Annotated in this window: 50 protein-coding genes and 1 pseudogene (2 of these 51 running past the window's edge); 24 read left to right on the plus strand and 27 right to left on the minus strand. The window is 66.0% G+C overall.

All coding sequences use genetic code 11. The annotated features are described in order from the left end of the window. A protein-coding gene (locus AXYL_RS23480; protein ID WP_013395362.1) for a nuclease-related domain-containing protein crosses the window boundary here: on the plus strand, positions 1-1,573 show its 3' portion. It extends 596 nt beyond the left edge of the window; the window shows 1,573 of its 2,169 coding nt (coding positions 597-2,169); its start codon lies beyond the left edge, outside the window; the stop codon is at positions 1,571-1,573. 752 nt (positions 1,574-2,325) lie between these two features. Here AXYL_RS23480 and AXYL_RS23485 read toward each other — a convergent pair. Next, positions 2,326-3,438, minus strand: a complete 1,113-nt coding sequence (locus tag AXYL_RS23485) for a hypothetical protein (RefSeq protein WP_148260629.1) — start codon at positions 3,436-3,438, stop codon at positions 2,326-2,328. Between the two features lie 651 nt (positions 3,439-4,089). On the opposite strand from AXYL_RS23485, the gene AXYL_RS34930 reads away from it, so the two are divergent. From AXYL_RS34930 to AXYL_RS23515, 7 genes are all read left to right on the plus strand, one after another. Next, a complete protein-coding gene (locus AXYL_RS34930) occupies positions 4,090-4,293 on the plus strand; it encodes a hypothetical protein (RefSeq protein ID WP_148260630.1) in 204 nt (67 codons plus the stop codon). Positions 4,294-4,338: 45 nt separating this feature from the next. Then, positions 4,339-4,869 carry a sigma-70 family RNA polymerase sigma factor gene (locus AXYL_RS23490; RefSeq protein ID WP_013395366.1) on the plus strand — a complete coding sequence of 177 codons (531 nt, stop codon included), beginning with the start codon at positions 4,339-4,341 and terminating at the stop codon, positions 4,867-4,869. After that, positions 4,856-5,857, plus strand: coding sequence for a FecR family protein (locus AXYL_RS23495; protein WP_049797854.1), 1,002 nt, complete (start codon positions 4,856-4,858; stop codon positions 5,855-5,857). The genes AXYL_RS23490 and AXYL_RS23495 overlap by 14 nt, the downstream gene beginning before the upstream one ends. A gap of 79 nt (positions 5,858-5,936) precedes the next feature. Beyond that, positions 5,937-8,330, plus strand: coding sequence for a TonB-dependent siderophore receptor (locus AXYL_RS23500; protein WP_013395368.1), 2,394 nt, complete (start codon positions 5,937-5,939; stop codon positions 8,328-8,330). A 246-nt stretch (positions 8,331-8,576) separates the two neighbouring features. Beyond that, a complete protein-coding gene (locus AXYL_RS23505) occupies positions 8,577-9,014 on the plus strand; it encodes a sigma-70 family RNA polymerase sigma factor (protein WP_237709931.1) in 438 nt (145 codons plus the stop codon). A gap of 3 nt (positions 9,015-9,017) precedes the next feature. Further along, complete coding sequence (locus tag AXYL_RS23510) at positions 9,018-10,031, plus strand: FecR family protein (protein ID WP_013395370.1); 1,014 nt, start codon at positions 9,018-9,020, stop codon at positions 10,029-10,031. Positions 10,032-10,139: 108 nt separating this feature from the next. Beyond that, a complete protein-coding gene (locus tag AXYL_RS23515; RefSeq protein WP_013395371.1) occupies positions 10,140-12,569 on the plus strand; it encodes a TonB-dependent siderophore receptor in 2,430 nt (809 codons plus the stop codon). A gap of 1,024 nt (positions 12,570-13,593) precedes the next feature. On the opposite strand, the gene AXYL_RS23520 is transcribed toward AXYL_RS23515, so the two are convergent. Next, on the minus strand, positions 13,594-14,196 hold the full coding sequence (locus AXYL_RS23520; protein WP_013395372.1) for a DJ-1/PfpI family protein: 603 nt from the start codon (positions 14,194-14,196) through the stop codon (positions 13,594-13,596). Between the two features lie 110 nt (positions 14,197-14,306). Between AXYL_RS23520 and AXYL_RS34460 the strand changes: the two genes are divergently transcribed. The 6 genes and pseudogenes from AXYL_RS34460 (at position 14,307) to AXYL_RS35095 (ending at position 16,874) form a co-directional block, all read left to right on the plus strand. Further along, positions 14,307-14,858, plus strand: a complete 552-nt coding sequence (locus tag AXYL_RS34460; RefSeq protein WP_013395373.1) for a TetR/AcrR family transcriptional regulator — start codon at positions 14,307-14,309, stop codon at positions 14,856-14,858. Between the two features lie 341 nt (positions 14,859-15,199). Further along, on the plus strand, positions 15,200-15,661 hold the full coding sequence (locus tag AXYL_RS23530; protein ID WP_013395374.1) for a carboxymuconolactone decarboxylase family protein: 462 nt from the start codon (positions 15,200-15,202) through the stop codon (positions 15,659-15,661). A 48-nt stretch (positions 15,662-15,709) separates the two neighbouring features. Then, positions 15,710-15,946 (plus strand): hypothetical protein, encoded by a 237-nt coding sequence (locus tag AXYL_RS35475; protein ID WP_085947813.1) that lies wholly within the window; start codon positions 15,710-15,712, stop codon positions 15,944-15,946. 86 nt (positions 15,947-16,032) lie between these two features. Next, positions 16,033-16,323 carry a hypothetical protein gene (locus tag AXYL_RS23535; RefSeq protein WP_013395375.1) on the plus strand — a complete coding sequence of 97 codons (291 nt, stop codon included), beginning with the start codon at positions 16,033-16,035 and terminating at the stop codon, positions 16,321-16,323. Positions 16,324-16,541: 218 nt separating this feature from the next. After that, positions 16,542-16,670, plus strand: a pseudogene (locus AXYL_RS34465) (integrase core domain-containing protein); the annotation flags it as partial. A 30-nt stretch (positions 16,671-16,700) separates the two neighbouring features. Further along, positions 16,701-16,874 carry a hypothetical protein gene (locus AXYL_RS35095; protein ID WP_158307669.1) on the plus strand — a complete coding sequence of 58 codons (174 nt, stop codon included), beginning with the start codon at positions 16,701-16,703 and terminating at the stop codon, positions 16,872-16,874. 113 nt (positions 16,875-16,987) lie between these two features. Here the strand turns inward: AXYL_RS35095 and AXYL_RS23540 are convergent, their stop codons facing one another. The 11 genes from AXYL_RS23540 to AXYL_RS23590 form a co-directional block, all read right to left on the minus strand. Next, positions 16,988-19,783, minus strand: a complete 2,796-nt coding sequence (locus AXYL_RS23540) for an autotransporter outer membrane beta-barrel domain-containing protein (RefSeq protein WP_013395377.1) — start codon at positions 19,781-19,783, stop codon at positions 16,988-16,990. A gap of 284 nt (positions 19,784-20,067) precedes the next feature. Continuing rightward, positions 20,068-21,075 carry an asparaginase gene (locus tag AXYL_RS23545; protein WP_193353257.1) on the minus strand — a complete coding sequence of 336 codons (1,008 nt, stop codon included), beginning with the start codon at positions 21,073-21,075 and terminating at the stop codon, positions 20,068-20,070. A gap of 176 nt (positions 21,076-21,251) precedes the next feature. Further along, entirely contained in the window at positions 21,252-22,763 is a 1,512-nt protein-coding gene (locus AXYL_RS23550; protein WP_013395379.1) for a PepSY-associated TM helix domain-containing protein, read from the minus strand. After that, positions 22,760-23,032 carry an iron transporter gene (locus AXYL_RS23555; protein WP_148260631.1) on the minus strand — a complete coding sequence of 91 codons (273 nt, stop codon included), beginning with the start codon at positions 23,030-23,032 and terminating at the stop codon, positions 22,760-22,762. Before AXYL_RS23555 ends, AXYL_RS23550 begins: the two co-directional genes overlap by 4 nt. After that, positions 23,029-25,521, minus strand: coding sequence for a TonB-dependent siderophore receptor (locus AXYL_RS23560; protein ID WP_013395381.1), 2,493 nt, complete (start codon positions 25,519-25,521; stop codon positions 23,029-23,031). Before AXYL_RS23560 ends, AXYL_RS23555 begins: the two co-directional genes overlap by 4 nt. 86 nt (positions 25,522-25,607) lie before the next feature. Next, positions 25,608-26,564, minus strand: coding sequence for a FecR domain-containing protein (locus AXYL_RS23565; protein ID WP_013395382.1), 957 nt, complete (start codon positions 26,562-26,564; stop codon positions 25,608-25,610). Further along, positions 26,561-27,073, minus strand: coding sequence for a sigma-70 family RNA polymerase sigma factor (locus AXYL_RS23570; protein WP_013395383.1), 513 nt, complete (start codon positions 27,071-27,073; stop codon positions 26,561-26,563). Before AXYL_RS23570 ends, AXYL_RS23565 begins: the two co-directional genes overlap by 4 nt. A 171-nt stretch (positions 27,074-27,244) precedes the next feature. Next, positions 27,245-28,375 (minus strand): CaiB/BaiF CoA transferase family protein, encoded by a 1,131-nt coding sequence (locus AXYL_RS23575; RefSeq protein WP_013395384.1) that lies wholly within the window; start codon positions 28,373-28,375, stop codon positions 27,245-27,247. A 42-nt stretch (positions 28,376-28,417) separates the two neighbouring features. Then, positions 28,418-29,614: a thiolase family protein gene (locus AXYL_RS23580; protein ID WP_013395385.1), complete on the minus strand. Its 1,197-nt coding sequence runs from the start codon at positions 29,612-29,614 to the stop codon at positions 28,418-28,420. Positions 29,615-29,669: 55 nt separating this feature from the next. Beyond that, positions 29,670-30,740: an acyl-CoA dehydrogenase family protein gene (locus AXYL_RS23585; protein ID WP_013395386.1), complete on the minus strand. Its 1,071-nt coding sequence runs from the start codon at positions 30,738-30,740 to the stop codon at positions 29,670-29,672. Between the two features lie 28 nt (positions 30,741-30,768). Then, entirely contained in the window at positions 30,769-31,929 is a 1,161-nt protein-coding gene (locus AXYL_RS23590; protein WP_013395387.1) for an acyl-CoA dehydrogenase family protein, read from the minus strand. Positions 31,930-32,128: 199 nt separating this feature from the next. Here AXYL_RS23590 and AXYL_RS23595 point away from each other — a divergent pair, with 199 nt between their 5' ends. After that, positions 32,129-33,046 (plus strand): LysR family transcriptional regulator, encoded by a 918-nt coding sequence (locus AXYL_RS23595; RefSeq protein ID WP_013395388.1) that lies wholly within the window; start codon positions 32,129-32,131, stop codon positions 33,044-33,046. Positions 33,047-33,062: 16 nt separating this feature from the next. On the opposite strand, the gene AXYL_RS23600 is transcribed toward AXYL_RS23595, so the two are convergent. From AXYL_RS23600 to AXYL_RS34120, 6 genes are all read right to left on the minus strand, one after another. Then, positions 33,063-34,034 carry a Bug family tripartite tricarboxylate transporter substrate binding protein gene (locus AXYL_RS23600; protein WP_013395389.1) on the minus strand — a complete coding sequence of 324 codons (972 nt, stop codon included), beginning with the start codon at positions 34,032-34,034 and terminating at the stop codon, positions 33,063-33,065. A gap of 63 nt (positions 34,035-34,097) precedes the next feature. Then, complete coding sequence (locus AXYL_RS23605; RefSeq protein ID WP_237709932.1) at positions 34,098-35,057, minus strand: tripartite tricarboxylate transporter substrate binding protein; 960 nt, start codon at positions 35,055-35,057, stop codon at positions 34,098-34,100. A gap of 96 nt (positions 35,058-35,153) precedes the next feature. Then, a complete protein-coding gene (locus tag AXYL_RS23610) occupies positions 35,154-35,939 on the minus strand; it encodes a crotonase/enoyl-CoA hydratase family protein (RefSeq protein ID WP_013395391.1) in 786 nt (261 codons plus the stop codon). Further along, on the minus strand, positions 35,932-37,167 hold the full coding sequence (locus AXYL_RS23615) for a CaiB/BaiF CoA transferase family protein (RefSeq protein ID WP_013395392.1): 1,236 nt from the start codon (positions 37,165-37,167) through the stop codon (positions 35,932-35,934). The genes AXYL_RS23610 and AXYL_RS23615 overlap by 8 nt, the downstream gene beginning before the upstream one ends. 209 nt (positions 37,168-37,376) lie before the next feature. After that, positions 37,377-38,354, minus strand: coding sequence for a Bug family tripartite tricarboxylate transporter substrate binding protein (locus AXYL_RS23620; RefSeq protein WP_013395393.1), 978 nt, complete (start codon positions 38,352-38,354; stop codon positions 37,377-37,379). A 76-nt stretch (positions 38,355-38,430) separates the two neighbouring features. Then, positions 38,431-39,435, minus strand: a complete 1,005-nt coding sequence (locus AXYL_RS34120; RefSeq protein ID WP_013395394.1) for a LysR family transcriptional regulator — start codon at positions 39,433-39,435, stop codon at positions 38,431-38,433. Between the two features lie 344 nt (positions 39,436-39,779). Between AXYL_RS34120 and AXYL_RS23630 the strand changes: the two genes are divergently transcribed. The 9 genes from AXYL_RS23630 (at position 39,780) to AXYL_RS23670 (ending at position 50,046) form a co-directional block, all read left to right on the plus strand. Further along, complete coding sequence (locus tag AXYL_RS23630) at positions 39,780-40,697, plus strand: SDR family NAD(P)-dependent oxidoreductase (RefSeq protein ID WP_013395395.1); 918 nt, start codon at positions 39,780-39,782, stop codon at positions 40,695-40,697. 8 nt (positions 40,698-40,705) lie between these two features. Beyond that, positions 40,706-41,581: a MaoC family dehydratase gene (locus tag AXYL_RS23635; protein WP_013395396.1), complete on the plus strand. Its 876-nt coding sequence runs from the start codon at positions 40,706-40,708 to the stop codon at positions 41,579-41,581. After that, on the plus strand, positions 41,578-43,050 hold the full coding sequence (locus AXYL_RS23640; RefSeq protein WP_013395397.1) for a 3-oxoacyl-[acyl-carrier-protein] synthase III C-terminal domain-containing protein: 1,473 nt from the start codon (positions 41,578-41,580) through the stop codon (positions 43,048-43,050). The genes AXYL_RS23635 and AXYL_RS23640 overlap by 4 nt, the downstream gene beginning before the upstream one ends. Then, positions 43,031-44,236 carry an acetyl-CoA acetyltransferase gene (locus AXYL_RS23645; RefSeq protein WP_013395398.1) on the plus strand — a complete coding sequence of 402 codons (1,206 nt, stop codon included), beginning with the start codon at positions 43,031-43,033 and terminating at the stop codon, positions 44,234-44,236. The genes AXYL_RS23640 and AXYL_RS23645 overlap by 20 nt, the downstream gene beginning before the upstream one ends. 33 nt (positions 44,237-44,269) lie before the next feature. Then, positions 44,270-45,427, plus strand: a complete 1,158-nt coding sequence (locus AXYL_RS23650) for an acyl-CoA dehydrogenase family protein (protein ID WP_013395399.1) — start codon at positions 44,270-44,272, stop codon at positions 45,425-45,427. Then, a complete protein-coding gene (locus AXYL_RS23655; protein WP_013395400.1) occupies positions 45,424-46,641 on the plus strand; it encodes a CaiB/BaiF CoA transferase family protein in 1,218 nt (405 codons plus the stop codon). Before AXYL_RS23650 ends, AXYL_RS23655 begins: the two co-directional genes overlap by 4 nt. Before the next feature lie 29 nt (positions 46,642-46,670). After that, positions 46,671-47,651 (plus strand): Bug family tripartite tricarboxylate transporter substrate binding protein, encoded by a 981-nt coding sequence (locus tag AXYL_RS23660; protein ID WP_013395401.1) that lies wholly within the window; start codon positions 46,671-46,673, stop codon positions 47,649-47,651. 118 nt (positions 47,652-47,769) lie between these two features. Further along, on the plus strand, positions 47,770-49,215 hold the full coding sequence (locus AXYL_RS23665; protein WP_013395402.1) for an NfeD family protein: 1,446 nt from the start codon (positions 47,770-47,772) through the stop codon (positions 49,213-49,215). Positions 49,216-49,263: 48 nt separating this feature from the next. Beyond that, positions 49,264-50,046, plus strand: a complete 783-nt coding sequence (locus AXYL_RS23670; protein WP_013395403.1) for a slipin family protein — start codon at positions 49,264-49,266, stop codon at positions 50,044-50,046. 7 nt (positions 50,047-50,053) lie between these two features. Here the strand turns inward: AXYL_RS23670 and AXYL_RS23675 are convergent, their stop codons facing one another. From AXYL_RS23675 to AXYL_RS23710, 8 genes are all read right to left on the minus strand, one after another. Then, positions 50,054-51,715, minus strand: coding sequence for a long-chain fatty acid--CoA ligase (locus AXYL_RS23675; protein ID WP_013395404.1), 1,662 nt, complete (start codon positions 51,713-51,715; stop codon positions 50,054-50,056). Positions 51,716-51,755: 40 nt separating this feature from the next. Continuing rightward, positions 51,756-52,910: an acyl-CoA dehydrogenase family protein gene (locus AXYL_RS23680; protein WP_013395405.1), complete on the minus strand. Its 1,155-nt coding sequence runs from the start codon at positions 52,908-52,910 to the stop codon at positions 51,756-51,758. A gap of 17 nt (positions 52,911-52,927) precedes the next feature. After that, positions 52,928-53,752: an SDR family NAD(P)-dependent oxidoreductase gene (locus AXYL_RS23685; protein ID WP_013395406.1), complete on the minus strand. Its 825-nt coding sequence runs from the start codon at positions 53,750-53,752 to the stop codon at positions 52,928-52,930. A 20-nt stretch (positions 53,753-53,772) separates the two neighbouring features. Then, on the minus strand, positions 53,773-54,192 hold the full coding sequence (locus tag AXYL_RS23690; RefSeq protein WP_013395407.1) for a MaoC family dehydratase: 420 nt from the start codon (positions 54,190-54,192) through the stop codon (positions 53,773-53,775). A gap of 10 nt (positions 54,193-54,202) precedes the next feature. Beyond that, a complete protein-coding gene (locus AXYL_RS23695; RefSeq protein ID WP_013395408.1) occupies positions 54,203-54,646 on the minus strand; it encodes a MaoC family dehydratase N-terminal domain-containing protein in 444 nt (147 codons plus the stop codon). 10 nt (positions 54,647-54,656) lie between these two features. Further along, complete coding sequence (locus AXYL_RS23700; protein ID WP_013395409.1) at positions 54,657-55,841, minus strand: lipid-transfer protein; 1,185 nt, start codon at positions 55,839-55,841, stop codon at positions 54,657-54,659. After that, a complete protein-coding gene (locus AXYL_RS23705; protein ID WP_013395410.1) occupies positions 55,838-57,370 on the minus strand; it encodes a class I adenylate-forming enzyme family protein in 1,533 nt (510 codons plus the stop codon). The genes AXYL_RS23700 and AXYL_RS23705 overlap by 4 nt, the downstream gene beginning before the upstream one ends. A 141-nt stretch (positions 57,371-57,511) precedes the next feature. Continuing rightward, positions 57,512-57,671: the final stretch of an AraC family transcriptional regulator gene (locus tag AXYL_RS23710; RefSeq protein ID WP_049797954.1), read on the minus strand. The gene runs 860 nt beyond the window's last position; 160 of the gene's 1,020 nt are visible here — the last part of the coding sequence; its start codon lies beyond the right edge, outside the window; its stop codon occupies positions 57,512-57,514.

Genomic DNA, 57,671 nt, shown 5'->3' on the forward strand with positions numbered 1-57,671 from the left:
TCCAGATCAATGGACGATGTTGCCGTTCTTCTCGGTTTCGGTAGCCGAGGTCAGCGCTGAAGCGAGGGTGCAGCCTGAAAAGGTCGAACGGATTCTAGGTTCGTTCGCCTTGCCGACCGGCGAGCGCAATGCCGGCTTCAACGCCCTTAATGACTTCAACGTCGTGACAGCTACGCCGTTGCTGCTCACGCCAAATGACGAGTTCGTCTCGTTGCAGATTTACTCGTTGGCTGAGGCCCTATATGACGCGCCGTTTTACTGGATGGCGCAGGACAAGGCCTATTTGCCGACGCTCGCGAGGAATCGCGGTGCCTTCACCGAGGACTTTGTCGCCGAACGCCTTCGCCTGGTGTTCGGCGTAGAAAGCGTATTTCCCAACGTAAACCTTTACCGAGGCAAGGACAAGATTGGTGAGATTGATGTGCTTGTGGTCTGGGGCAATCGGGCAGTGGTCGTTCAGTCCAAGGCCAAGCGGCTGACCCTCGACGCTCGCAAGGGCAACGACCAGGTGATTCGGGCGGACTTCAAGAAGAGTGTCCAGGACGCATATGATCAGGCCGTCCTTTGCGCCAAGCATCTCGACGATGGCGACCATCGCCTACAGGCCCTCGACGGGCGAGAGGTGCCACTGCCGAGCATTTTTAAGGAAATCTATCTCGCCTGCGTGGTCAGCGACCACTATCCGGCCTTGAGTTTCCAGGCTCGTCAGTTTCTCAAAACCGTGGCGGTCCCTCGCGTTCAAGCGCCACTTGTTTGCGACGTCTTCACAGTCGACGCGATGTCGGAGATGCTGCGGTCGCCATTGCATTTTCTCTCCTACCTCAACCGGCGGGTCAACTACGGTGAAAAGCTGCTCGCGTCGCATGAGCTCACCATCCTCGCATACCACCTGAAATACAACCTGTGGCTGGACCCAGAGGTGGGGATGATGCATCTGCACGACGACTTCTCTGCAGGACTCGATATTGCCATGGGTGTGCGACGTGCCGGGTTGGAAGGTGCGGCAACGCCTGATGGAATTCTTACCCGCTTCGATGCGACGACATGCGGGCGCATCGTCAAGGACTTAGAGGCTCGGCCGGAGGCGGCCATCATCGATCTAGGATTTCTCCTGCTTAGCCTCAGCGAGAACACGGTCAAGACAATCAGTCGGGCGATAGACCGTATCTGCGCCTTGGCGAGGACCGACCATCGTCATCACGATTTGACATTGGCGTTTGGCACGGCGGAGGGCGGCCTGACCATCCACTGCAATGAAGATCCAACCCCCGTTGCCCTTTACCGACTGCAATCGTACTGTGAGCGCCGGAAGTATAAGGAGGCGGCTCCACGTTGGTTCGGGCTGTGCATGGATCCGAAGTCGACCAAGGTTCGGTTTGGTATGTCCCTCTCGCATCCTTGGGTCAAGAGTGACGAAATGGACGAGGCAACAAAAGACATGCAGTCGCCCCAGCCGGCTCAGTCAACACTGGAATCTCTGGTGAGCGGCAAGGCCGTTCGCAAGAAGGTTGGGCGCAATGACCCATGCCCGTGCGGTAGTGGCGTGAAGCACAAGAAGTGCTGTCTCGCTTAGGCCACCTGGCAAGGTTGGCTGTGTCGGGTGTCAAGGAGTGGTCGAACTCGGACTCCCCGTCTGGCTTGACCGCAGGCCGGATGTTCATGCCGCAAAGCGCCAACGCATGGCTGCTTTCGCTCAGAAGAAGTTACTTACGGGGATAGTTTCAAGGACCGCTTCTGGCCGAGAACGGACATAGTCGAGGCCAAGCAAGTCGCCGGCCGACATGCCGCATGGATCGGACGGCGCCGTCAAAAAGGCGAACTTTGACATAAAAATCAGCAGTTCAAGAGTGTCGCTTATCAAAAAGGCGAACTTCCAGCTCTCAACAAATCGCCGCGCCTCCTACGATCCGAAAGGCGAACTTTATTCCTGCTGCTCAAACCCTGAGAAGCAGGAATAAAGTTCGCCTTTTTGGTTGAAGTTCGCCTTTTGGCAATGGCGGGCAACACCGGCTATCTTGCGGACATCTTCTTTTCTTCTGTGCAGATGAATGGCCTGCAGGTTGAAGAAAGGCGAACTTCGCGATAAGCGCGATTAAATTAGCGCAACAGTCTTAGCCCGCACATTCGGCGCATGCCCGTACGGGCATTGGGGGGGACCCGAACGTCTCGAGGCACTCCGCTATGAATTGGGAGTTATAAGAGAAGAGAACCGTGCCTTGCATGGAAGGCTCGGAGGCCCCTGTGGTCAGCGACCGCTTTCGAATGCAGTCATGCGTTGGCGCTTTGCGGCATGAACATCCGGCCTGCGGTCAAGCCAGACGCCATTTATTCAGGCAACGCGCTCATAAGCTGTTCCTCAAGATGGGAGACAGCATGGTCGATTTTCGGTAACAACTCATCGACTTTTCCGTAGCCCATTCGCCTTCTATGCGTTAGTACGTCCATGGCCATACGGTCCACACTGCGCCAATACTGTGCGGTCTGAAGCTCTGTCTCGCGAGAGAACGCTAGAGCTTTCGTTCTTAAGCCTTCACTCGGAACCGAATGGATGTCCCTTGAAATCCGGTAGAGTTTGACGTCGTTGGTTCCCACCCAATTATCTATCGCAAACTCGGCATTCCCTATCTTAAGCGTAGCCCCGAGATCCTCGGAAAGATTAGCTCCGCTAAGCCAATGCAAGTCCATGGCTCCGTTGAAAGCGAACTGTTTGCACTTGCTCACGCTGCCCTGCGACTTCGTGAAGTTCTCTTTTATGTCCTTTCTCCTCATGCGCACGCGTTCGGGAAGCCGATTTATTTCGTTGTCGGACAGATGCCAGAATGCGTACTTCGCAATTTCAAGCTCAAACGAGCTAACAATGTCGAGCATTCCGATGATGCCGTGGAGATAGGCCGCAAACTTATCCAGGGGATCTAAGGATGGGAAGTTTCGATTTATGTTCTGCATATGCAGGAGAGCGACATATGCCATTCCGTACGTGCATCTAGCTCCCTCACCGAGCTCGCGGAACTCAACCGTTCTTTCGGTAGACGTCTCGTCGTATGCCCTATGAGTTGCCTCTATGTCGTCCTTGTGCCCCGGCCAGAACGCAGCACAAAATCGCTCGTACGCAAATTTGGCACCGCTAACCCGAGGGTCCGGCATTTCATTAAGGCCAATTGCTGTTAGCGCAACTGGCGCGCTTTGCAGGATCTGAACGAGAGGTAGAAGCCCAACCTTTTCGGTATCCGCCAGGTTAGGGTCAGTGGGCAACGCCTCCATCCTCTGAAGCGAGCAATTGTCGAGGTTAATTTGAGCCACACGGCCCATCCTCAACAGACTGGCTGCGTACTCCGGGGTGAGAACACGATGGACCTCTTCCGCGTGGCGGCAAGGCTTTATAAAGCGAATATCTCTATTTTCTGTCAATGAGGCGCCCCTTGAGACGATGTAATTCATGGGAAAAACGCAATGTGTGTCCCGATCGGGCCTTCCGAGCTGAAGGCAGCTACCGAAGCGACGACTAGAGCGCGGGGCACGACTGGTTAGAATATGACAGGCAACCTTGTCTTGGTTGTATTGAAAAGCCATCGTGGGGGCTAGCACGCGCGGCCGCGTCATGGTTTGCCGGCGGACAGGTCGATTACGACGACGTCGATCAGCGCGCGGCGCGCTTCAGGGATACGCTGCATTAGCATGGTCCGCATAGCATCTGCTGTCGTCGGCGCGGTAAGTCCATCGGGGTGCGCCTTCAGCCGCCGTCGCGTTGCCGACGGCACATCACCGAACCACAATATGCAGTAAACGCCGCGTTACTCAGAGCGCCAGACGATCAGATACTGCATGTCGAGTTGGCCGGTCGCGGCATCCCAAACCTCGGCATGCCACTGGCCTTTGACCTCAACCGGCAACTGCATCGTCCCACGCGCAAACGCCAAATCCGCGCGCTTGGTCCGCGGCACGTCTGCCTCGGTGATCCTCCTGAATCAGCTAAGGAGGCTTCATTGTCTACAGCGTATACGCGAAACAAACATCGGAGAGACCAGCATTTTCTTGGTGAATTGGTCCGTTTGGCCATGCTATGTATCTAAGAACACCCACAGCCTAGTCATGAAGACGGTTGCCCCCGAGTCGCGTTCCGCAATCTTGATGCGCCTTTTTGACTACTGCCATCGTCGTACGCTGAAGCTCAGCATGACAGCTCGGACTGCCGTTCCTGCATGCTTGAATGCTTCAAATGGCAGCACTTCCCAGGAGCCGCTGGCGGCCAAGACCATTGGCCGCAAATATGGCATCGCCGGCAAAGGCGCGTAAAATTCCGAAATCTGGTAACGATTCTCAATTCAGTTCTTTACCTCCATGTCCGGACCGAACACCCTGTCAGCCTTCCAGAGTCTGTACGCCCAGCATCACGGCTGGCTGCGAACCTGGCTGCTGCGTCGGCTGAAATGCCGCTTCCGCGCCGAGGACATCGCGCACGACGCGTTCCTGCGCCTGCTGCGCCGCGGCGGCCTGGACACGGTGGAGCAGCCCCGCGCCCTGCTGGCGACCACCGCCAACAGGCTGGTGATCGACGAACATCGTCGCCGGGAAGTCGAGCAGGCCTATCTGTCGCTGCAGGCTGAATGCTGCGCCACGCATGCGTCGCCTTCGGCCGAACAGGTCGCCATGGCGGTCGAGGCGCTGACCGCCGTCACCGGCGCCATCGAACGCCTGCCCGCCAAGGCCGGCCAGGCCTTCCTCATGAGCCTGTATGACGGCATGTCCCACCGCGACATCGGACTGGCGCTGCGCGTGTCGGAGCGCTCGGTGAAGCTGTATCTCGCGCAGGCCCTGCTCGCCTGCCATGACGTGCTGGCCGAAGCCGCGCCCGCGCATGGCGATGCCTGAGGCCCACGACGGCCCCGCAGGCGGCCCGCCGGCGCTGCCGCGCGCCGCGCTCGAGGAGGCGGCCCATTGGCACAGCGTCATGGACGGCCGGCCCACCCCCGACGAAACCCGGGAATTCGAACGATGGCGCGCCGCCAGCCCGGACCACGAGCGGGCCTGGCAGCGCATGCGGGAATTGTGGAGTCTGTTGTCGGCGCCCGCGGCGCAGGCGCCCCCACACAAGCTGGGCGGACTGGTTCACGACGCCGCAGCCAGGCGGCGCAAGCGGCGGCGGACGGCGGCCTCGGGAGTGGCCCTGGGCGCAGCGCTGCTGGCCGCAGCCTGGTGGGCGGGCCAGACCCAGTTGCCCTGGCTTGCGGCCGACCTGCGCAACGGCATAGGCGAACGCCGCACGGTCGAACTCAGCGACGGCAGCCGCGTCACCTTGAACACCGACAGCGCCATCGACGTCGCCTATACGGCGACCGAACGCCGCATCGTGCTGCGCCAGGGCGAGATCCTGGCTGAAGTCGCGCACGGCGACTCCGGGCGTCCATTCGTGGTGGACACCCGCGACGGCACCGCCACGGCGCTGGGCACGCGCTATGTGGTCCGCCTGATGCCGGACGCCACGCGCGTGACGGTGACGGAATCCCGAGTAAGGGTCTGCCCCGCCCAGCCCGGCTCCCCCTGCCGCGACGCAGACGCCGGACAGGCGTTGGAGATCCGTCCGGCGTCGGTCGAATCCATCCCGCCCGCCAGCCGCGATCCCGCGGCCTGGGCCCAGGGCCGTTACGCGGTGATCGATACGCCGCTGCCGCAGGTGCTGGCCGAACTGGCACGCTACCGGCGCGGGCTGCTGCTCTATGACGCGCAGGCGCTGGCGGACCTGCGCGTTTCCGCCGTACTGCCGCTGCAGGGCGACGAAGCCTACGCTGCGCTCCAGGAAAGCCTGCCCATCCGGGTTCGCAGCTATGGCCCGTGGATACTGCGCGTCGAACGGCGCTAAGAAATTTGTAACCGGCGTTTCCCTTGCGCGCGTCCGGCGCGTCATCCCTTCCATGCACAACCCAGCATGGAGCATTGCGGTGTACTCGAGAACTTTCAGCAAATCCCTCGCCGGCCTGGCCCTGGCCTTGCACGCCCTGGCTGCGCCCGCCCACGCCGCCGGCGGCCCGCCGATACCGCCTGGCCCCCTGGACGAAGCGCTGAACGCCTATGCCCGGCAGCAGGGACTGGTGATTTCCTATGACGCCTCGCTCACGCGGGGCCTGCGCAGTCCCGGCCTGCAGGCACCCGCCGGCACGGATGCGGACCTGTCCGCGCTGCTGGGTGGCACCGGGCTACAGGCCCGTCGCAACGCCGAAGGACGCATCCAGCTCGTGAAAGCGCCCGCCGCCTCCGCCGTGGAACTGGCGCCTATCACGGTAAGCGGCGCCCGGGAATCGGCCTTCGGGCCGGTGGACGGCGTCGTGGCGACTCGCAGCGCGTCGGGATCCAAGACCGATACCGACCTGCTGGAAACGCCGCAGACGATCAACGTGATCAGCCGCTCGGAGATGGACCGACGGCCGGTGCGCAGCACGGCGGAAGCGCTGGCCTACACGCCAGGCGTCAACGCAGCCTGGGCGGGCTATGACGTGCGCTTTGACGTCATCCAGCTGCGCGGCTTCAACGCTAACTATGCCACTTACCAGGACGGACTGCGCAGCGCCACCGGCGAATACGTAATTCCGCGCTTGAATCCCTATGGCGCCGAACGCATCGAAGTGCTGAAGGGGCCGGCCTCGGTGCTGTACGGCCAGAACACGCCGGGCGGCCTGGTTAATTTCGTCACCAAGACTCCGCCAGACACACGCCAGGGCGAGATCCAGCTGGAAGCAGGCAACAATGACCACAAACAGGGCGCCTTCGACCTGGGCGGCCCGCTGAACGAAGACGCCACGCTGCGCTATCGCCTGACCGGCCTGTACCGCGACTCGGGCGCTTCGCTGGATCATGTGGACGAAACCAACCGGTACTTCGCCCCGGCCTTCACTTGGACGCCCAACGCGGACACCAGTTTCACGCTCCGCCTGCAGTACCAGCGTGACCGCGTCGACGGTTGGACGGGCTATTTCCTGCCCGCCGAAGGCACGCTCTACGGCAATCCGAACGGTCGTCTGAAGCGTTCGCGCTTTCCTGGCGAACCGGGCGTGGACCGCTGGGACGTGGAACAGCGCGCCGTCGGCTACCGGCTGGACCACCGACTGAACTCCACCTGGAAGCTCAGCCAGAATCTGCGCTACGCCGAGATCGACTTCGATGCGCGCAACAGCTTCCTCAACGGTTTTCTGGACAATGACAAGCGACTCATCGACCGCAGCTACGTGGGCTGGAAAGAGCAGGTCTACGCTTTCACGGTGGACAACCAGGTCCAGGCCGAATTCGACACCGGCGCCCTGTCGCACACCGTACTGGCCGGGCTGGATCTTCGCCGCATGAACAACGGCTACCGCTTCTACATGGGCAGCCTGGGTCCGCTGGACCTGTACCGTCCGGTCTACGGCCAGCGGCCGCAGGACATCGCCGAATACACCAATACTCGCACGCACACGACGCAAGTCGGCTACTACCTGCAGGACCAGGTCCGCGCGGGCCAGTGGGTCTTCACCGGCGGCGCGCGCTATGACCGGGCCTGGTCCGACAAGCAAGGCGTAAACTTCGGGTCCGACGCCGCCGGCAGTCAGAGTGACACGGCATGGACCGGCCGCGCCGGGCTCGTCTACCTGGCGCGCAACGGCCTGGCGCCCTATATCAGCTACTCGACCTCGTTCGACCCGGCCACCGGCGCCACCCGCTCCGGCTCGCCGTTCAAACCCACCGAAGGAGAGCAGTACGAGGCTGGTATCAAATACGAGCCGCCCGGCCATAAGGCCTTCGTCACCCTGTCGGCGTTTCAGCTCACCCAGAAGAACGTCATCGCCGCGGATCCCTCCGACCCGGCCTTCAACGTGCAGACCGGCGAAGTGCGCGTGCGCGGCGTCGAACTGGAAGGCAAAGCGGAATTGGGCGACGGGTGGACGCTGATCGCCTCCTATGCCTACAGCCACGGCAAGGTGACCCGCAACACGCCGGACTACACCGGCGTCAATACCGAGGGCAATGCCGTGCCCAACCTCCCCCGCCACCAGGCCGCGCTCTGGGCCGACCACAGCTTCGGCGGAGCCGCGCGCGGCCTGACCGCTGGCATGGGCGTGCGCTACCGGGGCAGCACCTATGGCGACCCCTACAACGAACTCGGGATGAAACCGGTCACGCTGGTCGATGCGCGCCTCTCCTACGACCTGGGCGCCCTCGATCCCTCGCTCAAGGGCCTTGCCTTCGCGCTGTCGGCGACCAATCTGTTCGACCGCCGCTACGTAGCCAGCTGCGGCAGCACCACCGCGTGCTACTGGGGCCAGGAACGTCAGGTGTACGGCACGGTCAGCTATCGCTGGTAGGCCGCATCGGACGGCGCGTCCGGCCCCCTCGCCGGCGCGCCGTCGCCCAACGGAGCGCGCGTTCGCCCCGCCCGCAATCCCTACGCCCTTGCGTGATGCCGTGCTTTTGTATTAAAGTTGAAAACCATTCTCATTTACATCAAGACACGAGGAAGCGTGGTGGGCACTGATTCGGGCGTACAGCAGCAATTTCATTTGCTGTACCGCGATCATCATTCCTGGCTTTTTGGCTGGCTACGCAGACGCATGGGTTGCACCCATCACGCGGCAGATCTCGCTCACGACACGTTTGAGCGCTTGCTGGCCTCGCGCGACGCACTGCTGGGCCAGCCGCTGGGGCTGCAAGAGCCGCGTGCCTACCTGACCACCACCGCCAAACGCCTGCTCATCGACCGGGCGCGCCGCGAGCTGCTCGAACGGACTTACCTGGCCGAGCTCGAACGGCTGGCTCCGGAACTGGCTCAGCACCCCTCGCCCGAGCAATTGCTTATCGCCATGCAGGCGTTGGAACAGATTTGCCAAGCGCTGGAAGGCGTATCCGCCAAGGCCCGCGCAGCCTTCCTGCTGCACTACCTTGAAGGCCACACGCACGCCTACGTCGCCGGGCAACTGAAGGTCTCGACCAAGATGGTGCAGAAGTACCTGGTCCAGGTGCTGTTGCATTGCCATCAAGGGCCTACCTGAACCGTGGCTGCGCCCTCGCCCGCCTCTGTAGCCGCACAGGCCGCGCAATGGATCGTCCAGCTTTCCTGCGACGACGCCGCGCAACGGCGCGCGGCGAGGCAGGCCTTTGACGCCTGGAAGGCGGCAGACCCGCTCCATGCCACGGCCGCGGAACGCATGGAGGGCCTATTGGGCCAAGTAGACGCGATCCGCGTCGGCGGCGTGGGTGAACCGGGCAGCGCCGCCCTGGCCGCCGTGCTCAATGCGCGCGGCAAGCGCAGCCGCATCAAGAAATACGCCGCCGCCGCCCTGCTGGGCTGCGTCCTGGCCGCGCCCGCATGGCTGACGTTGCAAGCCTATCCCCCCTCCTGGCTGATGGCCGACCTGCGGACCGCCACCGGCCAATGGAGGACGCAGGTATTGGACGATGGCACTCGCATCAGCATCAACAGTGGCACTGCCGTCAATCTCCGCTACGACTCCCGGCTCCGGGCTTTGGAACTGGTCCAGGGCGAGATTCTGGTCGAGGTCGCCAAAGATGCCACGCGCCCCTTCCTGATCGAAACCCGGGACGGAACCATGCGCGCCCTGGGCACGAAGTTCGTCGTCAGCCGCGAGGACGGCGCAACGCGATTGAGCGTGCTGGAATCGCGCGTATCGGTCCAGACCGACGCGCAACGCCGCGGCGGATCGCGCGACGCCACCGTGGTTGAAGCCGGCCAGGCCGTGCGGATCCGACCAAACGGCCTGGATCCAGTGACGGAGATCGACAGCGGCCAGATCGAAGATGGCTGGAAGCAGCACCGGCTGTTCATACACGATCGTCCGCTCGCCGAGGTGCTCGATACCCTGGCGCGCCATCGCAGCGGCCTGATTCAGTACGACGCCCAGGCGCTAGCCAGCATCCGCATTTCGGCGGTGCTGCCTCTCGATGACACGGATCGCGCCATGCAACTGCTGGCCGCCAATTTGCCGACGCTGCGCGTGCGCAGCTTCACTCCCTATTTCCTGCGCGTGGACGTGACGCCGGGAGACTGAACCGGGCTGTTCCGGACCCTCAGGCACGCGAATTTTTTTGGACAGCAGGTTCCACTTCCGAATTCTCGTTCGTCAAACCAAAAGACATCACGAACAGGAATTCCCGATATGGCCCTGCCCCGCATCACCGCGCACCCCGCTTCTTCCCGCCAGCCCTACCTGCTCCGCCACCTGCCGCTGGCCGTCGCCCTGGCGCTCGCCGCCCTGCATCCGCATGCTGCGCGGGCCCAGGCCGCAATAGGCATGGCCGTCACCCAATACGACATCCCGGCCGGTCCGCTGGCCCCGGCGCTGAACCGTTATGCGCAGTTGTCCGGCGCGGACATCGTGGTCGACACGCGCAATCTGCAAGGCCTGACGACCCAGGGGCTGCAGGGCAGCCACACCGTTGCCGGCGGCTTCGACATCCTGCTGCGCGGCACCGGCTACAGCGCCAGGCAGACCCCCGCCGGCTACGTCATCGAGCCCGAACCTCGCGCCAGCGCCGTTACGCTGGAAGCCGTGCGCGTGGACGGCGACGCCTGGCGCAACGCTACCACCGAAGAAACGGGCTCCTATGCCGCGCGCGCGGTCACGATCACCAAGGGCGCCCAGACCCTGCGTGAAATACCCCAGTCGGTGTCGGTGATGACCCGGCAGCAAATGGACGACCAGGGCTTGACCACGATCGCCGACGCCATGGGCTATGTAACGGGCCTGACGGCCTCCGACTATGAAGACACCGAGAAATTCAATGCGCGCGGGTTCGGCACCAGCGCGCAATACGACGGTCTGCCTCAGCAGGCAGCCAGCACCAACATGGATCTCGCCATCTACGACCGCATCGAGATCCTGCGAGGCCCCACCGGCCTGCTGACCGGGACGGGCGAACCTGGCGGAGCCATCAACTACGTGCGCAAGCGTCCGCGCGCCGAGAGCCATTTTTCCGCCTCCGTGTCCGGCGGCTCCTGGGACCAGTACCGTCTGGAGGCCGACGGCGGGGGTCCGCTCAATGAATCGGGCACGCTGCGCGGCCGCCTCGTCGGCGCCTACAAGGACGAAAACAAATTCTATGACTGGGGACGTTCGGAACCGCGCACCTTTTACGGTGTGCTGGAATACGACCTCGCGCCGCGCACAACGATCGGCCTGACCGCCACCTATAACGATCGCCGCTTCCGCAACTTCAACGGCCTTCCCCTTTACTCGGATGGCAGCGTGCCGGATCGCGACGCGTATGTCGGCCCGTCGAAAATGTCGGACATGTCGACCTATGACGCCGGGGCCGATCTGACACATCGATGGAGCAATGGCTGGGAATTCAAGGCGGCCTATCTGCATCGCGACACGCGCTATCGCGGCTATTCGGCGTTTACCGGTAGCCGTATCGATATCGACACCGGCCTGGCCTCCGGCATGTCGGTCGGGCGCATCGCGAACGACTTCAAGTGGGATCAAGGCGACGTTCACGTGTCGGGGCCCGTCTCCCTGTTTGGACAGGAGCACACGCTCACGCTGGGCTACAACTACGCGCGCTCTGACGAAACGACCGGAAGCCGATTCAGCTACATCGAGAACGTCGCGCCGCTGACCGATCACGACTTCGATCAGGAATACGCGCTGCCGGTGATCAATCGCAACAACGCCACCACCACGCAATCGGGCATCTACGCCTCGGGACGATTCAAGCTGGCCGACCCGCTGAGCCTGATCCTGGGAGGCCGCTGGACGGATTACCGCCAGAAAAGCCGCCCCGTGTCTCCGCAGACCGGAGACTGGGAATACAGCGCAGCCAATACCAAGGACGAATTCACGCCGTTCGGCGGCATTGTGCTGGACCTGAACCAACAGGTCTCGGTCTACGCCAGCTATACGGACATCTTCGTGCCCCAGAGCGAGCAGGACTACACGGGGCAAACGCTCAAGCCGCGCAAGGGTTGGCAAACCGAAGCCGGCGTCAAAGGCGAGTTCTTCGATGGCCGCTTGAATGCGTCGCTGGCGATGTTCCGGATCCGCGACCAGAACCGCGCCATTACCGACCCGGACCACATCGGCTGCGGTGGCACGCCCACCGGTTCGTGCTCGCGCGCGGCCGGCCTGGTGCAAAGCCAGGGTTGGGAAGCGGAAATCAGCGGCAGCCCCTTGCCGGGCTGGGACATAGCCGCCGGCTATACGTTCACCAACGCGAAATTCCTGCGTGACGCCGACGCCACCAACGTGGGCCAGCGCTTCGCTGCCGACGTCCTGCCCAAGCACCTCTTCAAACTTTGGACGCAATACCGGTTCCAACCCAGCGATTTCAACGGCGCGCTGAACGGCTGGCGCGTCGGCATGGGCTTGCAGGCGCAAAGCGATGTCTACACCTCATCCATGCGCCAGGGCGGCTACGCGGTTGTCTCCGCTCGCCTGGGCTACCAGATCAACAAGCAATGGGACGCCGCGCTTTCGATCAACAACCTTTTCGACCGGGAGTACCTGCGCACGCCGGGCTACGACATTTTCTACAACCTCTATGGCGCGCCACGCAGCGCCATCCTGACGCTGCGCTACACGATGTAGCGTCTGATAAATATCCGCAGTCTCGCGCCGCGGTCTCCTGCGGACTGAGCGACGCAGACTCCGCCGCGCGGATCCGCGAGCTGCGCGCGTATCCCACGATAGAAGACAGGGGCCGGGGCGCGGCAATAGGCGTTCCGTAAGTAAAGCTAGGCGCCTGGCGCCGGCCCAGTGCCAATTCCAGCAAAGGCGAAAACCATCAGTTCGCCTTCGTCTAATCGATTAGCCAACATACTCAGCCAAATTTCACCCGACCTCAAGATACTCGAGAAAGAACTCAGTTCCGTGTCGTGCCACAGGGCACGGGGTCGAGAGCGGCCAGACACGATTGGCGCCTTCCGCGACGGAGTTGCCGTTCGAATGTCGATGCGGCGCCAATCGCGAAGGTGGGGCGCTGGCCGAGAACGGACATAGTCTAGGCAAAGCAAGTCCGCGGCCGATACTCTGCACCCATCAAAAAGGCGAACTCTGAGATAAAAATCAGCGCCCCGAAAATGCTACTTCCCGAAAAGGCGAACTTTGCAATAAACGCGATTAAATCAGCGCGACAGTCCAAGCCGGCAGCTTTGGGGCATGCCCGTACGGGCATTGGGAAAGAGACACGGGCGTCTCGAGCACTCGGCCATAAGTTGGGAGTCGCCGATGTGCGACGAACCGCCCCCTCGGTCCCCAATACACCATCTGCGGAGCCGCATTGACCGGCGCAGCTCCTTTGACCTAAGCTACTGTCGCCGCCCTAGAGAAATCCCTCCCGGATAGAATGCCGGTGACATGACTAGGTTTGAATAGCCCCGAACCGTTCGGGGCTATTTCTTTTCCCGCCCAAGAAATTGGCCGGAGGGATCCCCGCAGGATGACTGTCTTCGGCCAAGAGAAGCCAAATCGATCATAAGTCGCAGAGCAATCGAAATCTTCACACTGGCATGTGTCGAGAAACCGGATTCAATTGCGTGGTATAGGGCGATCTGCTGTTTTAAAACGGCAAGCGGCGGCTGTGGGGGGTAGGCATAGCCTGCGAAGCGTTCACCTACCTCGAGCCCTGCTGAATTGTGAGGCCGATAAGTGCCTCGAAAAGCTCTTGCTGCCCCGCGGGCAGTACGGGCTGCAGCGTGGCACGTCGCTTTTTGATGTCGAACAAAGACTCGACCATCCACCCCACCAAATAGAGCGCCGCAAGGCAGCCTCCAGCCGTCGCGACGCTTCCTTCGCATACCAAGGGCTGATCCACTGGCTCCAGTCCTAGAGCTTGCAGGCCTCCTCGTGCATCCGGGTGCGTGGTGGAACGACCACTGGAAAGCAGTCCAAGTCGCTCAAGGATGAAGGCGCCGGCACAAATGGAGCCAATAAGCTGTCGTGTGGGATCGAGCTGGAAAGATGATAGAAAATCCGGATCAGCAAGCGCAGCCGGTATGCCCAGCTTGCCGCTGGAGAACAACACTGCATCGGCCTGATTGGCCTCAGAGAGAGCGCCGTGCGCCGAAACGGACAGGCCATGCGCCGATCGCACGATGGAACTAGATGCCAAGATGCGCACGTTCCAGTCCTTAGTGTTGCGCCCCAAGATGTCCCACATTAGGAAGAGGTCGATGTCGGTGAATTGGTCGAACGTGACCAGGGCAATTTCTTTCAAGGCGAACTCCAGGAGAAGGGCCGCTGTGCGACATGCCGCGGCGGTCTGTGCTAGTGTTCGCAGCGTATCAATCTAGATCGCACCATACACAGTCTGTATGGCGCAGACATATGAGCAAACTGACTCGCAATCATTGGGTTGCGGCTGGCCTTGAGGCCCTCGACCAAGAAGGGCACACCGGCGTCTCAGCCGAAAGTATCGCTCGGCGATTGAACGTCACCCGTGGATCGTTCTATCACCACTTTCACAATCGTGAAGAGTTCGTGCGTACATTACTTGGCAAGTGGGAAGAGGACTATACGACGCGGATGCTTGCGTATGCCGCGCAGGGACGCAGCGCCAGCGAAACCCTGACGCGCTATTTGCGCATCGCCGCCGAGAAGCAACCGGGCAGGGAAGTCGCCATCCGAGCGTGGGCGTTAATCGACCCGTTGGTGGCCGAGTTTCAACGGCGAGTCGACGCAACTCGTCTGGCTTTTGCCGTGAGAACATGCAGTCGATGGGTGCGCACGCCTGGCCATGCAGAAATAGTCGGCCAAGCAGCTCACCTATGCTTGATCGGTGGCCAGCAGACAGGGCTGCGACGTGACGCCGGTCACTTCAATGGGCTAATGCAGCATGCGTTCACCCTCATCAAAGGCACACTTGCATCGCGTGCCTGAGGCCTAAGTGCTGCCTTAGCGCATGGCCGTGATGAGTTCTGGTTATCGCGCAGCAAGCGTATAGAGCTCGTTACTCAGCAGAAGTCTCCGAATCGTTGACCAGATCTCGCTCGCAATGATGTCAACAACCGTCTCCAGGGCCTCTTTGCTTGATTGGGCCGCACTCAAACGCTTAGAGCGTGTTAAGACCCTTGCCGGAGCGCGGCTATCGTAGAGGGATGTCGAAGCGACGCCCGCAATCATGGCCCAACCAAGCATGCCATTCATGGCTCTGTTCCCCCCTGGGACGGGGGCCATACACTGGCCAGCTTCAGCAGTGCTTCTTCTTATCAGGTGCCTCCATGACAGATCGTATCGACTACACCCAGGCCTCTCCGGAAGGCTACAAGAGCCTTACCAACGCCTATCTCTACCTGCAGCGTTGCGGCTTGCCGACAGAACTGGTTGACCTGGTGTATCTGCGTGTATCCCTGATCAATGGTTGCGCCTATTGCATCGACATGCATGCGCGTGAGTTGCGCGCCCGCGGCGTTGCGGATGACAAGCTTGCTCTGCTGCCCACCTGGCGCGAAGCTGGTCCGCTCTACACCGCGCAAGAGCGCGCCGCGCTGGCCTGGGCGGAAAGGCTGACGCTGGTAGCGCAGGCCGGCGTGGCCGATGCGGACTATGACGCCGTCGCGGCCGTGTTCAATGCGCGCGAAATTGCCGACTTATCCTACGCCGTCTGCCTGATCAACAGTTTCAATCGCCTAGCGATCGCGTTTCACAGGACGCCGCAGGCCGTCGCAGCACTCCAGGTCTAGGGCGTTTCAAGACACCTTGCAGGAGCGCGACTGCCGTAGCGAGGGGCAATGGTGGACGAACTGCTGCTGGCGCAGCAGCGCCAGGGCCAGCCTAGTGCTGCGACCCTTGACGGGCGCGCGCCGCAGTCGACTTGCGAGAACAGCCCGCGAGCAGGCTATAACAGCTACAAGCTCTATGGCTTGTCTCGACCGTCAAAGCCGAAAGACGGACTTCAAAAAAAAGCGAACTTTATTCCCGCTACTCAAACCCGGAGTGGCGGGAACAAAGTTCGCCTTTTGCGTTGAGGTTCGCCTTTTGGCTTTGGCGGGCAAAACCAGCTGACACCAATCAACGTAAAATGTCAGGCTTCCAGCCTCCAAATGCTTCCCTTATGAACCTCGAACGACTCCGCCGCGAATTTCCTGACTTCGACATAACCACCCTCCCGCCCCTACCCGAAGGGTATTTCGACTCGTCGAGCTACATCGACGCAGCTCCTTCATTCGAGAACAAGGAGCGCGGCTTGAAGGTGTATGTCGACTACGCCAACTATGCCGACCGCGAATCCGGCAGAAGCCAGCGCTTCTGCGTTTCGCGCTACGACGAGGAAGCCGGCGACTTCGAAGACGTCGCCCTGTCGACCAACGACTGGGCCGAAGTCACGCGCTTCCTGACCGCCTGAATGCCCTCGCGGGGGCGATTGATGTTCGCTCCGATCGTCGGATGATCGACCCCGCGACCGTTCCTGGCCGATAACGGACATAGCCCAGGACAAGCAAGTCGCCGGTCGAGATGCTGCGCGGTCAAGACGGCGCCCTTTGGCGGGCAAGACCAGGCTGGCAGGTCAGCTGCAGCCGAGTCTATCGGCGGTATGCCGATGAACAATTGCAGTTGCGTAGCGAGGCTTGGCGCCAGGACTACAATGACGCTCGGCCTCACATGGCTTTGAAAGATCTAACACCGGGCGAATTCGCCCGGAAATACTGCCTCCGACAACAGGTCGGGGGCTCATGGCAGCCCGATCACTAGCATCGACGCGGATCAGTCCGCGAGTATTTAGTGAAGCTGCTGAAGCAGCGTTTTGAGGAAATGATGAATTTCTGGGTCCCTGTAGTCTTCGGTACGTTCAAGCTCCTCGTGTTGGGTACGGGCATGTTTCTCGCCATCAAGTCTCACTACGATGGAGAAAAAAAGGAGAAGAAGGAGAAGGAGCAGGAGATGAAGGCTCCGTAGTGGACGTAGGCTCCCGCCTCAGGCAGGCGCCAACCGACGGAGTCTCCATGAGTCGGAGACTCCCTTGAAGAAAAGCAGATTTGCAGAGCGTCGGCCGGTCACCATCGCCCACTCTAGAAAGCCATCCTGAAGCCCGCGGTAGCGGTGACGATATAGCTGCCGGAGAAATCCGCGTCGGCTTCGACCTGGCCGTAGATGGCGTAGCGCTCCCCCCAACCAAAATTTGCCCCCGCTCCGATGCTGCCCCAGGTTCGCGCCATGCGACTGGCCGCCGGCACGCCGGCGACGCGGACACTGGTTCCGTCCAGGAACTCATGCTTCACGTTGACGACGCCGTAGACGCTGGATTCCCGCTTCGCGCCGGCCGTTTGCCAATTTCTCTTGTAGTCCAGCGCGATGCCGAAACGGCCCAGCAGGCTGTCGCCCTTGTCGCTTTCGACGCGCGCGCCGAATTTGTCGTTGAAGCTGTCGAAGCGGGTCGATACGTATGTCAGTTGCGCCTGCGGGATCAGGGCCAGCTCCTCTGACAATCCGAAAGCCTTGCCCGCTTCGATACCCAAGCCATAGCTCTGGGCCTTCTGGCCGCCCTTCAATTTGCCGGCCAGCCCTGAGTTCAGGTCGCTGTCGAACCAGGTCGCCTGAGCCTGGGTGTCGATATACAGGCCATTCTTGCCGTACCAGGTCAGTGTCGGCGTCAGGCCATAGGAAGTGGTGTCGATCGTGCCGTTGCCGTAGACCGACGACACCCGCGAGTCGGCCTTGCCATAGTGAAAGGCCAGGCCGCCCACCAGACGGGATCCCTCTTCTTTACCGGCCAGGATGCGGTCAACGCCGAATTGCGCCTTCCAGCTATCGACGTTCTGACGCGCGCCGGTGGTGGACGCCGCAGGATCGAGCCGTCCTGTCGTGCCCTCGACGCGACTCCATACGCCATTGCGGCCGGCGTCCGCCGGATCATAGAGGCGATTGCCGACCCGCTGGCGCAGGGTAGGCAGCTGGCTCAGGTGGAGCAGCGTATTGGCATAGGCCTCGTAGACCGGCACGCCGGGCTGATAGAGCAAGGGCGGTTCGGCGCCCGGCGAACCGCCACCGGGCGAGGGAGTGCCCGGATTGGTCGGGGTGGTGCCTGGATCGGTCGGGGTCGTACCCGGATCCGTCGGGGTGGTACCAGGATCCGTCGGGGTAGTGACTGGATTGGTCAGGGACGATCGCAAGTACCAGCCGCCGTCGGCTGGGTCCTGTTGCAGCACATAGCCATAGGCGCCGGCGACCAGAGCCGGACGCCCCCCGATGACGTAGTCGCCGTTGGCCAGATCGAATTTTCCCGCCGACAGGCCGTAGACCTGCACGACTTGTATGCCGCGTTGGGTCTGCGCGCCAGCGCCTCCCATGTTCTTCACCGTGACCGGCGTCGAGCCAGCGCTGTCGCCGGTGATCACCAGCTTGTCCGTCGGCGAGTCGTCGGCGCCAAGCTGTGTGCGGATTTCCAGGTTGCCGCCCTGCGCCGCATAGTCGCCGGCGATCGTGAGGGTGCCGAAACCGCTGCGCGGACCCGGCGCGATCGTACCCCGGTTAACCGTCGCGCCCACGCGTCCCGTGCCGGTCAATCGCGCGGCCGCAAGCACGGTCACCGGCCCGCCGAGGATGCCATCCACCTGCAGCGTTCCAGCCTGAACATCGGTATTGCCGGTGAACGCCGCGCTGTTGCCCGACAAGGTCAGCGTGCCCGCGCCCAGCTTATTCAAGCGTGACGTCCCTGAGAACGCGGTCGTGACGCCCACTTCGTGGCCGTTGGTATCAAACCCGGCGCCGCCACTGCCCACCGCCTGCGTGGAGAAGCCTTTCAGGAAGTTGGCCTCATTGCGATTGGCGCGCAGGATGCCGCCGTCCAGGTTGAAAGTGGCGTTGCCCGCGCCCTTGATCACCGAGCCGGTCTCCAGCACGCCGCGGCCGCTGGCATCGCCGGTCAGGTTCAGCGTGCCGGTGGCGGAGGCCGCAACGGTAAGCCATGTATCGGCGGCGGCAATGGCCTTCCCACCCTTTTCGATGGTCAACGTTCCCGTGCCTGCCGAGCCGATTTCGATGCGGTCGCTTGCCGCGAGCGTCGAAACGTCGGCCGTTGCGCTCGACACCGTCACCGTGCCAACGCCGTCCACGCCCCTGCCAATGTAGACCGTTGCCGCGGCGCCTGGCGCTGTCGACCCGACCGTGCTGACGCTGGCGCCATCCTGGACGTGGAGCTCGCCCTTTCCGTCGAGCCCCACGTAGATGTTGTTTAGCGGGTCCCAGACCGTTGCCGCGCCCGACACCGTGGCGCTGCCCTCGCTGCCGACTTCCCAGCCGAGGATCGCCTGGCCGCTGTGCACGGCGCCGCCATGGTCGATCCGCAGCGAGCCCTGGCCGCGCCCGCCGATCACGAACGCATTGCCCGTGGAGAGATTCCAGGTGGACCCCGGCCCGGAAACGAGAACGTTCCCGACGCCGCCGGTCTCGAAGCCGATGCTGGCCGAATCGCTTTGCGCCGAGCCCCCGTCCCGGATCGTCACTGTGCCGCTGGCGCCGGTGTCGAGGCCGAGTTGCACTGAACCGAGGCTGGTCCAGGTGGAAGCGACGCCATTGCCGTCACGGCCCGACACCGTCACGGCGCCTATGCCGCCATTGAAGTTTCCAATGTATGCCAAGTCATTGACCACGGAACCGCCCGCATCGATGACCAACTCCCCGGCGAGGGTATCTCCGACGGTCAGATCGCCGCCGACAGTCCAATGCGGCGTCTGGACCGGCCCAGGATCGATCTGGCCGGAACTGGAGACCGATTGGGCATTTGCGGGATAGGCGAAGTTCGCCGCGTAGAAAACGAGGACAGCCGACTTCAACCATCCCGTGCGTAGGCAATACCTGGCCACCATGACACATCCTTTTTAAGTAGACGCAACCTCCTGGCGATACGGCATGCGGCAGGGTTTTCTTAATAGGTGTCTACACCTATCCGCGTTCCGCCTGCCGAAAAGAATGCAGGATGCAGGCGCAACACCCAGTCTTGCGCTCCAAAGGATGATCTGGGATTCGCGGATCGACTGAACACAAGCGTTGGTATCCCCGAGGGCAAGGAGACGTCGAACGCGGCCGCGCGGCGCCTGGCCCTGGTTCGGAAGGCCAGCGCCGAGGGAGCTGCGAATCCTGCCCGCAACGATCAACGATCAAATGCAGCCTGCAGCGCTTCCTTGCTGTGCTGCCCCTGATGCAACAGCAGCATCAGCAGCAGCCGGGCCTTCTGCGGGCTGAGGTCGCCCGCCATGACCGCGCCGGCGTCGAAAGTGGTTTTCCCGCCGCCGGGGAAACCGTAGACCGGCATCGTCCGGCCATTGGGCACGCGCGTCGATATGACCACCGGCACATCCTTGCCCAGCGCATACTTCACGGCCTCGAACATCGAAACGTTCATGTTGCCCATGCCCACGGCCTGGACCACGATGCCCTTCGCACCCTGGTCCACGGCATAGCGCAGCAGATCGCCGTCCGCGCCGCCGAACATCGGCAGGATTTCCACGCGCGGCATGTCGCCCGCGCCGATATCGATGTGCTGTCGCCGCAAGGGCGTGCGCGAGAATTGCACGCGATCCGACCAGACCTCGCCGAGAAAGCCGAAATCGCCCGACTTGAAGGTCTCGACATCCGCGGTATGGGTCTTGGTCGCCGTGCGCGCGGCGTTGATCTGGTTGTTCATCGCGATCATCACCCCCTTGCCCTTGGCGTCCGGCGCCGTGGCGATCCGAATGGCATTGAGCAGATTGCGCGGCCCGTCGAAATCCGGAGACGACGCATTGCGTTGCGCGCCGATCAGGATGACGGGCTTGTCGGATTTCACGGTCAGATCGAGCCAGTACGCGGTCTCCTCCATCGTGTCCGTGCCATGGGCGATGACCACGCCGGCCACCTCAGGCCGGGCCAAGGCGTCATCCACCGACTTGGTCAAACGCGTCCACCACTTGGGCTCGACATAGTTGGCCGACATGGCCGAGAAGTTGTTGACCTCTATGCGGGCGTACTTGGCGGCGTCGGGCACCGTCTGCATCAGATCATCGCCCGAGATGGCGGGTACCACCCCCTTGGTGACCGGATCCACCTTCATCGCGATCGTCCCGCCCGTGGCAATGAACTGGACCACTGGCGGCGTTTCAGCCGCGGCGCCGGCTGACATCACAGACATGACAAAAAACGAAAAAATTCGTAGCTGCAAGTTCATGGGACGACTCCGGAACGGGGAACGGGAAGCCCATTCTATTCAGGAAGGCAAGGCCGAGTCGATGCCGTCCACTCAAGGCCATGGCCAGGCGGATTGGTCTTGGGAAAGAACTGCAATGCGGGTCACCAGCCTCAGGATCCAAGGCTTGAAATGGGCTTGGTTCTGGAACGATGCGCCACGCAGGCGAAAACGCAGGCGGCCGCGATGCTCGCGCCCCAGACCGCATGATGCAGCGGCATCGCCAGGGCCGTCCTCAGGCCGGCGTCGGAGGCCATGGTCAGCAGATCAACAGGCGCCACGGCCAGCCATAGCAGCGCCGCGCCCCCCCATTGCTCCGGCCACAAGCGACGTTCGTCGCGCGCCAAGGCGTGCACGCCGCAGGCGATCCACGCCAGGAAGAAAGCCGCCACCTCGCGCTCATGCAAGCCCTCCGACCCGGGCCACGCCAGGCGGTTGGCCAGCAGATAGGCGGCGCAGGCGCATGCCGGGCCGCATACCATCGCCACATTCAGCCGGTGCGCCGCCCGGCCGAAGCGGGAAGCGGCCGCCGCCGGCCGCGCCGTGTACAGCACCAGTCCCGTCGCGATCATGGCTGCGCCTGACAAGGCCAGCAGGAAGTACAGCGCGCGCAATAGCGGTGCGGCGTAGTAGCCATAATGCAGTCCGCCCAGCGTCCGGATCAGTTGCAAAGATCCGGGATAGCTTGTTTGCACGTCGACGACCTCGCCGCTCGCCGCCAGCAGGGACACGCGGTCGGGAAACGCCAGCAGGCGATCGTCGTAGCGGCGCCAGACATCCGCAAGCGCGCCTTGCGTGCCGGGTTGCCTGATCCCGATCGCGGCGATCTTGCCCGCGCCCAATTCCGGCTCGGCGCGCAAGGCCAGCGTGCTCAACGGCAGCATCTCCGTCGCGCCGCCTGGCCGCGGCGCGGCCGGCGGCTGCGGAAACACCTCGGCCACCATCGCCGCCACGTCGCCGCCATAGCGGCTTTGCACCCCGGCAGGCAAGTAGCCCAGCAGCAGCGTGCTCAAAGCGGTGAACAGGATCATGCAATGGAACGGCAGCGGCAGCACCGACAGCATGTTGTGCGCATCGAGCCAGGCGCGGCCCGGCGAGGCGCGCGGCCTGAACACGAAGAAATCCGCGAAAAAGCGCCGGTGCACGATGACGCCGGAAACCAGCGCGACCAGCAGCGCCAGGGTACAGGCGCCGACCAGCCAGATACCGGCCTGTCCCGCGTGCAGGCTGTAATGGAACTCGACCAGGAAATCGCCGCCCTCTGTGTCGCGCGGCACGATCTTGCGCCCGCCAGCCGGATCTAGCATCACGGCGCCGCCGCCGTCTGCATCTTCCCACGACAGCGCCAGCAAGGGGCGGCGGGCATCCGGCAATTCGATCCGCCATGCAGCCGCGCCCCCGGCGTTCCGCTCCAGCCAGTCTTGCGCCAATTCCAGGGCCTGGGCCTGGCTGGCCTTGCCGGCAGCCGAAATCTCGGGCTTCATCCAGCGGCTGATCTCCGGCGCATAGACGCTGAGCGCGCCGGTCAGGAATATTGAAAACGTCAGCCAGCCGAACAGCAGGCCGACCCAGGTGTGCAGCCAGGCCATGCGCTGGCGCAGGCTGCCTTCCGGATACGCGTTCATGCCGTCGTACCCGAGGTCAGCAACCAGGAGCCCATGCATCCCGCCACAATGGCCAGCCACACCCGGCGCGGGCTGCGCGCCGCGAATGCCCAAACCGTGAGGGCCACCTGCACGGGTATGGCGGCCAGGGCCGGATAGAGTATGGCGTCGGTAGGCGCCAGCGGCAGGCGGGCCGCCGCCGCAACCGCTGCCCACACCAGCGCGTAGGCGCCCAAGGTGGCCGCGGCCAGGCGCGCCGCCACGCCGCGCCAGCTGCTGCGGGGCCTCACCACGCGTACCTGAGCGTGGCCAGCAGCAAGCGCCCGGCGCCGTAGGTGCACGACGTCGTCGTCACGCAAGTGCCCACGTAGCTGCGGTCGAACAGGTTGCTGGCGTTCAGCGACAGCGTCATGCCGCGCATGGCGGGCTGCATCTGGCCCAGGTCGTAGGACAGGGCGGCATCGACCAGCGTCACTGCGGGAATGCGCAAGGTGTTCGCCGCGTCGCCCCAGTCCGCGCCGATGTAGCGCACCCCTGCCCCCAGGCCTAGTCCTTGCAGCGGCCCGTCCTGCACCTTGTAGGCCAACCATGCCGCGGCCTGGTGCGCCGGCGCGTAGTACTGCTTCTTGCCTTCGCGCGATTGCGGCGCGCCATCGACGATGTCGACGTTGGAACTCTTGGTCACCACCGCGTCGACGTAGGAATACGAGGCAATCAGGTCCCAGCCGCGGGCCAGACTGGCCTTGCCTTCCAGTTCGATCCCGCGCGAGCGGACCTCCCCCGCCTGGAGCTGGAAGCCCGGCGGACGCCCTGGGGTGGTATCGGTGGTCAGCACATTGGTTTGCGTCAGTTGATAGGCCGACAGGGTCACCATGCTGTCGCTGCCCGGCGGCTGGAATTTCAGTCCCGCCTCGATCTGCCGGCCCTTGGTCGGCTGGAACGGGTTGCCCTGGTAGTCGGTGCCGCCCGTGGGCGCGAACGACGTCGAATACGCCACGTAAGGCGCCAGGCCGCTCTCCAGCATATAGGTCAGGCCCGCCCTGCCGGTGAAGGCCGAGTCGCTTTGCGAGACCTTGCCGGAGGTCAGCAGATTACGGGTGGTGCTGCGCGCCATGTCGTAGCGGCCGCCCAGCGTCAGCAGCCAGTTGCCGTACGAGATCTGATCCTGCGCATAGGCGCCGGACTGCTCGGTGCGCTGGCGCGAATCGACGCGGGGTATCAGGTCCGCGATGCCGGGCCTGGGCCGCCCGTAAACCGGATCGTAGAGATCCAGCGGCGGCACGCCGGCAATGACGTTGGCGAACTTGTAGGTGTCGCGCATGTCCAGATAATCGAAACCTGCGAGGAACTCGTGCCCGACCTGGCCGGTGCTGAAGCGCGCGATCGCCTGGGTATCCACGTTCAGTGTCGCGCCGGTGCCCTGGCCGCGCGACATCGAGCGCGACCAGGTGCGCATGTCCACCGGGTTGAGCATATAGCCCACGGTGGTGCGCGCCTCGCCCCGCATGTGGCTGTAGCGCAATTGCTGCCGCACGGTCCAGGTGTCGTTGAACTGATGCGAGAACAGGTAGCCGGCGGAGTATTGTTCCCGGTCATAGGTATCCCAGCCGGGCTCGCCGGTATAGCGGTGGCGGGGGATGCGGCCGTTGGGATTGGAATAGAGCGTACCCGCGGCCGGCAGATTGCCGTAGATGGGCACCTGATGGTCCTTCTGGTAGAAGCCCAGCAAGGTCAGCGAAGTGGCTGCCGACGGCCGCCACGTCAATGCCGGCGCCACGAAGGTCCGGTCTTCTTCCGAGTAGTTGGCGGACTGGGCCGCGTCCCGTTGCAACGCGACCAGGCGGTAGCTCCACTGCCCTTCCTGGTCTATCGGGTCGCTCAGATCCAGGGCGGCCTGCGCCCGGCCGTAGCTGCCGGTCTGCAGCTCGATCTCGCGCAGGGGCGTTTGCGTGGGCAGCTTGCTCACCATATTGATGAGTCCGCCGGGCGTGTTCTGCCCGTACAGGACCGAGGATGGTCCCTTCAGCACCTCGACCCGCTCCAGCCCGTAGGGCTCGATCTGCAGCATGCCGAAGCTGTAAGCGCCAAAAGGCAGCCGGGCGCCATCGAGGTTGTTGCGGGCGGCATGGCCGCCGCGCAGGTAGATGTTGTCGTAGCGCAGATCAGCGCTGCCGCCCGGAGAATAGGCGCCCGGCGTGTAGGCCAGCGCCTCGACGATGCTGCGCGCGCCGCGCATCGTGATCTCGTCGCGCGTGACCACGTTCACCGTCTGCGGAATTTCCAGGATGGGCGTGTCGGTCTTGGTGCCGGTGGCGCTGCGCTGCGCCACGATGCCGACGACCGGTCCGTAAGCCGACTCCTGCGCCCCCTCGACCCGCACCGCCGGCAGCATCGCCGCCGGCTCCGCGGGAATCCGCCTGAGCGTGTAGACGTTGGCGCCATCGCGCCGCGCCGCCAGCGGCGTGCCCGCCAGCAACTTCGCCAGCCCCGCCTCGACCGTCCAGGCGCCTTGCAGCCCTGCCGTGCGCCAGCCTTCGGCCAGCGCCGGATCGAACGAGAGATTGATGCGCGCCATCCCGGCGAATGCCGACAGCGCCGGTCCCAGCGGACCCGCCGGGATGTCGAACCGCGCCTGGGCGGCCGCGCCGGACGCCGGGGCGGCCGGCTGCGCGTGGATGGCCGGCGCCGCTGCGCCCAGGGCCGCGCAAAGCGCGCCTGCGGCCGCGCGGCGGCGCGTACGGCGAGGTGGCCTGGCCGCGTTGATCTTGCTTGAAAACATGCTGATCCCGACTGAGTGCTAGCGAAGGTGCTATATGGACTTGTCGGACGAGCCCGGAAAAGGGGCCAAAAGTCCGCGCGGCCCGGTCAGGCCGGCACCACGCTCACCCAGTAGCGGCTGCGCGAAACCACCCGCACCGGCAGGCTGCGCGACACCGCCAGCAGCACCGCGTCGGTATCGTCCACCTGAAAGCCGCCGGAAATGCGCAGATCGGCCACCGCCGGGTCGCAGCGCAACAGGCCGGGGCGATAGCGCGCCAGCTCTTGCAGGAAGTCGGCCAGCCTCATGTCGTCCGCATAGAGCACCCCATCGAGCCAGGCTTGGGGCGGATGGACATAGGCACGCGGCGCCAGGACCTCGCGCTCCGAAAACTCGCTGCACTGCCCCGCAGTCAGGACGGCACCCGCCGCAGCTGCTCGCGGCTGCAGCCGCACCTGGCCCTCGATCACCGCGACCCGGCTGCGCGCCTCCAACTGGCGCACGCCGAAGTACGTCCCCAGGGCCTGCACGCTGCCTTCGGCGGTGCGGACCCGCAGCGGCCGGGGATCGGCCGGCACAGCATGGACCGAACGCAGCAGGATTTCGCCTTCGCGCAACAGCACCAGGCGCTGTTGCGCCGAGTAATCCAGATCCACCGCCGACGCCGTGTTGAGCGTCAGCACGCTGCCGTCCGGCAACTCGAACTGCCGACGTTCGCCGCTGCCCGTGGCGTAGTCCGCCGTCCAGCTCTGCCAGGGCGCCGTGCGCCAAGCCAGCCAGCCGGCGGGCAGCGCCACGATCAGGCCGGCCAGCGTCCGCAGGCCGGCGCGCCGCGTGGCGTCCGCGTTCAAGGCGGCCCGCCCCAGGCCCGGCGGCAAGCCGCCGAACTTGGCCAGGATCGCCTGAGCCCGGGCCCAGGCGCGGTCGTGCTCGGGGCTGCGCTGGCGCCAGCGCTCGCAAGCCAGTTTGTCCGCCTCGGAGAAGCGCCCCGAATGCAGCCGCACCAGCCAATCCGCGGCTTCGCCCGCGATCTTCGGGTCGATGGCGTCGGTTGCGATGGTCATGGCGCCGCCAGGATGCAATGCTTGAAGGCTTCAGCCATGTAGCGCTTGACCGTGCGCACGCTCACCCCCATCTCCGCGCCGATCTGTTCATACGTCAGCCCGTCGAGCTGCGACAGCAGGAATGCGATGCGGGCCTTGTCCGGCAAGGCCGCCAGCAAGGCATCCACCTCCCGCAGCGTCTGCAGCACCATCAGCCTCTGCTCTTCCGACGGCGCATGCCGCGCCGGCATGGCTGCCAGGGCCTCGAGGTAGGCCTGTTCCAGCGCGTGGCGCCGGTACATATCGACCATGAGACGTTTGGCGATGGTGGTCAGGTAGGCGCGCGGCTCCTGCAAGTCCGGCATGGCGCGCCGCCGGTAGCTGCTCAACAGCCCGACGAAGGTGTCCTGGGCCAGGTCGGCGGCATCGGCGCTATTGCCCAACCGCCGGCGCAGCCAGCCGAACAGCCAGCCGTGATGCGCGTCGTAGATGCGCTGCACGGCGACGGCGGTTTGTTCGGGTTGCGGCATGGCGAGGGGGGCGGCTATTTCGATAATAGGAATTAGTCGCAATTATCGCCATAAACCCGCGCACCGGCAATGCGCCGGTTCCGATCCCAGGCTTGCCGCCCCGCGCGGCCTGTCGAGCGAAACCGGCTCCGATCCGGTACAGCCCGACTCGCGTCCGGCTGCCCTCCGCCGTCAAAGCGCTGCGCCGTATGCCTCCAGGTCCTCCGGATCCAGCCAACCCGCCAGCGCTCCAGCATCCGGCGGCTGCGGCGCGGTCGGCCTGGCGTTGGGCGTCCTGCTGAAGCGCGGTGCCGGGGCGGGCTGCGTGATGCCGTCCACCTCCAGCAGCGTGCCGCGTGCCTTGACCTGCGGATGCATGGCGGCGTCCCTCAGCGTCTGCACGGGGGCCACGCATACATCCAGGTGCGCCAGCCTTTCGCACCAGTCGTCGCGATTGCGCTGGGCGAAGGCCGCGGCCAGCACCGTCCGCAGGCGGGGCCAGGTGGTCCTGTCCTGATGGTCGCCCAAGTCGCGGATGGCATCGTCGTCCAGGCCCAGCTGCCGCAACAGCCGTTCGTGGAAGCGGCGCTCTATCGGGCCGACCGACAGCCACAGGCCGTCCGCACATGCATACACGTCATAGAACGGCGCGCCCGAATCGAGGATGTTGCTGCCCCGCTGGGGCTGCCATGACCCCGAAGCGGCCAGGCCGAAGAAGGCCGTGGCCATGGAGGCCACGCCGTCCATCACGGCGGCGTCCACCACCTGGCCTAGGCCCGACTGGCGCGCTTCGATGATGGCGGCCAGCATGCCCAATGCGAGGAACGGGCCGCCGCCGCCGAAATCGCCCACCAGCGCGAGCGGAGGCGTGGGCGGCTGGCCGGCCCGGCCGATGGCGTCCAGCACGCCGGTGACGGCGATGTAGTTGATGTCATGCCCGGCCACTTGCGCCAGCGGCCCGTCCTGGCCCCAGCCGGTGATGCGGCCATAGACCAGCCTGGGGTTTGCGGCCAGGCAGGCTTGCGGCCCCAGGCCCAGCCTCTCGGTCACGCCGGGACGGAATCCTTCTATCAGCCCATCGGCCTTGCGCAGCAGCCGCAGCACCAGCGCCACGGCGCGCGGGTCTTTCAGGTCCAACGCGATCGAGCGCCGGTTGCGCAGCAGCAGGTTGTACTTCAGCTCGCGCTTGACGCCCAGATCGGCGGGCTCCTTGCGTTCGATCCGCAGGACCGTCGCGCCCATGTCGGCCAGCAGCATGGCCGCCATCGGCCCCGGACCGATGCCGGCCAATTCGATGATCCTGATTCCAGCCAGTGGTCCCATGTGTTCGTCTTCCCAGGTCTAGGCGGCGGACGCGCCGCCGGATCAAAGCAATTCGATGGCGATGGCCGTGGCTTCGCCCCCGCCCAGGCACAGGCAAGCCACCCCGCGGCGCAGCCCGCGGCGCTCCAGCGAGTGCAGCAGCGTGACGATGATGCGCGCGCCGGTGGCGCCCACCGGATGCCCCAGCGCGCAGGCGCCCCCTTCGACGTTGACCCGTTCGGCCGGCAGGCCGAGGTCGCGCAGCGCGATCAGGGCGACTACCGCGAAGGCCTCGTTGATTTCGAACAGGTCCACCGAATCGCAGCTCCAGCCCACCCGGTCGAGCAGGCGCGCGATGGCGTGCACCGGCGCGACAGGGAATTGCCCCGGCGCCAGCGCGGCGGCGGCATGCCCGGCGATGCGCGCGCGCGGCGCCAGCCCCAGCATCTCCGCGTGGCCCAGCCGCGTCAGCGCCAGCGCGGCCGCGCCATCCGAAATCGACGAAGCGTTGCCGGCCGTGACCGTGCCATCGGCGGTGAAGACCGGTTTCAAGCTGGCCAGCCGCGTCGCGTCGCACAGGCCCGGGGTCTCGTCGTCGGCCACGAGCGCGCCCGCCGGTTCGCCACGGCGGGCCCGCGCCGCAATGGGGGCGATCTCCGCCGCGAACGTCCCTGCGGCGATGCTGCCCTGAGCGCGCAGCACGCTCTGCTCCGCATAGGCGTCCTGTTGCGCGCGGCTGAAACCGTGCTCGCGCGCGGCCAGATCGGCGTAGTGCCCCATCAGGTGGTCTTCATAGGCATCTTGCAGGCCATCGCGGTACATGTGGTCCAGCAACTGCCCGTCGCCCAGCCGGTAGCCCTGCCGCGCCCGGGGTATCAGATGCGGCGCGTTGCTCATCGATTCCATGCCCCCGGCCAGCACCACATCCGCCGATCCGGCGCGCAGGATGTCGTGCGCCAGGGTCACGGCTTTCATGCCCGAGCCGCACATCTTGCTGAGCGTGGTCGCCTGCACCGTGGTCGGCAGCCCCGCGCCCAGCACGGCCTGGCGCGCGGGCGCCTGCCCCAGGCCGGCGAACAGGCAGCAGCCCATCAAGGCCTCCTGGGCCGCATCGGACGGCAGGCCCGCCTGACGCATGGCGGCAGCCAGCGCATGGGCGCCCAGTTGGGGCGCGGTGTAGTGCGACAAGGCGCCCTGGAAGGCGCCGATGGGCGTGCGCTGCGCGCCGACGATGACGACGGCATCTGAACTTGAGGGCATGGATGATTACCTCGGTTGCATGGAATTCGAAAGAAAGACGCCGGCCCGTCTCGCGCTACGCGGGGACGCGCGCCGCGTCGGCCTCGCTATCCGCCGGCACGGCCGCCATGACGCCGCGCACGAACTCCAGCATCGACGGGCTGTCGCCGGCCAGCAGCTGGGTTCCGATCAGGTTGGCGCAGGCGTCTTCGCTCATGCCGCTGGCGCGCCACTCATGCAGCCGCGTGGTGTAGAGGCCCAGGGCCAGCTCTTCGGTGATCCCGATCGCCCCGTGGATCGCGTGCGCCAGGGAGCACACGACGGGAATGGCCTCGCATGCCCGCAGCCGCGCGCAGGCCGCAAGCGTGACGTCGGGAAACAGGGAGCCGCTGGAGCAAGCCAGCCGCGCCGCCATGGCGGTGGACGCCACCTGCTCCGCCAGCACGCTGATCTCCTGCTGGATCGCCTGGAAACGGCCCAGCGCTTTGCCGAACTGCTGGCGTTCGCCCACGAAGGCGATGCAGCGGTCGAGCACGGCTTGCATCGCGCCAGCGATTGCGGCTGCGTCGGCGGCGTTGCGCCAAGCCTGCACGGCCTCGTCCGGCAAGGCGATACGGCCGAGGACAGGCGGCGAGTCGGTCCATGCGGGGGCGGCGCTGGCGCGCGGCCGGAACACGCCCGGATCGGATGCGGCCGGCGCCGCCAGCAACAACAGGCAGCCGTCGCGCTGAACCAGCAGCGTGCGCGCCAGCCCGGCTCCCGGCGTCTGGACGCAGCGCAGACCGCGCGGTCCCGGCAACGCCTGGGCCAATGCAATAGGCCCCTCTGGCACGGTCTGGCCGCTGGCCCGCAACAGGGCGCGCGCCAACATGGTGTCGGCCAGCGGGTAAGGCAACGCAAACGCGCCTGCCGCGCGCAGCAGGCCCTCGGCGTCGGCCAGCGGCAATCCGGCGCCACCCAGTTCCGCGGGCGTCAATGCGTCCACATACCCAAGCGCGTCGATCTCCCGCCATGTGCGGGCAGCGAGGCTGCCCGGGTCGGTTGCGCCGCCCTGCGTCTCGATCTCGCGGACCCGCTCCAGCGGGCACAAACCAGCCAGGGCGCGCGCAAATTCGTCGTACAGGTCTTGCTGGATGGATGCCGCCATGGGGCCCTCCTTCAGGTGTCGATAGGCCCTAGCGCAGGCCAAGCTCGCGCGCGATGATGCCGCGCAGGATATGGCGGGTGCCGCCGCGCAGCGAAAAGGTCGGGTTGATCAGCGTCAGATAAGCCAGCGTGCGGGCAAGCACCTCGTCAGGCGCGGGGCTGGCGTCCGCGCGCAAGGCCTGGCCTATCCATTCGGGCACGGCCTGCTCGAACTCCGTGCCCAGGTCTTTCACCAGCACGGCCGCGAGGCTGGCGTCGGCCCCATCGTTGAGCCGCTGCGTGACCGCCAGCGACATGGCCCGCAGCACCGTCAACCGGCCGGCCAGACGTCCCGCCAGCCGGACGTGCGCCGGGTCCGGCGACGCCGCCTGGCGCAGATGCGCGAGCCAGCCGTCCATCAGCACCATGCTGGAGTAGATCCGCTCCGGGCCGCTGCGCTCCAACGCCAGTTCGGCCGTGACCTGCTGCCAGCCGCTGCCCTCTTCGCCCACCAGCGCATCGCGCGGCAGGCGGACGTTGTCGAACAGGACTTCACAGAAATGCGCGTCGCCCGCGATGTCGCGGATCGGACGGATTTCGATGCCGGGCAAGGACAGGTCGAAGATCATCTGCGACAGTCCCTTGTGCCGGTCTTCCGGCACGCCGGAGGTGCGCACCAACGCGCACATGTAGTGCGAGCGGTGCGCGTTGGTAGTCCATATCTTGCGGCCGTTCAGCAGCCAGCCGCCGGCATCGGGGGTGGCGCGCGTGCGCACGCTGGCCAGGTCGGAACCAGTGTCGGGTTCGCTCATGCCGATGGCGAAGAAGGCTTCGCCCCGAATGATGCGCGGCAGATAGAAATCGCGCTGCGCCGGCGAACCGTAGCGCAGGATCAGCGGCGCGGTCTGGCGATCGGCGATCCAATGCGCCGACACCGGCGCGCCCGCCGCGAGCAGTTCCTCGCTCAACACGAAGCGGGCGAAATTGCTGCGCGCCGCGCCGCCGTAGGCCGCGGGCAAGGTCAGGCCCAGCCATCCCTGCCGCGCCAGCGCGCGGCTGAACTCCGCGTCATAGCCCATCCAGGAACGCGCGCGGCGGTCCGCCGGCATGTCCTTCAGCGCCTCGCGCAGGAAGGCGCGCACGGACGGGCGCAGCGCCTCGTCTTGCGCAGGAATCGCGGCAAGCCGCAGTGCCTCGTTGATAGCGCCCAATGTGGTCCCCGGAAGGCGCGGCGGCACGGCGCCGCCGCATGCATTCGAACTGCCGAAAGTGCCGTGAAAACCCTGCCCGGCGCGATGCGCGCGGGCTTCATGGCAATCTACACGGGGGTCACATCCCGGTCTAATATTAGATGTGGACCGGGCAATACATCACAAATATCGCGAGCCCGGCGCATCAAGGGAGACACCCGTGGAGCTACGCCAGCTCAAGCAGCTGTTGGTCCTGTCCGAGACGCTCAACTTCCATCGCGCCGCCGAGCGGCTGCACATGGCTCAGCCGCCCCTGTCCACCGCGATCAAGAAGCTGGAGCAGGAACTCGGCGTGCAGTTGTTCGAACGGCTGCCCGCCGGCCTGCGCCCCACGCCAGCGGGCCAGGTCGTGCTGCAGTACGCGCGCACCACCCTGTTCTATGCGGAGGAAATCCGCCGTGCGGCAAGAGAAGGCGCCAGCGGCGAACAGGGCGTCCTGAAGGTGGGCTTCGTCGGTTCATCCACCTATTCGCTGATGCCGCGGCTGCTGTCGGAGTTCCGCAAGGATTACCCGCGCGTCGACCTGATCATCGAAGAATCCACCACCGTCGATCTGCTGCGCCGCCTGGACGCGCACACGCTGGACGTGGCGCTGGTGCGTTTTCCTGTGTTGGAGCCAACGGCGGCGCGCGTCACCTTGCTGCAGCCGGACCACCTGATGCTGGCGGTGCCAGCCGGCAGCCGTCATGCACAGCGCGAGGACGTTGCGTTGAGCGAACTCGCGGACGAGCCGTTCATCGGCTATTCGCGCGCGCATGTGCCGGGGATGCATGCGCTGGTGATGTATGCCTTCCAGCAAGCGGGCGTGGTGCCGCGCATCGCGCAGGAAGCGATCCAGGTGCAGACCATACTGAGCCTGGTGGAAAGCGGGCTCGGGATAGCCATCGTGCCGGCGGTGGCCCGCCGGCAGGCCGGCAGCAATGTGCGCCTGGTGAATGTCTCGCAGCTGGCCGAAACCATCAAGGTAGGCATTGCGCTGGCGGTGCACCCGGACAACGCCACGCCGACCACCGCCAATTTCGTCGAGATGGCCTGCCGCCTGATGCGGCCAGAGACCGCCGCAGCGGTCTCCGTATGACAGGCCCCGCGCGCGCCTACTCCTGCTGGATGTTGGCCAGTTTCGCGATACGCCGCATGGACTCGAGTTCGTCCTTCTGGAAGGCCGCCAGCGTGTCGGGGCCGCCCACGAACGACTCGCCGCCCAGATTGGCCATGAACGCCCGGCCCTCGTCGCTGCGCACCAAGGCCTGCACCGCCTCCGACACGCGCGCCACGATGGCGGAATCGACCTTCGCGGGAAAGAACGCGGCCGTCCACGCATAGGCCTCGTAGCCCTTGGTGCCGCTCTCCTGCATCGTGGGCACGTCCGGCAGGTCCTTGATGCGCTGGGCGCTGGTCACGGCCAACGGCCTCAGCTTGCCGCCGCGGATCAAGGGGAGCGCCGCGCTGACGTCGGCCAGGCTGTACTGCACTACCCCGCCAGCCAGATCGGCCAGAGCCGCCGACGTACCCTTGTACGGCACGTGCGTGGCCTTGATCCCGTTCTGTTCATGGAACAGTTCCAGCACCACCTGGTAGGTGGCGGTGCCGCTCGCGAAGTTCAGTTTGCCGGGAGCTTCCTTGGCGGCCGACACCAACTCCGCCACGCTTTTGTATGGCGAGCTGGCCGGCACCACCAGCACCATGGGAAAGCGCGCAATGGGCGCGACCGGAGAGAAATCCTTGATCGCGTCATACGGCAGGTGCTTGAAGACGGCGGCGTTGGTCGTCATGGGTGAATTGCTGGCCACGAACATCGTGTAGCCATCCGGCGCCGCGGTCGCCACGGCCTGGGCGGCGATGAAGCTGTTGGCGCCCGGCCGGTTCTCGACGATGAAAGGCTGGCCGAACTGCTCGGCCAGATGCTTGGACAGGAATCGCGCCGTGGTGTCGGCGCCGCTGCCCGGAGGCAGCGACACGATGATCTTCACGGGATGCGAGGGATACTTGTCTGCCGCGCGGGCGTTGCCGCCCAAGGCCAGCGCCGCGCCCAGCATGGCCGTCATGGCCAGGGTCCTGATGTTCATGCTTGTCTCCGCAAGGCTGTTGCGTTCATGGCCGTGGCTTTGCAGCCACGGCGTTTGCCGTATTCATTCGGGCTGTATGCCCGCCATTCTGACCGCGTCGCCCCAGCGCCTGACCTCCTGCCCCAGGTATGCCTGGAACTCGGCGGGCGAAGAACTGCGCAGGTCCACGCCCTGCGCCGTGAACGGTCCGGCAATGGCCGGATCGCGCACCGCCGCGGCCACCGCCTGGTTCAGGCGCTGGATCACCGACTGCGGCGTGGCGGCCGGTGCCAGCACGCCTTGCCAGGTGCTCATCGTAAGGTCCTGCAGGCCCGCTTCGCTCAACGTGGGCACCTGCGGCAGCGCGGGCGAACGCTCTGCGCCGGTCACGGCCAGCGCCTTGACCCTGCCGTCGCGGATGTAGGGCAGCGCCGAGCTTATCGCGTCCACCATGAATTGCACCTGGCCGCCCAGCATCGCCACCATGGCCGGATTGGTGCCCTTGAACGGAATGCCCACGGCGCGCGTGCCGGTGGCATGCAGGAACAACGCCACGCTCAGATGCGTAATGTTGCCGACGCCGCCGGTCCCATAGCTGAGCGCATCGGGCCGCGCCTTGAGGTAGGCGATGAACTCCTTGGTGTCCTGGGGCGGCAAGGCCTTGGTCGTCATCAGCACCAGCGGGATCGAGGCCGTCAGCCCCACCGGCGCGAAATCGCGCAGGGGGTCATAGGGCAATTGCCGGTACAGCGCGGGGCTGATCGCCAGGCCGGACGAGTGGTACAGCAGCGTGTAGCCATCGGGCCGGGCGCGTGCCACGGTTTCACCAGCGATGTTGCCGCTGGCGCCGGTCTTGTTCTCGACGATCACGGGCTGGCCCAGTTCGCGCGCCACATGCTGCGCCACGGCCCGGGCCAAAACATCCGTCGGACCTCCCGCCGCGTAGGGCAGGATCAAGCGCAAGGGCTGCGCCGGCCACGCCGCCGTGTTCGCGATGGCGGCGCGCGCCAGCGGCAAACCGGCAAGCGCGCCTAAAGCGGCCACCAGTGTTCTTCTCCTTGTCTGCATGGGTCTCCTCCTTGTATCGCCTCGTTATAGGTTGCGCGCCGGCGAGGCTGCCGTGGCCAGGGCCGGAGCCGCTCAGCCGCGCGTCTTGTCCAGATACGCGTCCAGTGCGCTGGCGTGCTCTTGCGTGTGGTGCGCCAAGGCCTGGAAGCCTGCTGATAGCTCCAGCAAGGTGTCCAGCCGCGTGTGCTGACCCTCGCGCAACAGCCGCTTGGTCAGGCGCAGCGCGTGGCCGGAATGCTGGGCAATCTCCTGCGCCAACGCCATCGCGGCCGGCAGCAGCCCCTCCTGGCTGAGCACCTGCGAGACCAGCCCCATATCGAGCGCCTCGGCAGCACCGACGCTGCGGCCGGTGAACGCCAGTTCGCAGGCGCGCGACATGCCGACCACCCGCGGCAGCAGCCAGGCGCCGCCGTCTCCCGGCGTCAGGCCCAGCTTGACGAAGCTCTCGGCAAAACGCGCTTCTTCGGCGGCCAGGCGCATATCGCACATGCACGCCAGATCGCAGCCCGCGCCGATGGCCGGTCCATTGACCGCCGCGATCGTCGGCACTTCCAGATTGCACAGGGCCAGCGGCACGCGCTGAATGCCGTCGCGGTAGGCTTGGCGGCTGCGCACCGGCTCCCCCAGCCCGGCGCCGACCGCCGCCGACAGGGTCTTGAGATTGCCGCCGGAAGAGAACACACCGTGCGCACCGGTAAGCACCACGGCGCGCACCGACATGTCGGCGTTGATCTCCGCGCAGACATCCACCAGCGCGTCGATCGCGTCGGGATCGGACAACGCGTTGCGCGTGGCCGCGCGGTCCATGGTCAGGAGCAGCACGGCGCCATGGCGCTCGCGTTTCAGGAAATCAGTCATGGGCAGCTCCGGTCACTGCGGCAGCGTCGGGCGCCATCGAGGTCACGCCATCCCGCAGCAACGCGGCAATGGTTTCATCCGGGTAGCCCGCCTCCTTCAGCACTTCGACGCTGTGCTCTCCCAACCGCGGCGCCGGCCGCGACGGCGCGGGCGGCGTGCCGGACCAGCGCGACGGCACCGCCATGGTGCGCAGCTTGCCCTCGCTGGGATGCTCGACGGTGTTGAAGAATCCGATGGCCTCCAGCTGCGGATCGCGCAGCAGCGACTCCACGGTGTGCATGGGCATGGCCGGAATATCCGCCGCCTCGAACGCTTCCAGCCATTCCTCGGTGGTGCGCTTGGCGATCTCATCCGACACCAGCCGGTAGATCGCATGGATGTGCTGGGTGCGGGTGCCGATGTCGCGGAACCTGGGATCGGCGGACTCGCGCCCAGGCTGCCCGATCAACTCGAAAAATGCCGCCCATTGCTTGTCGGCATAGATCAGCACGCAGATGTGGCCGTTCAGCGTCGCATAGGGGCGCCGGTCCGCGTTCAGTATCCGCGGATATCCGGCAGGCCCCAGCGGCGGCTCGAAGGACTGGCCCGCCATGTGGTCGCCTAGTATCAGCTGCGCCATGGTCTCGAACATGGGCACGTCGATGGCCTGGCCCTGGCCCGTCCGCGCCCGGTGGTACAAGCCGGCGCTGACCGCGTTGGCCGCGCTGATGCCCACGATGCGGTCGGCGATGGCGCTGGGCGCGTAGCGCGGCGTTTCGCCGCCAGCCTGGACCGACAGCGCCGGTATGCCCACCGCGCCCTGGATCAAGTCGTCGTACGCGGCACGCGCCGCATAGGGACCGCGCTGGTCGTAGCCGTACACGCCCACGTACAGGATGGCGGGATTGACCTGCGCCAGTTCCTGGTACGACAGCCCCAGCCGCGCCATCGCCTGGGGCCGCACGTTGTAGATCAGGACGTCGCAGGTGGCCGCCAATTTCAGCAGCGCGTCGCGGCCCGCTGGCTGCTTCAGGTCCAGCACCACGCTGCGCTTGCTGCGGTTGGCATGCAGAAAGATGCCGCCCATGCCTGGATGGCGCGCCGGGCCGATGCCGCGCACGTTATCGCCGGCCGGGGGCTCGACCTTGATCACGTCCGCGCCCAGGTCTCCCAATATCTGCGTGGCATAGGGACCCATCAGCACCGTCGTGACATCGAGGATGCGCACGCCTTCCAATGGGCCGCTCATGCGCCGCTCCTCGAATGCCCTGCCAGGACGCGCGGCCCGGATATCCTGCAAGCACCACTTTCAAACATGACAGCTCCCATTCCAGAATGCCTTGCCGGACATCCTAGGTAAGAAGCGCGCACGCCGGAAATACTATATTTGGGTCAGCCGATACATCGAAAATATTGGTGCGGATCCCTCCCCGGGCCGCGTCGCGATGCCCGCAAGCATCAGGGCGAGCCGCCGCCGACCAGGCGCGCCAGTTCCCCATATCGCACCGCCTCGGCCTGTATCGTCCGCGTAAACTCCTTGCTCCCGGCGCCCACCACCTCGCCGCCGCTCTGCTGGGCGAGCTGCGCGCGTAGCGCCGGATCGTCCATGACCTGCCGCATCATGTCTTCAAGCTTGCCTGCCACGGCAGGGGGCGTTTTGGCATGAATGGCAAAGCCTATGAAAATGTATAGGGAGTAGCCCGGATAGCCGGCTTCCTGCACCGTCGCCACCTCGGGCAACAGCGGATGACGCTGGTCCCCCGCCACCGCCAGCGCACGGATTTTTCCCGAAGCGACCAAGGGCGCGGCGCCGGCAATGTCGATCAGCGCCAGGTCCACCGATCCGCCCACCACATCCGCCACCGCCTGCGCAGCACCCTTGTACGGCACCTGGTTGAAGTCCACGCCCGCGCGCCTGGCCAGGTCGAGCGCGCCTAGGCGATAGCTGTTGCCGTAGGTAGCCAGGCTGACACCGCCCTTGTCGCGACGGGCCGCAGCCACCACGTCGCCCAGGCTCTTGTAGGGCGAGCTCTCGGACGCGACCAGCACGGCCACGTGACGGGTCACGTTAAGCACGGGCAGCAGATCCTCGGGCCGGTACGGCAAGTCCTTCACGAACAAGGGGTTGATCACCGTCGCGCTGGGGCTGATCAACACCACGGTATAGCCATCGGCCGGCGCGCTCAGCGCCACTTGGGTACCTAGCGAGAGCTCGGCGCCGGGCCGGTTCTCCACCAGCGTGGACTGGCCCGCCACCTTGCGCAGGTGCTCGGCGAAGGTACGCGTCATCGTGTCGCCACTGCTGCCGGGACCGATGGGCACGATGAAACGTATGGGACGCGAAGGATAGGCATCGGCGGCTACGGCGGACATCGAAGCAAGCAGTGCGACGCAGGCGAGCACAGCAGCGCGCCACGCAGTTCTGGCAACGGACATGGTTTCGTCTCCTGGGGTTCTTGTGGCCTGTCACGATAGCGACAAGAACTCCGCCGTGCCATGCGGGAACCGACGATCAGCTATGCACGGTCTGGACAGCCGTCTGCCATGCCTTGGCCCAGCGCGCTTCACGCATCTGCGCGGCCTGCTGCAATCGGACGAAGTGCTCTGCCAGCACCGCAACCAGGCAACGTTCGACCGCCAGGCTGGCGCGGTTGATGCGGTGCTTGGCGCCGGTGGCGCAGAAGGTGTGCAGCGTGAGCGCCGGTTCAACGATGCGGGAAATCGCCAGGTCGCCCTCGTCCAGGTAGTCCTCGATGCGATGCACCTGGGTGATGGCATGGCGGCCGCAGCGGCGCACTACCTCGCGGATCATCGCGCCGGAGTTGATCTCCAATTCCGCGCGCAGCTCCAGCTGCATGTCGCGGGTGCGTTCGCGCACCACCGCCTCCACCGGATTGGGTGAAGGCGGCATCACGATGGACAGGCCGTTCAATGCGGCCAGCGGCACGGTGGGATCGCGCAGCAGCGGCGAGTCGCGCCGGCCCAGCAGCACCAGGTCGGACGAGAACAGGCGTTGCGCCTGGGCGGGCGGCTCGGCTTGATAGCTGTTGAAAACACCGATATCGAGCTTGCCCGCCGCCAACCTGTCCATTACGTCGCGGCTGTAGCTCTCGTGGATGACCAGGTGGATCCGGGGAAACTGCGACGAGATGCGGTTCACCAGCATCGACACGGGACCTTCCGCGGCCCAGCGCGGCAATGCGATCTCCACGGTACCCGAGGGCTGCTCGTTGGTGGAGGACGCCAGTTCCAGGAAGCCGGTGGCGCCGTCCAGCAGCCCCCGCGCCACCGGCAGCAGCGCCACGCCCAGTTCGGTCAGCAGCACGCCACGGCCGGTGCGGTTGAACAAGCGCCCGCCCAGCAGCTCTTCCAGTTCCAATACGCGCCGGCTCAGCATGGACTGCGAGCATCCTCGCAGCACCGCCGCCTGCGAAAAACTGCCCGACTCCGCAGTCGCGACGAAAGCGGACACGTTCTCTATCTTCAGCTCATCGGCTGCGCGGACCACCAGTTTCACTTTCTGTCTCCTGCCAGGACGGGACAGCCTGCGTTTACTTTTTTGATCATATCAGGGCGTATCGCGGCCGCTCGCCATGGCACGGCGCCGGGCTGCGGGTGCTGCGCCGCGCCATGGCGGATGCGTCCTCGCGCTCAGCCATGACGGATCGGGATCAACCCGAAGCAGGTCCGGGATCGTTCTTGCTGCCGCGCAACACGGACCGGATCGCGAGGGACGCGCCGCAGCGTTGCCGATCCTGCATACCTGCCATCCGCTGCGTGTGCTTACCCGGCTTGCCAGCCATGCCTACAGTTGGCGCATCCCGATTCCGGGTGGATGCATCAACCTGCCGAGGAGATGAAATGGCTGGAGTTCTTGAAGGGAAAGTCGTGCTTGTGACCGGCGCCGGCCGCGGCGTCGGCCGCGAAATCGCCCTGCTGGCGGCGCGCGAAGGCGCGGCGGTCGTGGTCAACGATCTGGGTGGCAGTCCGAACGGCGAAGGCGCGGGAACGCTGGATCCGGCCTCCGAAGTGGTCGCGGAAATCCGCCAGGCAGGCGGTCGCGCCGTCGCCAACGGCGACAGCGTGTCCGACCCGGAAGCGGCGGCGCGCATGGTGCAGGCCGCTGTCGACAACTTCGGACGGCTGGACGGCGTGGTCAACAACGCCGGCATCCTGCGCGACCGGATGTTCCACAAGATGAGCAGCGTGGACTGGCAGCAGGTCATCGACGTGCATCTGCAAGGCGCCTACAACGTCAGCCGCGCCGCTGCGGCAATGTTCCGCGAACAGCAATCCGGCGCTTACGTGCACATGACCTCGGCAGCCGGCCTGGTAGGCAACATCGGCCAGGCCAATTACTCGGCGGCGAAGCTCGGCATCGTCGGCATCTCGCGTTCCATTGCGCTGGAAATGGAGCGTTGCAACGTACGTTCCAACTGCGTGTCGCCGTGGGCCTGGAGCCGCCTCATCGGTACCCTGCCCGATGAAACCGAAGAGCAGAAGCGCCGGCTGGAACGCTTCAAGCAGATGACCGCCGACAAGATCGCGCCCATGGTCGTGTACCTGCTGTCGGACCTGGCCGCCGGCGTGAGCGGCCAGATCTTCGGCGTGCGCAAGAACGAGATCATGCTGTTCAGCCAGCCGCGGCCGGTGCGCAGCGTGCATCGCTCGGAAGGCTGGACCGTCGAGACCATCGCCGAACATGCGATTCCCGCGATGCAGCCCAGCCTGGTGCCGCTGGAAAGCGCGCGCGAGGCTTTTGCCTGGACTCCGGTATGAGGCCCGCCATGAGAATCGACCCCGACAAGCTGATGCAGCGCCGCTTCGAACCGGTGGAGCAAACCTACACCGCCAAGGACTCCATCCTGTACGCGCTGGGATTGGGCCTGGGCCGCGACCCGCTGGACGCGCGCGAGCTGCCCTTCGTCTACGAGGACCGTCAATTGGCCGTGCCGACCCAGGCCGCGGTGCTGGGATACCCCGGCTTCTGGATGAAGGAACCGGATACCGGCATAGACTGGCGCCGCGTGCTGCACGCCAGCCAGTCGGTGCAGCTGCATCGCCCCCTGGCGCCGGCCGGCACCGTCATCGGCCGCACCCGGATCAAGGACATCCTCGACAAGGGGCCCGACGTGGGCGCGCTGTTCTTCGTGGAGCGCACCCTGGAAACGCGCGACGGCGCCCTGCTGGCCACCGTGGAACAGGCGGTGATGGCGCGCGGCAATGGCGGCTTCGGCGGCGCCAGCGGCCCGTCACCGGCGGCGGTCAAGCTGCCTGAAAACACGCCCGAGCATGTCTGCGACCTGCCCACGCTGACGTCCCAGGCCTTGCTCTACCGCTTGTCGGGCGACTTCAATCCCCTGCACGCAGATCCCGAAGTCGCCCGCGCGGGCGGCTTCGACCGGCCCATCCTGCATGGCCTCTGCACTTACGGCATTGCCTGCCACGGGCTGCTGCGCATGCTGTGCGATTACGAGCCGGCCAGGCTGAAGCGCATCGACGTGCGCTTCAGCGCGCCGGTCTATCCGGGCGAGACCATCCGCGTCGAGGCCTGGGGCGCCAGCGGCGAGGTGCGTTTCCGCGCCACGGCATTGGAGCGCCAGAAGGTGGTGCTCAACAATGGACTGGCCATCATCGACCCGCCGCAAGGAGCCCGCGCATGAGGGGCATACTTTCCTTCGGCGCCTACATTCCGCGCCTGCGCCTGCAGCGCGAGGCGATCGTGCGCAGCCATTCCTGGTACGACGCGTCGCTGGCGGCGCATCGCGCCGGCCAACGCGCCATGTGCGGCTTCGATGAGGACGCCGTCACCATGGCGGTGGAAGCGGCGCGCGACTGCCTGAGCGGGACCGAAGCACGCGAGGTCGACGACCTGCTGCTGGCCTCGACCTCGCTGCCCTATGCCAGCCGGCTGAACGCCAGCATCGTGGCGCAGGCCTTGAATCTGACCGAGAACGTCGGCGCCATCGACGTCGCGTCCTCGCAGCGCGGCGCGACCTCTGCCTTGATGCAGGCGCTGCGCGGAGGCGCCGGACGCCATGCGCTGGTCGTGGCGAGCGATCGCCGCAAGGCCAAGGTGGCCAGCGCGCAGGAGCTCCTGTATGGCGATGCCGCCGGCGCGGTACTGGTGGGCGACGGCGCAGCCATCGCCGAGCCCCTGGCGCTGGAGAGCCGCACCATCGACATGGCCGACCACTATCGGGGCGCGAACGCTGCCACCGACACCTACTGGGAAGAGCGCTGGATACGCGAGGAAGGCCATGGCGCGCAGATTCCGCAAGCCATTTCGGCGGCGCTGCGCCGGGCCGGCCTGAAACCCGGCCAGGTGGACACGCTGTGCGTGGCGCTGCCCCAAAAGGGCGCGGCGCAGCGGATCGCCAAGCTGGCCGGCATCGCGCCCGAACGCGTGCACGACACGCTGGCGGCCACGGTGGGCAACGCCGGCTGCGCCCATCCGTTGCTGATGCTGGCGCATGCGCTGGGCGCGGCGGAACCCGGCCAAGTGCTGGTGCTGGTGGCATTCGGCCAGGGGGTCGACGTGCTGGTGCTGCGCACCACCCCGGCCCTGGCCGACCTGCCCCGCCGCCTGGGCGCGCAAGGCTGGCTGGCGCGCGGCAAGGCCGAGGACAACTACATGAAGTTCCTAGTTTTCAACGACCAGCTTCCTCTGGAGCGCGGCATGCGCGCCGACAACGACAAGCTCACCCCGCTGTCGGTCGAGTACCGCAACCGCAAGGCGGTGCACGGCTTCCTCGGCGGACGCTGCGGCGCTTGCGGCACGGCCCAGTGGCCGCGCACCGACGTATGCGTCAACCCCGCCTGCGGCGCCATCGGCACTCAGGAGGACCTGCCGTTTGCCGACACTCCGGCCCGGATCATGAGCTACACCGCGGACCGCCTGGCCTATACGCCCAATCCGCCGGCTTGCTACGGCATGGTGCAGTTCGAAGGCGGAGGCCGTCTGATGATGGACTACACCGACATGGACGAAGACGAACTGGCGGTGGGGCTGGCGCTGCGCATGAGCTTTCGCATCAAGGCGCAAGACGCCGCGCGCGGCTACACCCGCTATTTCTGGAAGGCGATGGTCGCCGACCTTACGGAGAACAGGCATGGCAACAGGCATTCGTGACAAGGTGGTGATCCTGGGCATGGGCTGCTCGCACTTCGGCGAGCGCTGGGACCGCAGCGCGGAGAACCTGGCGGTCGAAGCCTTCGACGAATGCCTGCGGGACGCCGGGATCGGCAAGGAGCAGATCCAGGCGGCCTGGCTGGGCACCGGCATCGAAACCCAGCACCTGGGCAGCGGCGGCGTGCCGCTGGGCGTCGCCCTGAGACTGCCGAACATCCCCGTCTCGCGGGTCGAGAACTTCTGCGCATCCGGGTCGGAGGCGCTGCGCGGCGCCGCCTATGCGGTGGCGTCCGGCGCCTGCGACTTCGCGCTGGCCTTCGGCGTGGAGAAGCTCAAGGACACTGGCTACGGCGGCCTGCCCCAGCGTCCACGCGGTCCGCTCAATGACATCGTGTGGCCGAACATCAGCGCGCCCGGCTCGTTCGCGCAGCTTGCCAGCGCCTACCGAGCCAAGCACGGCGTCGATGCCCGCGACCTGAAGCGCGCCATCGCCCACATCTCCGTGAAAAGCCACGCCAACGCCGGCCGCAATCCCAAGGCCCATCTGCGCAACCCGATCAGCATGGAAGACGCGATCAACGCGCCGATGATCGCCGAGCCGCTGGGCCTGTATGACTGCTGCGGTGTTTCCGACGGCGCCGCCTGCGCCATCCTGACCACCCCGGACATCGCGCGCGGCCTGGGCAAGCGCGACCTGGTGGCGATCAAGGCGCTCCAACTCGCCGTATCCAGCGGCAGCGAAGCCGGCCACGACAGCTGGGACGGCAGCTACTTCCAGACCACGCGGGTGGCATCGGCCCGCGCCTATGAGGAGGCCGGGATAGGACGGCCGCGCGAACAGATCGACCTGCTGGAGGTGCACGACTGCTTCTCCATCACCGAACTGGTAACGATGGAGGACATGCACATTTCGGCCGAAGGCCGCGGCGCCCACGACGTGCTGGACGGCTTCTACGACGCCGACGGCACCATCCCCTGCCAGATCGACGGCGGTCTCAAGTGCTTCGGCCACCCCATCGGCGCGACCGGACTGCGCATGGCCTATGAGATGTACCTGCAGATGCTGGGGCGCGCCGGCGCCCGCCAGCGCGCCGACGACCCGGCCATCGGCGTGATCCACAACCTGGGCGGCTTTCCCTGGCAGAACGTGTGCAGCGTCTCTGTGCTGGGCAAGTATGGCGCCTGAACGGCGCCGCAACGGACGACAAGGAGACACAACATGTTGATGGACGACTACCAATCACCCTGGCGCACGCCCGAGATCGAACAATTCCAGCAAACCGCCCGCCGCTACTGGAACGCCGAACTGCTGCCGCGCCTGCCGGCCTGGGAAGCGCAAGGCGGCATCGACCGCGAGGTCTGGAACCAGCTCGGCGCAATGGGCTTCCTGCTGGCGGACCTGCCGTCGGAATACGGCGGCGGCGACGGCGACTACTCCCATCTGGCGGCGCTGGTCGAGGTCAGCGCGGAATGCGGCTTCGGCCCCGGCTTCGGCCCGCATTACATCGTCGCCCACTATCTGCATCACTACGGCAGCGAGGAGCAGAAGCGGCGCTGGCTGCCGGGCATGGCCAGCGGCGACATCGTCGCGTCCATCGGCATGACCGAGCCCGGCGCCGGTTCAGACCTGCAGGGCATCAAGACCCGCGCGCGGCGCGACGGCGACAGCTACGTGATCACCGGGTCCAAGACCTTCAACACCAACGGCCACCACGCCGACCTGGTGATGCTGGCGGTGAAGACGGACGCCAGCCTCGGCGCCAAGGGCGTGTCGTTGCTGATGGTGGAAACCCGCGACCTGGCAGGTTTTCGGCGCGGCGAGCCGCTGGACAAGATCGGGCTCAAGGCGCAGGACACCGTCGAGCTCTTCTTCGACGAAGCCAGAGTGCCCGCCGCCAACCTGCTGGGCGCCGCGGAGGGCCAGGGATTCTCCCAGATGATGGCGCAACTGCCCTATGAGCGGCTGCTGATCGGCATACGCGCCGTCGGCAGCATCGAGCGGGCCTTGCGCCTCACGCTGGAACACGTGCACCAGCGCCAGGCCTTCGGCCAGCCGCTGTTCAAGCTGCAGAACACGCGCTTCGAGTTTGCCGAGATGAAGACCGAGGCCACGCTGGCGCGGGTCTTCATCGACCAATGCATCGCCTGGCAGCAACAAGGACGGCTGGACGCCGCCACCGCCGCGATGGCGAAATGGTGGGGCACGCAGAAAGAATGCGAGACGGTCGACCGCTGCCTGCAGCTCTTCGGCGGATATGGATTCATGCGCGAATACCCGATAGCGCGCATGTACATGGACTCGCGCGGCCAGAAGATCTATGGCGGCGCCAACGAGGTGATGAAGGAGATCATCGCCCGTCAACTGGCGCCGCGATGATGAACGCAAGCGACACCAAGACAGGCCCCCTGGCCGGGCTCAGGGTACTGGACATCGCCACGGTCCTGGCCGGCCCCTTCGCCGCCACCTTGCTCGCCGACTACGGCGCCGACGTGCTCAAGCTGGAGTTGCCGCGCAAGGGCGACGGCATGCGCGCCTTTCCGCCATTCAAGGATGGCAGGAGCATCTGGTGGAAGACCGCCCAGCGCGGCAAGCGCTTCGCCACGCTGGACTTGCGCACGGCCGAGGGCGCCGGCATCTTCAAGCAGCTGCTGCCGCAATTCGACGTGCTGATCGAGAACTTCCGGCCAGGCACGTTGGACCGCTGGGGCCTGACCAAGGAAGTGCTGTGGTCGCTGAAGCCGAACCTGGTGATCCTGCGGGTCACGGGATTCGGCCAGTCCGGCCCCTACTCGGAGCGGCCGGGTTTCGCGCGGATCTTCGAAGCCATGGGCGGGCTGACCACCATCACAGGCCATGCCGATGACGAGCCCATGCACGCAGGCATGCCGCTGGGTGATTCCATAGGCGGGCTATTCGGCGCCATCGGCATCCTGACGGCGCTATGGCCGCGGGCGCGCGACCCCGACCGGCCCGGCGAGGAGATCGACCTTGCGCTGACGGAGTGCATCACCCGGCTGCTGGACTTCATGCCCGGGGTCTACCAGCAACTCGGCACGGTGCCAGCCCGTAACGGCAACCGCAGCCCCTACTCCGCGCCTTCCGCGGTCTACCGGACGCGCGACAACCACTGGGTATCCATGGCGGGCTCGATCGATTCCATGTTCGCCAACAACTGCCGCGCCATCGGCCGCCCGGACCTCGCGCAAGACCCGCGCTTCGCCGACAACGCCAGCCGAGTCCTGCATGAACAGGAATTGAACCGCGTCTTCATCGAATGGTGCGCCGCGCACGACCTGGAGCAGGTCCTGGCCGCCTTCGAACAGGCCAACGGCACGCTGGCGCCGATCTATGGCATCGACCAGGTGGTCAAGGATCCCCACGTGGTCGCGCGCCGCTCCATCGTCGACGTCCCCGACCGCGACTTCGGCATGCTGCAGATGCCCGGCGTCGTGCCGCGCTTCACCCGCGATCCGACGGAGCCCACACACGCCGGCGCGGAACTGGGACAGGACAACGACGCCGTCTACGCCGATCTGCTGGGGCTGACGCCGGACAGCATTGCCCGGCTGCGCGCGGCAGGCGTGATCTGAGCGTTCTACATGCACAAGGGAGACAAGGAATGCAAAAAGCCATCCGCCTGACCGCGTTCATGATCGCCGCGCTGGCGGCGTCCGGCGCCCGGCCCGCCGCCGCGGCCGCCCCCTACCCCGACCAGCCGGTGCGGCTGATCGTGCCGTATCCGGCGGGCGGCGCGGTCGACGGCGCCGCCCGCATCCTGGCCGAGCGTTTGAGCTCGCTATGGAGCCAGGCCGTGATCGTCGAGAACCGCCCCGGCGCGTCCGGCCGTATCGGCCTGGCCTTGGCCGCCAAAAGTCCGCCCAGCTACACCCTGGTCGCGGCCACCAATTCCACGCTGAACGAACAACTGCCCCGCGGCCAGGAAGGCGCAGCGCCTGCGGCCGCGACCCTGCTGCCCGTCTCCACCCTCTTCACCACGCCGGTCGCGCTGCTGGTCAACCGGCAGGCGGTTCCGGCGGAAAACCTGGCGCAGTACGTTGCGCTGGCCCGCGAAAAACCAGGTTCAGTGAGCTTCGGTTCCAGCGGCGAAGGCACGAGCACCCACTTCTTCGGCGAACTCCTCAAGCGCGACAAAAGCATCGACATCACCCACATTCCCTTTGCGGGAGAAGGCCCCAATCTCAGCGGCCTGATAGGGGGGCATGTCGGCAGCGCCTTCCTCAGCGCATCCGGCGCCACCAAGGCGGCCCAGACCGGCAAGACCCGCGTGCTGGCCGTCACCACGCCCGTGGGTTCCGCGCTGCTGCCCGGCGTGCCCAGCTTCGCCCAACTGGGCATCGCCGGCCTGGACCGGGACACCTGGGTCGGCCTCTACGCGCCTCCCGGCACACCACAGCCCGTGGTCGATCAAATCACGAAGGATGTTGCAACCGTGCTTGCGTCGAGCCAGGTGCGCGAACGCTATGCGCAACTGGGGCTGATCGCCGAAGGCGGCTCGCCCGACGATCTCGCCGCGCGGATGGAGGACGACAGCCAGTATTGGACCCGGGTCGTGCAGCAGACGGGGATCACCCTGAGGTAGCCATCCCGGCCGCCTCCAACTTCCGTAAGGCTCTGAATAAATTGGCGAAAGTAGTACTCTGGACATAGCAGCAGCGCCGCCCTGCCGTCCGGCGCCGCGCGTCGGAGGAAACCTGCTCATGGCCGCCCCGATCCTGAGCCCGCTGTCCCGAAGCTGTGCCATGCTACGCAAGCTGCGCCGCGTGGCGGTGCTGTTGGCGGCGGCGGCAATCTGTTCGGGCGGCGCGGGCGCGCAGCCTGCCGGCGGCCCGCAAGTCGCAGTGGTGCTGTCCCTGGACGGCATCGTCGGCCCGGCCACGGCGGACTACGTCATCCGCGGCCTGGAGGCGGCGCGGCAGCAGAACGCGGCGGCGGTCGTGCTGCGCATAGACACGCCGGGCGGACTGGACGCCTCCATGCGCGACATCATCCGTGCGATTCTCGCGTCGCCGGTTCCCGTGATTTCCTATGTGGCGCCCAACGGCGCGCGCGCCGCCAGCGCCGGCACTTACATTCTCTACGCCAGCCACGTCGCGGCCATGGCCCCGGCCACGAATCTGGGCGCGGCCACGCCTATCGCACTGGGCGGCAGCCCGTCCCGGCCGGCCGACAGCCCTTCCGGACCGGCTGACCCGGCAGACAAGAAGCCCCCCGCGGACAAGACCGCACCCGCCGCGCCGAAGGACGCAGGCGAAGCCAAGGCCATCAACGACGCCGTGGCTTATATCCGGTCGCTCGCCGCGCTGCGCGGCCGCAATGCCGACTGGGCTGAACAGGCCGTGCGCGCCGCGGCCAGCCTCACGGCCGGCGAAGCGCGCGCGCAGAACGTGATCGACCTGATCGCGGACGACGTGCCCGACTTGCTGGCCAAAGCCGACGGACGCCGCGTCCGGGTCGGCAACGCCGAGACCACCCTGCACACCCGCGACTTGCGCCAGATCGCGCGCGAGCCGGACTGGCGTACCCAAGTGCTCAGCGTCATTACGAATCCCAATCTGGCGCTGCTGCTATTGATGGCGGGCGTGTACGGTTTGATCTTCGAGTTCATGAGTCCGGGCGCCCTGTTTCCGGGCATCTTCGGCGCCATCTGCCTGCTGGTCGGCCTGTACGCCTTGGCGGCGCTACCGCTGACCTATGCCGGCATCGCGCTGGTCTTGCTAGGCACGTCGCTCATGGTGGCGGAGATATTCGCGCCTACCCTGGGCGTGCTGGGCGTGGGCGGCGCGGTTTCCTTCGTGCTCGGCGCCATTCTTCTCATCGACACGGACACGCCGGCCTTTGGCGTGTCCGTGCCGCTGATGGCGGGAATCGCCGCGGCCAGCCTGGGGATGACCTTCCTGATCGGCCGGCTGGCCTTGCGCTCGCGCCGCGCGCCGGTCGTCAGCGGCGCCGAAGCGCTGATCGGACTGCGGATCAAGGTGCTGAGCTGGACGGACGGGCAAGGCTACGTGGCGGCGGTGGGAGAACGCTGGCGCGCGGTGGGTCCGGCCGGGCTCGCGGCTGGCGACACCGTGGTGATCACCGCCGTCCGAGGCGTGACCTTGCATGTGCAGCCAGACACCGGCCTGCCGCCGTCCCAGCGGTGACGCCCTCCCTTCGGGCCACGCCGATACCCTACTCAAGCGGAGTCAGCCATGTTGATGAACCTCGCCTTCTACGCCCCCATCCTGGCGCTGGCCGTCGCGCTGTTCGCCCTGTCGGTCCGCATCCTGCGCGAGTACGAGCGCGGCGTGATCTTTACGCTGGGCCGCTATACCGGAGTCAAGGGTCCGGGGCTGATCCTGCTGATACCGGTGGTGCAACAGATGGTGCGCGTGGACCAGCGCATGACCGTGTTCGACGTGCCCAGCCAGGACGCGATCTCACGCGACAACGTGTCGGTCAAGGTGAATGCCGTCATCTACTTCCGCGTGATCGATCCGGAGCGCTCCGTGATCCAGGTGGAGAACTTCCGGCAAGCCACCAGCGAACTGGCGCAGACCACGCTGCGCTCCGTGCTGGGCAAGCATGATCTGGACGAGCTGCTATCGGAGCGAGACAAGGTGAACAATGCGGTGCAGAGCATTCTGGATGCGCAGACCGACGCCTGGGGCATCAAGGTGGCGAACGTGGAAATCAAGCACATCGACCTGAACGAAGGCATGATCCGCGTCATCGCCCGGCAAGCCGAGGCGGAGCGCGAGCGGCGCGCCAAGATTATCCACGCCGAAGGCGAGGAACAGGCCGCGCAGATGTTGCTGAACGCGGCGCGCACGCTATCGGAACAGCCCGAAGCCATGCAGCTACGCTATCTGAGCACGCTCGCCATGATCGGTGCGCAAAACAGCTCGACCATTGTCTTTCCCTTTCCCGTCGAGTTCAGCCGCCTGCTCAAAGGGCTGGCGGGGAAGGACCAGGAGCCGCCTGCCGGCCCCTGACCTTGCGCTAGGCCGCCGCCTTGCCGGCGTCCTGCAACTGCCGCCACTGGATCTTGCCGGTGCTGGACTTGGGCAAGGCATCCACGAATTCCACGATGCGTGGCGCCTTGTAGGCCGCCATGCGGGTACGGGCCCAGGCGATCACGTCTTCTTCGCGCACACTGCCGCGCGCCTCGTCGCGCAATACCAGCAGGGCCTTCACCGTTTCACCGCGGCAGGCGTCGGGCACTCCGATCACGCAAGCCTCGTGCACCGCCGGGTGCTCGTACAGCGTGTTCTCCACTTCCGCCGGCCAGACCTTGTAGCCGGATGCGTTGATCATGCGCTTCAAGCGGTCGGTCACGTAGAAATAGCCGTCTTCGTCCACCCGGCCGAGGTCGCCGGTGCGGAAGTAGCGCTGACCATCCAGCACGAAGAAGGCATCGGCGTCGGCCTGCGGGTTGTTCCAGTAGCCCAGCATGACCTGCGCGCCGCGCGTCACGAGTTCACCGGTCTCTCCCTGGGCCAGCTCGGCCAGCGTGGCCGGATCCACAACCCTCGTATCCACGCCGAAGGTGGGCACGCCTATGCATTGGCGCTTGTTGCGGTCCAGTGGATTGCAATGCAGAAACGAGGCGGTTTCCGTCAGGCCGTATGCCTCGTTGTAGGTGATGCCGTAGCGCCTGGCCAGCATGGCCGAGACCGCCTCGGGCATGGGCGCGCCGCCGCCGCACAGCTGCGCCAGGCTGGACAGGTCCAGTTCTTCGATGCCCGGCTGCGCGAAGAAGTCCACGATCATCGCGGGTGGCGCGGCCCAGACGCTGACGCGATGGCGCGCCATCAACCGGGCTGCCACCTGGCGGTCCCAACGCGGCAACACCACCACCGTGGCGCCCAGCAGGATGGGCGTGTTCATGCAACTCTGCATGCCCAGCAGGTGGAACATCGGCGCCACGCCCATGATGACCGCCTCGGACGTCAGTCCGCGCCATAGCTGCGAACCGGCCAGGGACGCGCCCATGGAGCCGTGGGTATGGCGGCAGCCCTTGGGCCGGCCAGTGGTGCCGGACGTGTACGGCAACAGGCAAAGATCTTTCGCCCGCGCCCGGTGCGGCAAGGGCTGGGCATTGACCGCCAGCGCGCCGTACCAGGGCACGCCAGCACGCACATCGGGCGCGCGCCGGGGCGCGGCGACCCAGTCCGGCGCATCGGGAACCGGGCCATCCAGATAGTCCGAATAGGTGTGGACGATGACACGATCCAAACGCTTATCCTCGACAAAGCCGTTCAGCCGCGCGCAAAGCTCCTGCGCGGCGAAGGCCACCCGGGCGCCGCTGTCGTCCAGGTAATGCGCCAACTCCTCCGGCGTGCTCATGGCGTTGACCGGCACGACCACGGCATCGGCGCGGAGGATGGCGTAGTACGCGATGACGAACTGCGGGCAGTTCTGACTCAGCAGCAGGACACGGTCGCCCGCCTTTACCCCCGCACTGTGCTGCAGGTATCCGGCCATGGCGTCGACCTCGCGCCTAAGTCGCGCGTAGTCGAGCACGGTTTCGTAGAACACGATGGCCGGCTTGTCCGGATAGCGCGTCGCGGACGCCTCCAGGTTGAAGTAAAGGCTGGACTGCGGCGGGGTGATTTCCTTCGGCAGGCCCTTGGGCCAAAACCGATAGTGCGCTTGCTGCATCTTGTCTCCTCGTGCTTGTTCTGGTTCCTTCCCATGCGCCTCAGGCGGTCATGGCGCGCGCGATGATTTCCTTCATGATTTCGTTGGAACCGCCGTAGATCTTGCCTACCCGCGCATCCGCGTACATCCTGGCTATCGGGTATTCCAGCATGTAGCCGTAGCCGCCGTGCAACTGCAGGCATTCATCGATCACCTGGCAGTTCATCTGCGTGGTCCACCACTTGGCCATGGCTGCCGTGGACAGGTCCAATGTGCCCGCCAGTTGACGTTCGATGCAATCGTCGACGAAGCGCGCCGCGATGGTGGCGACCGTCTCGCACTCGGCCAGCTTGAAGCGCGTGTTCTGCAGCTCGATGAGCGCCTGGCCGAAGACTTGGCGGGTACTGGCGTAGGCGACGGTTTCCTCGATGGCGCGCCGCATGGTGGCTACCGCCCCCACCGCGATCAGCAGCCGTTCGCGCGGCAGCTGCTGCATGAGCTGGGCAAAGCCGCGGCCCTCGATGCCGCCCAAGAGGCAGTCCTGGCCCACGCGCGCGCCATCGAAGAACAGTTCCGCCGTGTCCAGGCTTTTCTGGCCCAGTTTCTCCAGCAGCCGCCCGCGCCTGAAGCCCGCCAAGCCCTGCGTCTCCACCATGATCAGCGAAACGCCCCGCGCGCCCGCTTGCGCGTCGGTCTTGGCCACCACGCAGACCAGGTCCGCATGCAGGCCGTTGGTGATGAAGGTCTTGGAACCATTGAGCACGTACTCGCCGCCCTCTTTCGTGGCGGTAGTGCGCACGCTCTTCAGGTCGGACCCCGCGCCCGGTTCGCTCATGGCGATGGCGCCCACGAGTTCACCCGTGGCCATGCGCGGCAGCCAGCGTTGCTTTTGCGCTTCGGTGCCGTAGTTCAGGATGTAGTGCGCCAGGATGGCGCTATGCACGTTGTTGCTGAAGCCATGAACCATGGCGCGCGCCTGCTCCGCCCCCACGATGGCCTCGTGAGCGAAGCTGCCCCCGCCGCCGCCATAGGCCTCGGGCATGCTCACGCACAACAATCCCAGGCGGCCCGCCTTGTTCCAGACCTCGCGGTCCGCGTGCTGCTGCTTGCGCCAGCGCTCTTCGTCGGGCACGAACTCCTTTTCGAAGAGGCGCCGCGTCGAATCCTGGAACAGCGTCAGGTCCGCGTCCATCCAGCCTTGCCGTGGCGTGTCCATGCTCTTTCCTCCTGTCCTCAAGGACGGCCGCCGCCCACGACCAGGACCTGGCCGCTGACGTAGTTGGACTCGGGCAGGCAGAACAGGTACACCGCCCCCGCGGCTTCCGCCGGCGTGCCCGCCCGGCCGACGGGGATCAGGCTCTCGGCGTTCTTCAGCACCTGCGGATTGACGCCCACCTTGATCTGCCGGCCTTCGATGTCCAGCGTGGCGTCGCCGTCGGCGGGCGCCTCCGTCAGGCGCGTCTTGATCAGCCCGAAAGCCACGCTGTTGACGTTGACCTTGTAACGCCCCCATTCCTTGGCCAGCGCGCGCGTCAGGCCGTTGATGCCGGCCTTGGCGGCGGAATAGTTCGCCTGGCCGGCATTGCCCATGACGCCGGAAGTGGACGAGATGTTCACGACCTTGCGGAACACCTCCTTGCCCTGCTCCGCTTCGGTCTTGGCGGCCACGCGAATGAAGCCGGACGCGGCGCGCAGGATGCGGAACGGCGCGGACAGATGCACGGCCAGGATCGCGTCCCATTGTTCGTCCGTCATCTTCTGGATCACGTTGTCCCAGGTGTAGCCGGCGTTGTTGACGATGATGTCCAGGCCGCCGTAGGTGTCCACGGCGGTGCCGACGAAACGCTCGGCGAAACCGGCCTCGATCACGCTGCCGGCGCAGGCCTGCGCCTGGCCGCCCAGCTTGCGGATCAGCGCGACGGTTTCCTCCGCCGGCCCCGCGTCCAGATCATTCACCACCACGCTGGCGCCTTCGCGCGCCAGCTTCAGCGCAATCTCCTGGCCGATGCCGCGTCCTGCGCCCGACACCAGCGCCACCTTGCCTTCCAATGTACCCATCGCACTCTCCTTCTCTTGGTTTACCGGACCGCCAGTACCGCCACGCCACTCAGGCGCAGTTCTCCGGTCTGGCTGCGCGCATGCAGTTCCACCCGCAGGCGGGCTTCTCCCTGCGCTTCAAAGCGTTCGACCACGCGGCCCGTGCAGCGGACCTCGTCGCCCACATGCGTGATCGCCACGAAACGCACGGCGTACTCGCGCAGCGCCGATTGCGGCGCCCAGTTCGTCAGCAGGCGGGCCAGATAGGCGGCTGACAGCATGCCGTGGGCGAATACGTCGTCCATGCCCGCGGCGCGGGCGAAATCCAGGTCCACGTGTATCGGGTTGTGGTCGCCCGAGGCGCCGCAGTACAGCGCCAGCCCCAGCCGGCTGACCGGTCCGGCGGTAAAGCCGGGCAGCTCGTCGCCGGCCCGGGCGTCATGGTTCATGGCTATGCTCATCGCGCACTCCTCAGGCATTGCGCACGACCGTGGTCGCGCGCAGTTCGGCGACCAGGCGCCCGGCGGCGTCGGTCACCCGGGTTTCGCGCACGACGAATTCCAGCGCGCCGCCCTTCTTGGCGTAGATGTCGGCGATGCGCGGTTCGAAGCGCAGTTCGTCGCCGGCATGCGCCATGGCGTGGTAAACGAAAGCCTGCTCGCCGTGCAGCACCCGGGCGATGTCGATGCCCAATAGCTCACGCATGGCGGCAGGACGGGGACTGGCCATCTCCAGGCAGAAGAGGAAGGTCGGCGGCACCGGCAATCCCGGGTGTCCGGCCGCACGCGCGGCGGCCTCGTCGATGTAGACCGGGTCGTCCTGTCCGGTAGCCTGGGCGAAAAAGCGCAGACGGCCCGCCTCCACGGTCGCGTTGAACGCCGGCAAGACGGCGCCAATATGACTGGTATCCAGCATGACGTTCTCCTCAAGCGGCCTGGTACAGCGTCACGACGCAGGCGCCGCCCAGTCCCAGGTTGTGTTGCAGCGCCAGCCTGGCGCCCTCGACCTGGCGCAGATCCGCCTGGCCGCGCAGTTGCCACACCAGCTCGGTGCATTGCGCCAGTCCGGTAGCGCCCAGCGGATGGCCCTTGGACAGCAAGCCGCCGGACGGATTGGTCACGACCTTGCCGCCATAGGTGTTGTCGCCGTCGAGGATGAACTTCTCGGCGGTGCCCTCCGGCGTCAGGCGCAGGCCCTCGTAGGTGATCAGCTCGTTGGCGGTGAAGCAGTCGTGCAGTTCCACCACGTCCACATCGTCGGGGCCGATGCCCGCAGCTTCATACACCTGGTCGACGGCGGCACGCGTCATGTCAAAGCCCACGACCTTGCGCATGTCGCCTGCGCCGAAGGTGGACGGAGTGTCTGTCGTCATGGCCTGCGCGGCGATGCTCACGGCGGGTGCGAGGCCGTGGCGGCGGGCGAACTCGTCCGAGCACAGGACGGCGGCCGCCGCGCCGCAAGTGGGCGGGCAGCATTGCAGGCGCGTCAGGGGATCGAAGATCATGGGCGCGGCCAGCACCTCGTCCAGCGTGACCGTCTGGCGGAACACCGCGTAGGGGTTGCGCGCGGCATGCTGGCGTGCCTTAACCGCGATGCGCGCGAAGATGTCGGCGCCGATGCCGTGTTCCTTCATGTAGTCGCGGCCCGCGCCGCCGAAGAACTGGGCCGCGCGCGGCTTGGCCGTGTCATAACCTTGCATTTCGGTCATCACCGAGATGAAATCGTGCAAGGGCAAAGGACGATCCTCATACACGCTCTTCAGCGCGCCGGGCACCATCTGCTCGAAGCCCACCGCCAGCGCGCACTCCACCGCGCCGCTTTCCACGGCCTGGCGCGCCAGGAACAGCGCCGAGGAACCGGTCGCGCAATTGTTATTGACGTTGAATACCGGAATACCGCTCAGCCCCACGCCATAGACCACTGCCTGTCCGGCAGTCGAATCGCCGTAGACGTAACCCGCGTAGGCCTGCTGGACCGCGTCGTATTGCAGTCCGGCATCCCGCAATGCCTCGCGCACGGCGCGCGCGCCCATCACGGTATATGCCTCGCTGGCGCCGGGCTTGCTGAATGGGATCATGCCTACCCCTGCAACCCATACTTTCCGATTCATGCCTGATTCTCCTGATGAGCGGGCGCGGCCACAGCCGCGCTCCTGGATTCATGGTTCTGTCGCAGCGCGGACTTCAGCACTTTGCCCGCTGCCGACATGGGCAACTCGTTGAGGAACTCATAGGTCTTGGGACACTTGAAGGCGGCCAGCAGCTGGCGGCAATGCCTGTCCAGGGAGTCCGCATCCACCCCCATGCCGGGACGTGGCACGATCACGGCATGCACCGCCTCGCCCCAGCGGGCGTGCACCACCCCGATGACCGCGCAACGCGCCACCAGCGGATGGCGGGCCAGCACGCCTTCCACTTCGGCCCCGTAGATGTTTTCGCCGCCGCTGACGATCATGTCCTTGAGCCGGTCCACGATGTACAGATAGCCGTCTTCGTCCTGACGGGCCGCGTCGCCCGTCAACAACCAGCCGTGGTCGAATGCGCGTTGCGTTTCCTCGGGCCGGTTCCAGTAGCCCTGCATCACCATGGGTCCGCGCACCGCCAGTTCGCCGACGGCGCCTGGCGCCGCCTCGCTGCCGTCGGGCGCGAGAATGCGCGTTTCCACGCCGATAGCTGGCCGCCCCGCCGATTCGGTGCGCGCGCCGCCCTCGCGCACCTCGGCATTGATGGCCACGGTGGCGGCGGTTTCCGTCATGCCGTACGCATGCACGAATTCTGCTTGCGGAAAGGCCGCCAGCGCGCGGTCGAGCAAGGCCCGGGAAATCGGCGACGCGCCCCAGATCACGCGCTGCACGCCGCCCAGCCAATATTGCGCGAACCCAGGCTCATCCAGCAGCATCTGGATCATGCTGGGTACCAGCAGCACCTCGGTTACGCCATCGTCCTGCAGAGCCTGCAGCACCGCGCGGGGCTGGAAGCCGCGCGGTATCGCCACCGATGCGCCCGCGACAAATTGTCCGATCAGCCGCCCCAAGCCGGCCACATGAAAAAGCGGCGCGACCAGCAAGGTATGGCTGTCGGGCGACGTCGGGACGGTGGCCATCCTGGCCACCGCGGCGCTCCACAGGTTTGCGTGGGTCAGCATGGCGCCCTTGGGCGCGCCGGTCGTGCCGCCGGTAAAGAGAATCGCGGCCAGCGTGTCGCCGCCCGCGCGGACGTCCTCCTGCGCCACCGCCGCGGTGGCGTGGGCTTCCAGGACCTCGGCAGATAGCGGTTCCGCGCCGGCGGGCATGTCGATGGCGGCCATGCGCGGCGCCATCGTCTCGTCCACCAGCAGCAGGCGCGGGCTGCAATCGGCCAGCGCTTGCGCAAGCTCTGCGCCGCTCCAGCGCGTGTTCAGCGGCACCACCGCCGCGCCCAGCCACCAGCACGCCAGGATCCACGACACATAGTCCGCGCCGTTGGCGCTCCAGAAGGCCACACGATCGCCCGGCAGCACGCCATGGTCGCGCAGCACGGCAGCCTTGCGCGCGGCCCAATCGATCAACCCTGCGTAGGTCCAACGCCTCGCGTCTTCGCGCAGCGCGATCTTTGCGGGGTGCAGCCGGCCTGCGCGATGCAGACCTTGTGTCAGATACATGGTGCTTGTCTCCTGCGGCACGCGTGGGTTTGGGCGGTTTCCGGTCCGGCATCGCATGCCTTCGTCGCGATGTCCCTAGCTTCTCCCTTGAGGCCGGATCGCGGCAATGGCCGCAGGCGTCAAACCGATAGGCGAAAAGTGTCAGCGGCCCGCGGGACCGCAGACCAGGCGGTTGCGGCGGTACTCGCCCGGCGATACGCCGGTCCATTTCTTGAAGGCGCGGTGGAAGGTGCTGGGTTCGGAAAAGCCCAGGCGCCCGGCAATTTCCATCAGGGATAGATCGTGCCGTGCCAGGTATTCG

The organism is Achromobacter xylosoxidans A8 (assembly GCF_000165835.1).
Lineage (GTDB): Bacteria > Pseudomonadota > Gammaproteobacteria > Burkholderiales > Burkholderiaceae_B > Achromobacter > Achromobacter xylosoxidans_B.

Coding starts and splice junctions, on each gene's coding strand:
- AXYL_RS23485 (WP_148260629.1), bottom strand. CDS start 3,438: ATGAATTACATCGTCTCAAGGGGCGCCTCATTGACAGAAAATAGAGAT.
- AXYL_RS34930 (WP_148260630.1), top strand. CDS start 4,090: ATGAAGACGGTTGCCCCCGAGTCGCGTTCCGCAATCTTGATGCGCCTT.
- AXYL_RS23490 (WP_013395366.1), top strand. CDS start 4,339: ATGTCCGGACCGAACACCCTGTCAGCCTTCCAGAGTCTGTACGCCCAG.
- AXYL_RS23495 (WP_049797854.1), top strand. CDS start 4,856: ATGGCGATGCCTGAGGCCCACGACGGCCCCGCAGGCGGCCCGCCGGCG.
- AXYL_RS23505 (WP_237709931.1), top strand. CDS start 8,577: ATGGGTTGCACCCATCACGCGGCAGATCTCGCTCACGACACGTTTGAG.
- AXYL_RS23515 (WP_013395371.1), top strand. CDS start 10,140: ATGGCCCTGCCCCGCATCACCGCGCACCCCGCTTCTTCCCGCCAGCCC.
- AXYL_RS34460 (WP_013395373.1), top strand. CDS start 14,307: ATGAGCAAACTGACTCGCAATCATTGGGTTGCGGCTGGCCTTGAGGCC.
- AXYL_RS23530 (WP_013395374.1), top strand. CDS start 15,200: ATGACAGATCGTATCGACTACACCCAGGCCTCTCCGGAAGGCTACAAG.
- AXYL_RS35475 (WP_085947813.1), top strand. CDS start 15,710: ATGGTGGACGAACTGCTGCTGGCGCAGCAGCGCCAGGGCCAGCCTAGT.
- AXYL_RS23535 (WP_013395375.1), top strand. CDS start 16,033: ATGAACCTCGAACGACTCCGCCGCGAATTTCCTGACTTCGACATAACC.
- AXYL_RS23540 (WP_013395377.1), bottom strand. CDS start 19,783: ATGGTGGCCAGGTATTGCCTACGCACGGGATGGTTGAAGTCGGCTGTC.
- AXYL_RS23545 (WP_193353257.1), bottom strand. CDS start 21,075: ATGTCAGCCGGCGCCGCGGCTGAAACGCCGCCAGTGGTCCAGTTCATT.
- AXYL_RS23550 (WP_013395379.1), bottom strand. CDS start 22,763: ATGAACGCGTATCCGGAAGGCAGCCTGCGCCAGCGCATGGCCTGGCTG.
- AXYL_RS23560 (WP_013395381.1), bottom strand. CDS start 25,521: ATGTTTTCAAGCAAGATCAACGCGGCCAGGCCACCTCGCCGTACGCGC.
- AXYL_RS23565 (WP_013395382.1), bottom strand. CDS start 26,564: ATGACCATCGCAACCGACGCCATCGACCCGAAGATCGCGGGCGAAGCC.
- AXYL_RS23570 (WP_013395383.1), bottom strand. CDS start 27,073: ATGCCGCAACCCGAACAAACCGCCGTCGCCGTGCAGCGCATCTACGAC.
- AXYL_RS23575 (WP_013395384.1), bottom strand. CDS start 28,375: ATGGGACCACTGGCTGGAATCAGGATCATCGAATTGGCCGGCATCGGT.
- AXYL_RS23580 (WP_013395385.1), bottom strand. CDS start 29,614: ATGCCCTCAAGTTCAGATGCCGTCGTCATCGTCGGCGCGCAGCGCACG.
- AXYL_RS23585 (WP_013395386.1), bottom strand. CDS start 30,740: ATGGCGGCATCCATCCAGCAAGACCTGTACGACGAATTTGCGCGCGCC.
- AXYL_RS23600 (WP_013395389.1), bottom strand. CDS start 34,034: ATGAACATCAGGACCCTGGCCATGACGGCCATGCTGGGCGCGGCGCTG.
- AXYL_RS23610 (WP_013395391.1), bottom strand. CDS start 35,939: ATGACTGATTTCCTGAAACGCGAGCGCCATGGCGCCGTGCTGCTCCTG.
- AXYL_RS23615 (WP_013395392.1), bottom strand. CDS start 37,167: ATGAGCGGCCCATTGGAAGGCGTGCGCATCCTCGATGTCACGACGGTG.
- AXYL_RS23620 (WP_013395393.1), bottom strand. CDS start 38,354: ATGTCCGTTGCCAGAACTGCGTGGCGCGCTGCTGTGCTCGCCTGCGTC.
- AXYL_RS23630 (WP_013395395.1), top strand. CDS start 39,780: ATGGCTGGAGTTCTTGAAGGGAAAGTCGTGCTTGTGACCGGCGCCGGC.
- AXYL_RS23635 (WP_013395396.1), top strand. CDS start 40,706: ATGAGAATCGACCCCGACAAGCTGATGCAGCGCCGCTTCGAACCGGTG.
- AXYL_RS23640 (WP_013395397.1), top strand. CDS start 41,578: ATGAGGGGCATACTTTCCTTCGGCGCCTACATTCCGCGCCTGCGCCTG.
- AXYL_RS23645 (WP_013395398.1), top strand. CDS start 43,031: ATGGCAACAGGCATTCGTGACAAGGTGGTGATCCTGGGCATGGGCTGC.
- AXYL_RS23650 (WP_013395399.1), top strand. CDS start 44,270: ATGTTGATGGACGACTACCAATCACCCTGGCGCACGCCCGAGATCGAA.
- AXYL_RS23655 (WP_013395400.1), top strand. CDS start 45,424: ATGATGAACGCAAGCGACACCAAGACAGGCCCCCTGGCCGGGCTCAGG.
- AXYL_RS23660 (WP_013395401.1), top strand. CDS start 46,671: ATGCAAAAAGCCATCCGCCTGACCGCGTTCATGATCGCCGCGCTGGCG.
- AXYL_RS23665 (WP_013395402.1), top strand. CDS start 47,770: ATGGCCGCCCCGATCCTGAGCCCGCTGTCCCGAAGCTGTGCCATGCTA.
- AXYL_RS23670 (WP_013395403.1), top strand. CDS start 49,264: ATGTTGATGAACCTCGCCTTCTACGCCCCCATCCTGGCGCTGGCCGTC.
- AXYL_RS23675 (WP_013395404.1), bottom strand. CDS start 51,715: ATGCAGCAAGCGCACTATCGGTTTTGGCCCAAGGGCCTGCCGAAGGAA.
- AXYL_RS23680 (WP_013395405.1), bottom strand. CDS start 52,910: ATGGACACGCCACGGCAAGGCTGGATGGACGCGGACCTGACGCTGTTC.
- AXYL_RS23685 (WP_013395406.1), bottom strand. CDS start 53,752: ATGGGTACATTGGAAGGCAAGGTGGCGCTGGTGTCGGGCGCAGGACGC.
- AXYL_RS23690 (WP_013395407.1), bottom strand. CDS start 54,192: ATGAGCATAGCCATGAACCATGACGCCCGGGCCGGCGACGAGCTGCCC.
- AXYL_RS23695 (WP_013395408.1), bottom strand. CDS start 54,646: ATGCTGGATACCAGTCATATTGGCGCCGTCTTGCCGGCGTTCAACGCG.
- AXYL_RS23700 (WP_013395409.1), bottom strand. CDS start 55,841: ATGAATCGGAAAGTATGGGTTGCAGGGGTAGGCATGATCCCATTCAGC.
- AXYL_RS23705 (WP_013395410.1), bottom strand. CDS start 57,370: ATGTATCTGACACAAGGTCTGCATCGCGCAGGCCGGCTGCACCCCGCA.